Origin of the sequence: Pseudoduganella sp. LjRoot289 (assembly GCF_964252925.1) — a bacterium.
GTDB lineage: Bacteria > Pseudomonadota > Gammaproteobacteria > Burkholderiales > Burkholderiaceae_D > Rugamonas.
Map to the genome: position 1 here is coordinate 3,637,388 of NZ_CAXUPN020000001.1, position 56,509 is coordinate 3,693,896.

The 56,509-nt window shown below is 61.2% G+C and carries 53 protein-coding genes, 2 tRNA genes and 1 riboswitch (2 of these 56 cut by a window edge); of the genes, 36 read left to right on the top strand and 19 right to left on the bottom strand.

The features are described from left to right. Positions 1-50, bottom strand: the 5' end (the start) of a protein-coding gene (gene ribH, locus ACSQ8Y_RS15540) for a 6,7-dimethyl-8-ribityllumazine synthase (protein WP_436267352.1). Its footprint begins 439 nt before the window's first position; only the first 50 of its 489 coding nucleotides appear in the window; its start codon is at positions 48-50; its stop codon lies beyond the left edge, outside the window. A 45-nt stretch (positions 51-95) separates the two neighbouring features. Further along, complete coding sequence (ribBA, locus tag ACSQ8Y_RS15545; protein WP_436267353.1) at positions 96-1,205, bottom strand: bifunctional 3,4-dihydroxy-2-butanone-4-phosphate synthase/GTP cyclohydrolase II; 1,110 nt, start codon at positions 1,203-1,205, stop codon at positions 96-98. Positions 1,206-1,369: 164 nt separating this feature from the next. Here ribBA and ACSQ8Y_RS15550 point away from each other — a divergent pair, with 164 nt between their 5' ends. The 16 genes from ACSQ8Y_RS15550 (at position 1,370) to ACSQ8Y_RS15625 (ending at position 20,703) form a co-directional block, all read left to right on the top strand. After that, entirely contained in the window at positions 1,370-4,999 is a 3,630-nt protein-coding gene (locus ACSQ8Y_RS15550) for an EAL domain-containing protein (RefSeq protein WP_436267354.1), read from the top strand. Between the two features lie 80 nt (positions 5,000-5,079). After that, positions 5,080-5,973: an SMP-30/gluconolactonase/LRE family protein gene (locus tag ACSQ8Y_RS15555; protein ID WP_436267355.1), complete on the top strand. Its 894-nt coding sequence runs from the start codon at positions 5,080-5,082 to the stop codon at positions 5,971-5,973. Positions 5,974-6,121: 148 nt separating this feature from the next. Continuing rightward, positions 6,122-6,871 carry a GntR family transcriptional regulator gene (locus ACSQ8Y_RS15560; protein WP_436267356.1) on the top strand — a complete coding sequence of 250 codons (750 nt, stop codon included), beginning with the start codon at positions 6,122-6,124 and terminating at the stop codon, positions 6,869-6,871. 16 nt (positions 6,872-6,887) lie between these two features. Next, entirely contained in the window at positions 6,888-8,621 is a 1,734-nt protein-coding gene (locus ACSQ8Y_RS15565; protein ID WP_436267357.1) for a fumarate reductase/succinate dehydrogenase flavoprotein subunit, read from the top strand. An 8-nt stretch (positions 8,622-8,629) separates the two neighbouring features. After that, the gene (locus ACSQ8Y_RS15570; RefSeq protein WP_436267358.1) at positions 8,630-8,863 is read left to right on the top strand and encodes a 4Fe-4S dicluster domain-containing protein; all 234 of its coding nucleotides are present in this window, start codon (positions 8,630-8,632) and stop codon (positions 8,861-8,863) included. A gap of 9 nt (positions 8,864-8,872) precedes the next feature. After that, positions 8,873-10,261, top strand: coding sequence for an ABC transporter substrate-binding protein (locus tag ACSQ8Y_RS15575; RefSeq protein ID WP_436267359.1), 1,389 nt, complete (start codon positions 8,873-8,875; stop codon positions 10,259-10,261). Between the two features lie 284 nt (positions 10,262-10,545). Further along, positions 10,546-11,352, top strand: a complete 807-nt coding sequence (locus tag ACSQ8Y_RS15580) for an ABC transporter permease (RefSeq protein WP_436269837.1) — start codon at positions 10,546-10,548, stop codon at positions 11,350-11,352. Beyond that, positions 11,349-12,209, top strand: coding sequence for an ABC transporter ATP-binding protein (locus ACSQ8Y_RS15585; RefSeq protein ID WP_436267360.1), 861 nt, complete (start codon positions 11,349-11,351; stop codon positions 12,207-12,209). The genes ACSQ8Y_RS15580 and ACSQ8Y_RS15585 overlap by 4 nt, the downstream gene beginning before the upstream one ends. Beyond that, positions 12,206-13,378: a HEAT repeat domain-containing protein gene (locus ACSQ8Y_RS15590; RefSeq protein WP_436267361.1), complete on the top strand. Its 1,173-nt coding sequence runs from the start codon at positions 12,206-12,208 to the stop codon at positions 13,376-13,378. The genes ACSQ8Y_RS15585 and ACSQ8Y_RS15590 overlap by 4 nt, the downstream gene beginning before the upstream one ends. Beyond that, positions 13,375-13,665, top strand: a complete 291-nt coding sequence (locus tag ACSQ8Y_RS15595; protein ID WP_436267362.1) for a gamma-butyrobetaine hydroxylase-like domain-containing protein — start codon at positions 13,375-13,377, stop codon at positions 13,663-13,665. The genes ACSQ8Y_RS15590 and ACSQ8Y_RS15595 overlap by 4 nt, the downstream gene beginning before the upstream one ends. A gap of 70 nt (positions 13,666-13,735) precedes the next feature. Next, positions 13,736-14,158, top strand: a complete 423-nt coding sequence (locus tag ACSQ8Y_RS15600; protein ID WP_436267363.1) for an OsmC family protein — start codon at positions 13,736-13,738, stop codon at positions 14,156-14,158. Positions 14,159-14,220: 62 nt separating this feature from the next. Continuing rightward, positions 14,221-14,886, top strand: coding sequence for a TetR/AcrR family transcriptional regulator (locus tag ACSQ8Y_RS15605; protein WP_436267364.1), 666 nt, complete (start codon positions 14,221-14,223; stop codon positions 14,884-14,886). 362 nt (positions 14,887-15,248) lie between these two features. Continuing rightward, positions 15,249-15,638, top strand: coding sequence for a GntR family transcriptional regulator (locus ACSQ8Y_RS15610; protein ID WP_436267365.1), 390 nt, complete (start codon positions 15,249-15,251; stop codon positions 15,636-15,638). Further along, positions 15,614-16,552: an ABC transporter ATP-binding protein gene (locus ACSQ8Y_RS15615; protein WP_436267366.1), complete on the top strand. Its 939-nt coding sequence runs from the start codon at positions 15,614-15,616 to the stop codon at positions 16,550-16,552. The genes ACSQ8Y_RS15610 and ACSQ8Y_RS15615 overlap by 25 nt, the downstream gene beginning before the upstream one ends. A gap of 8 nt (positions 16,553-16,560) precedes the next feature. After that, entirely contained in the window at positions 16,561-18,414 is a 1,854-nt protein-coding gene (locus ACSQ8Y_RS15620) for a hypothetical protein (RefSeq protein ID WP_436267367.1), read from the top strand. Positions 18,415-18,561: 147 nt separating this feature from the next. After that, positions 18,562-20,703 carry a TonB-dependent receptor plug domain-containing protein gene (locus ACSQ8Y_RS15625; RefSeq protein WP_436267368.1) on the top strand — a complete coding sequence of 714 codons (2,142 nt, stop codon included), beginning with the start codon at positions 18,562-18,564 and terminating at the stop codon, positions 20,701-20,703. Positions 20,704-20,724: 21 nt separating this feature from the next. Here ACSQ8Y_RS15625 and ACSQ8Y_RS15630 read toward each other — a convergent pair whose 3' ends face one another. Genes ACSQ8Y_RS15630 through pilV form a run of 8 tightly spaced genes read right to left on the bottom strand, consistent with a single transcriptional unit; the run spans position 20,725 to position 27,928 of the window. Next, positions 20,725-21,366: a riboflavin synthase gene (locus ACSQ8Y_RS15630; RefSeq protein ID WP_436267369.1), complete on the bottom strand. Its 642-nt coding sequence runs from the start codon at positions 21,364-21,366 to the stop codon at positions 20,725-20,727. A 17-nt stretch (positions 21,367-21,383) separates the two neighbouring features. Beyond that, positions 21,384-22,481: a bifunctional diaminohydroxyphosphoribosylaminopyrimidine deaminase/5-amino-6-(5-phosphoribosylamino)uracil reductase RibD gene (gene ribD / locus ACSQ8Y_RS15635; protein ID WP_436267370.1), complete on the bottom strand. Its 1,098-nt coding sequence runs from the start codon at positions 22,479-22,481 to the stop codon at positions 21,384-21,386. 10 nt (positions 22,482-22,491) lie between these two features. Next, a complete protein-coding gene (locus ACSQ8Y_RS15640; protein ID WP_436267371.1) occupies positions 22,492-23,070 on the bottom strand; it encodes a GspH/FimT family pseudopilin in 579 nt (192 codons plus the stop codon). Then, positions 23,058-23,513, bottom strand: coding sequence for a type IV pilin protein (locus tag ACSQ8Y_RS15645; RefSeq protein ID WP_436267372.1), 456 nt, complete (start codon positions 23,511-23,513; stop codon positions 23,058-23,060). Before ACSQ8Y_RS15645 ends, ACSQ8Y_RS15640 begins: the two co-directional genes overlap by 13 nt. Further along, entirely contained in the window at positions 23,510-25,738 is a 2,229-nt protein-coding gene (locus ACSQ8Y_RS15650) for a pilus assembly protein (RefSeq protein ID WP_436267373.1), read from the bottom strand. Before ACSQ8Y_RS15650 ends, ACSQ8Y_RS15645 begins: the two co-directional genes overlap by 4 nt. Next, complete coding sequence (locus tag ACSQ8Y_RS15655) at positions 25,735-26,370, bottom strand: pilus assembly protein (protein ID WP_436267374.1); 636 nt, start codon at positions 26,368-26,370, stop codon at positions 25,735-25,737. The genes ACSQ8Y_RS15650 and ACSQ8Y_RS15655 overlap by 4 nt, the downstream gene beginning before the upstream one ends. Continuing rightward, positions 26,370-27,377, bottom strand: a complete 1,008-nt coding sequence (locus tag ACSQ8Y_RS15660) for a PilW family protein (protein ID WP_436267375.1) — start codon at positions 27,375-27,377, stop codon at positions 26,370-26,372. The genes ACSQ8Y_RS15655 and ACSQ8Y_RS15660 overlap by 1 nt, the downstream gene beginning before the upstream one ends. After that, positions 27,374-27,928 (bottom strand): type IV pilus modification protein PilV, encoded by a 555-nt coding sequence (gene pilV / locus ACSQ8Y_RS15665; protein ID WP_436267376.1) that lies wholly within the window; start codon positions 27,926-27,928, stop codon positions 27,374-27,376. Before pilV ends, ACSQ8Y_RS15660 begins: the two co-directional genes overlap by 4 nt. 248 nt (positions 27,929-28,176) lie before the next feature. Between pilV and ACSQ8Y_RS15670 the strand changes: the two genes are divergently transcribed. After that, positions 28,177-29,259 (top strand): DUF4351 domain-containing protein, encoded by a 1,083-nt coding sequence (locus tag ACSQ8Y_RS15670; protein ID WP_436267377.1) that lies wholly within the window; start codon positions 28,177-28,179, stop codon positions 29,257-29,259. Positions 29,260-29,264: 5 nt separating this feature from the next. On the opposite strand, the gene nrdR is transcribed toward ACSQ8Y_RS15670, so the two are convergent. After that, positions 29,265-29,726, bottom strand: coding sequence for a transcriptional regulator NrdR (gene nrdR / locus ACSQ8Y_RS15675; RefSeq protein ID WP_436267378.1), 462 nt, complete (start codon positions 29,724-29,726; stop codon positions 29,265-29,267). 78 nt (positions 29,727-29,804) lie between these two features. After that, the gene (gene glyA / locus ACSQ8Y_RS15680) at positions 29,805-31,049 is read right to left on the bottom strand and encodes a serine hydroxymethyltransferase (RefSeq protein ID WP_436267379.1); all 1,245 of its coding nucleotides are present in this window, start codon (positions 31,047-31,049) and stop codon (positions 29,805-29,807) included. 90 nt (positions 31,050-31,139) lie between these two features. Beyond that, positions 31,140-31,260: riboswitch (ZMP/ZTP riboswitch) on the bottom strand. Between the two features lie 204 nt (positions 31,261-31,464). On the opposite strand from glyA, the gene ACSQ8Y_RS15685 reads away from it, so the two are divergent. The 15 genes from ACSQ8Y_RS15685 to ACSQ8Y_RS15755 all read left to right on the top strand — a co-directional run bounded on the left by ACSQ8Y_RS15685 (position 31,465) and on the right by ACSQ8Y_RS15755 (position 44,346). Further along, positions 31,465-32,211, top strand: coding sequence for an SDR family oxidoreductase (locus ACSQ8Y_RS15685; RefSeq protein WP_436267380.1), 747 nt, complete (start codon positions 31,465-31,467; stop codon positions 32,209-32,211). Positions 32,212-32,318: 107 nt separating this feature from the next. Next, positions 32,319-32,723 (top strand): tol-pal system-associated acyl-CoA thioesterase, encoded by a 405-nt coding sequence (gene ybgC / locus ACSQ8Y_RS15690; protein WP_436269838.1) that lies wholly within the window; start codon positions 32,319-32,321, stop codon positions 32,721-32,723. 22 nt (positions 32,724-32,745) lie between these two features. Continuing rightward, positions 32,746-33,438, top strand: coding sequence for a protein TolQ (tolQ, locus tag ACSQ8Y_RS15695; RefSeq protein WP_436267381.1), 693 nt, complete (start codon positions 32,746-32,748; stop codon positions 33,436-33,438). 15 nt (positions 33,439-33,453) lie between these two features. After that, the gene (locus ACSQ8Y_RS15700) at positions 33,454-33,894 is read left to right on the top strand and encodes an ExbD/TolR family protein (RefSeq protein WP_436267382.1); all 441 of its coding nucleotides are present in this window, start codon (positions 33,454-33,456) and stop codon (positions 33,892-33,894) included. Positions 33,895-33,897: 3 nt separating this feature from the next. Further along, complete coding sequence (gene tolA / locus ACSQ8Y_RS15705; RefSeq protein WP_436267383.1) at positions 33,898-34,869, top strand: cell envelope integrity protein TolA; 972 nt, start codon at positions 33,898-33,900, stop codon at positions 34,867-34,869. Next, the gene (tolB, locus tag ACSQ8Y_RS15710) at positions 34,866-36,131 is read left to right on the top strand and encodes a Tol-Pal system beta propeller repeat protein TolB (RefSeq protein WP_436267384.1); all 1,266 of its coding nucleotides are present in this window, start codon (positions 34,866-34,868) and stop codon (positions 36,129-36,131) included. Before tolA ends, tolB begins: the two co-directional genes overlap by 4 nt. Before the next feature lie 36 nt (positions 36,132-36,167). Then, a complete protein-coding gene (pal, locus tag ACSQ8Y_RS15715) occupies positions 36,168-36,695 on the top strand; it encodes a peptidoglycan-associated lipoprotein Pal (protein ID WP_436267385.1) in 528 nt (175 codons plus the stop codon). An 87-nt stretch (positions 36,696-36,782) separates the two neighbouring features. Further along, entirely contained in the window at positions 36,783-37,550 is a 768-nt protein-coding gene (gene ybgF / locus ACSQ8Y_RS15720) for a tol-pal system protein YbgF (RefSeq protein WP_436267386.1), read from the top strand. Between the two features lie 195 nt (positions 37,551-37,745). Then, positions 37,746-37,821: transfer RNA gene (locus ACSQ8Y_RS15725), tRNA-Lys, on the top strand. A gap of 29 nt (positions 37,822-37,850) precedes the next feature. After that, positions 37,851-37,926: transfer RNA gene (locus tag ACSQ8Y_RS15730), tRNA-Lys, on the top strand. Positions 37,927-38,251: 325 nt separating this feature from the next. After that, the gene (locus ACSQ8Y_RS15735; protein ID WP_436267387.1) at positions 38,252-38,629 is read left to right on the top strand and encodes an adenine-specific methyltransferase EcoRI family protein; all 378 of its coding nucleotides are present in this window, start codon (positions 38,252-38,254) and stop codon (positions 38,627-38,629) included. Then, the gene (locus tag ACSQ8Y_RS15740) at positions 38,626-39,741 is read left to right on the top strand and encodes an HNH endonuclease family protein (protein ID WP_436267388.1); all 1,116 of its coding nucleotides are present in this window, start codon (positions 38,626-38,628) and stop codon (positions 39,739-39,741) included. Before ACSQ8Y_RS15735 ends, ACSQ8Y_RS15740 begins: the two co-directional genes overlap by 4 nt. 385 nt (positions 39,742-40,126) lie before the next feature. Beyond that, positions 40,127-41,389 (top strand): ABC-three component system protein, encoded by a 1,263-nt coding sequence (locus ACSQ8Y_RS15745; RefSeq protein ID WP_436267389.1) that lies wholly within the window; start codon positions 40,127-40,129, stop codon positions 41,387-41,389. Next, the gene (locus tag ACSQ8Y_RS15750) at positions 41,379-42,044 is read left to right on the top strand and encodes an ABC-three component system middle component 1 (RefSeq protein WP_436267390.1); all 666 of its coding nucleotides are present in this window, start codon (positions 41,379-41,381) and stop codon (positions 42,042-42,044) included. The genes ACSQ8Y_RS15745 and ACSQ8Y_RS15750 overlap by 11 nt, the downstream gene beginning before the upstream one ends. Next, positions 42,019-44,346, top strand: coding sequence for an AAA family ATPase (locus tag ACSQ8Y_RS15755; protein WP_436267391.1), 2,328 nt, complete (start codon positions 42,019-42,021; stop codon positions 44,344-44,346). The genes ACSQ8Y_RS15750 and ACSQ8Y_RS15755 overlap by 26 nt, the downstream gene beginning before the upstream one ends. Before the next feature lie 1,524 nt (positions 44,347-45,870). Here the strand turns inward: ACSQ8Y_RS15755 and ACSQ8Y_RS15760 are convergent. Further along, positions 45,871-46,362 carry a hypothetical protein gene (locus ACSQ8Y_RS15760; protein WP_436267392.1) on the bottom strand — a complete coding sequence of 164 codons (492 nt, stop codon included), beginning with the start codon at positions 46,360-46,362 and terminating at the stop codon, positions 45,871-45,873. A gap of 6 nt (positions 46,363-46,368) precedes the next feature. Beyond that, a complete protein-coding gene (locus tag ACSQ8Y_RS15765; RefSeq protein ID WP_436267393.1) occupies positions 46,369-46,908 on the bottom strand; it encodes a hypothetical protein in 540 nt (179 codons plus the stop codon). Between the two features lie 825 nt (positions 46,909-47,733). Between ACSQ8Y_RS15765 and ACSQ8Y_RS15770 the strand changes: the two genes are divergently transcribed. Together ACSQ8Y_RS15770 and ACSQ8Y_RS15775 are read left to right on the top strand one after the other, a co-directional pair. Next, positions 47,734-48,084, top strand: coding sequence for a helix-turn-helix domain-containing protein (locus ACSQ8Y_RS15770; RefSeq protein ID WP_436269839.1), 351 nt, complete (start codon positions 47,734-47,736; stop codon positions 48,082-48,084). A 244-nt stretch (positions 48,085-48,328) separates the two neighbouring features. Continuing rightward, positions 48,329-49,105: an HNH endonuclease gene (locus tag ACSQ8Y_RS15775; RefSeq protein ID WP_436267394.1), complete on the top strand. Its 777-nt coding sequence runs from the start codon at positions 48,329-48,331 to the stop codon at positions 49,103-49,105. Between the two features lie 188 nt (positions 49,106-49,293). On the opposite strand, the gene ACSQ8Y_RS15780 is transcribed toward ACSQ8Y_RS15775, so the two are convergent. Together ACSQ8Y_RS15780 and ACSQ8Y_RS15785 are read right to left on the bottom strand one after the other, a co-directional pair. Continuing rightward, entirely contained in the window at positions 49,294-49,980 is a 687-nt protein-coding gene (locus ACSQ8Y_RS15780; protein WP_436267395.1) for a DUF4276 family protein, read from the bottom strand. Beyond that, on the bottom strand, positions 49,977-51,092 hold the full coding sequence (locus ACSQ8Y_RS15785) for an AAA family ATPase (RefSeq protein WP_436267396.1): 1,116 nt from the start codon (positions 51,090-51,092) through the stop codon (positions 49,977-49,979). The genes ACSQ8Y_RS15780 and ACSQ8Y_RS15785 overlap by 4 nt, the downstream gene beginning before the upstream one ends. A 712-nt stretch (positions 51,093-51,804) precedes the next feature. Here ACSQ8Y_RS15785 and ACSQ8Y_RS15790 point away from each other — a divergent pair. Together ACSQ8Y_RS15790 and ACSQ8Y_RS15795 are read left to right on the top strand one after the other, a co-directional pair. Continuing rightward, on the top strand, positions 51,805-52,179 hold the full coding sequence (locus ACSQ8Y_RS15790; protein ID WP_436267397.1) for an SDR family oxidoreductase: 375 nt from the start codon (positions 51,805-51,807) through the stop codon (positions 52,177-52,179). Between the two features lie 205 nt (positions 52,180-52,384). After that, a complete protein-coding gene (locus ACSQ8Y_RS15795) occupies positions 52,385-53,362 on the top strand; it encodes a DUF4424 family protein (protein WP_436269840.1) in 978 nt (325 codons plus the stop codon). Positions 53,363-53,490: 128 nt separating this feature from the next. Here the strand turns inward: ACSQ8Y_RS15795 and ACSQ8Y_RS15800 are convergent, their stop codons facing one another. The 3 genes from ACSQ8Y_RS15800 to ACSQ8Y_RS15810 form a co-directional block, all read right to left on the bottom strand. Then, complete coding sequence (locus ACSQ8Y_RS15800) at positions 53,491-54,717, bottom strand: family 1 glycosylhydrolase (protein WP_436267398.1); 1,227 nt, start codon at positions 54,715-54,717, stop codon at positions 53,491-53,493. Between the two features lie 196 nt (positions 54,718-54,913). Continuing rightward, positions 54,914-55,363, bottom strand: coding sequence for a response regulator (locus ACSQ8Y_RS15805; RefSeq protein ID WP_436267399.1), 450 nt, complete (start codon positions 55,361-55,363; stop codon positions 54,914-54,916). A 96-nt stretch (positions 55,364-55,459) separates the two neighbouring features. Further along, positions 55,460-56,509, bottom strand: the 3' portion of a protein-coding gene (locus ACSQ8Y_RS15810; protein WP_436267400.1) for a methyl-accepting chemotaxis protein. Its footprint extends 603 nt past the window's final position; only the last 1,050 of its 1,653 coding nucleotides appear in the window; its start codon lies off the right edge, out of view; the stop codon is at positions 55,460-55,462.

Here is a 56,509-nt window from a genome sequence, read left to right on the forward strand (position 1 = left end):
ACGCGCAAGCCGTCGCCGGACAGATTGGTTTCGTAGCTTCCTACGGTCATGGCATGCCTCTTTTCTGTATATATAAATGTTGGTTGAACGGGGGATTACGCGGCCGGTTTGGCGACGTAGCCCGTGACTTCGAGGTCGAAACCCGCCATGGACGGCATTTTGCGCGGACTGGCCAGCAGCTGCATCTTGCGCACGCCGACGGCGCGCAGGATCTGGGCGCCGATGCCGTAGTCGCGCAAGCCCATGCTGGCGGCGCGGCCTTGCGGCTTGACGTCCTTGGCCAGCGCGCTGAACTGGCTGAACAGCTGGTCGGCCGTTTCCTCGCAGTTCAGCAGCACGATCACGCCCTGCTCCGACGCCTTCACCGCCTGCATCGACGACGAGATGTTCCACGAGTGGGTGGTCGCCTCCGATTCAAGCAGGTCCAGGATGGACACCGGCTGGTGCACGCGCACCAGCGATTCCATGCCGGGCGCCATGTCGCCGTGCACCAGCGCCAGGTGGGCCGAGCCGGTCGGCGTGTCGCGGAAGGCGATCATGCGGAAGTCGCCGTAGGCGGTCTTCAGCGGACGCTCGGCCACGCGCTCGACGATGCACTCGTTCTGGCTGCGGTAGTGGATCAGGTCCGCGATGGTGCCGATCTTCAGGCCATGCTCCTTCGAGAACTCCAGCAGGTCCGGCAGGCGCGCCATGGTGCCGTCGTCCTTCATGATCTCGCAGATCACGGAGGCCGGGGTCAGGCCCGCCATCGCGGTCAGGTCGCAGCCCGCCTCGGTATGGCCGGCGCGCATCAGCACGCCGCCCTTCTGGGCTTTCAGCGGGAAGATGTGGCCCGGCTGCACAATGTCGAGCGGCACGGCGTTCTTGGCCACGGCCACCTGGATGGTCTTGGCGCGGTCGGCCGCCGAGATGCCGGTGGTCACGCCCTCGGCAGCTTCGATCGACACCGTGAAGTTGGTGCCGAAGGAGGTGCCGTTGCGGGCCGTCATCATCGACAGGTCGAGCTGCTTGCAGCGCTCCTCGGTCAGGGTCAGGCAGACCAGGCCGCGCGCGTGCTTGATCATGAAATTGATGGCTTCCGGCGTCACGAAGTCGGCCGCGAGCACCAGATCGCCTTCGTTTTCCCGGTCTTCTTCATCGACCAGGATCACCATGCGGCCAGCGCGCAATTCGGCGACGATTTCTTCGGTGCTGGAGATAGACATTTCAAATCCTTGGGTTCGGGTTTCCTTAACCCTCTATTTTAAAGGATTTGGCGCAACTCTTCTAAAACTCCGCCTTAATTCCCTGCGGAACAGGCGTGCGCCCCTGAAATAGCGCGCGGAGTAGCATCAATCCGAAAATAAGAGGCCCTCATGGCGGAGACAGCATGCCACTCTCAGCAACAGAAACCAGCGCCGCGGACCCATCGGACAACGACACGGACGCCGACACGGACACCGGCATGGACGACGGCACGGCCGCCGGGCCGGCCGCGCCTTCCCACACCATCCTGATCGTCGACGACCGTCCCACCAACCGCGCCTTCCTGCTGACCTTGCTCGGCTTCACGCCGCACCAGCTGCTGGAAGCGTCCGACGGCGCCCATGCGCTGGCGCTGGCGCGCCGCGAGCGGCCGGACCTGGTCATCACCGACATCCTGATGCCGACCATGGACGGCTACGCCTTCACCCAGCAGCTGCGCGCCGACCCGCAACTGGCCGACACCCCGGTGATCTTCTTCAGCGCCACCTATTCGGTGCACGAAATGCATGCCATGGCCGCCACCTGCGGCGTGCGCACCGTGCTGCCCAAGCCGTCCGACCCGCAAACCATCCTCGATGCGGTGAACCAGGAACTGGGCCTGGGCCCGGACGGGCAGCCGCCGGCCTCGCCCGTCTCCGGCAAGGCGGCCGCCGCCGCGCACGCCAGCAACGCCGAGCTGGCCTCCAGCTTCGCCGCCATGACCCCGCCCACGCCGGCGCTGGCGGCGGCCATGGAGTCGCCGCTGGTGGCGCTGGGGCTGCGCCTGAACAGCGAGCGCGACGGCGCCGCCATGGCCGCCATCTTCACCCGCGCGGCGGTCGACATCCTGCACGCCGAGTGCATGGCGCTGTGCCTGCTCGACAGCCAGGAAAGCGGCGTGGCCCACCTGTGCGCGCACGGCATCGACCCGGCCGTGCTGCGGCCCTGGCTGCTGGACCGCTCGGCCCTGCCCGGCTCGCTGCTCGACACCACCCACATCGTGCGGCGGGCCGCGCCCGAAGGCATGCTGCAAGGCCTGCCGCCGGGCCACCCGCCGGTGCGCAACCTGCTGGGCCTGGCCATCCGCGACCGGGTGCACCTGTACGGCTGGCTGTATTTTGCCGGCCGGCGCAACAGCGCCGACTTCAGCCAGGAAGACGCGCAAACCGCCGCCACCCTGGCCGCCCAGCTCGCGGTGGCCTACGAGAACATGAATCTGTACCAGGTGGTGCAGCGCCACGCGGCCCAGTTGCAGCTGGAGGCCTCGGCCCGGCGCGAGGCCGACGTCGCCCTGCGCGCCAGCGAAACGCGCTACCGCGCCATGAGCGAATCGGCGCCGGACGCCATCGTCACCCTGGACGACGAGTTGCACATCCTGCACTTCAACCGCGCCGCCGCCGCCATGTTCGGCTACACCGAGGAGGAGATGCGCGGCGAAAGCGTGCTGCGCCTGCTGCCCGAGCGCTTCCGCGACACCGCGCGCATGCGCTATCTGCACTTCCGCCGCACCAATGAGCCGTATTACAGCGGCCGCGTGCTGGAGGTGTACGGGCGCCGCAAGAACGGCGAGGAGTTCATCGCCGAACAGGCCTTGTCCATCGTGCCGCTGGACGGCAAGCACATCTACACCGCCATTCTGCGCGACACCACCCAGCGCCGCGCGCTGGAAAGCCGGCTGCGCCTGTCGGCCCGGGTGTTCGACAACACGCGCGAGAGCATCATGATGACCGACGCCGAGAACAAGCTGATCGCCGTCAACCCCGCGTTCGAACAGATCACCGGCTACACCGAGGCCGAGGTGCTGGGCCAGAATCCGCGCCTGCTGCGCTCGGGCCGGCACGACGCCGCCTTCTACCGCGCCATGTGGGAAAGCCTGGACAGCAGCGGCGAGTGGCGCGGCGAAATCTGGAACCGCCGCAAGAACGGCCAGATCTATCCGGAACGCGCCAGCATCAACGCGGTGCGCGACCAGAACGGCGAGACCACGGCCTATGTGTCGGTGTCGAGCGACATGACGGCGCTCAAGGAGGCCCACCACCAGCTCGACTTCCTGGCCAACCACGACCCGCTGACCCTGTTGCCCAACCGCAACCTGCTGAACGACCGCCTGCAGCTGGCCATGGCGGCCGCCGAGCACAGCCACCACCTGGTGGCCATGCTGCTGTTCAATGTCGACCGTTTGCAGCGCATCAACGACAGCCTGGGCCACGACGCCGGCGACGCGCTGCTGCAAACGCTGGCGCAGCGCCTGTGCAAAATCCTCACGCCGGGCGACACGCTGGCCCACCTGGGCGGCGACGAGTTCGCGCTGATGCTGACCAAGTGCCGCGACGTGGACGACGTCATCGTCGCCACCCGCCAGCTGATGGACAGCATAGCCCAACCCTTTGCCCTGCCCGCCACGCCGACCGGGCAGAACGTGTACGTGACGGCCAGCGTCGGCATCAGCATCTACCCGCGCGACGGCAACACGCCGAGCGCGCTGCTGATCGGGGCCGACGTGGCCCTGGGCCATGTCAAGGACGCCGGCCGCAACGGTTTCCGCTTCTACACCGGCGAAATGAACGCCCACGCGCTGCGCTTCATGTCGCTTGAAACGCATTTGCGCCACGCCGTCGAGCGCGGCGAGCTGCAGCTGGTCTACCAGCCCCAGGTGCGGCTGTCGGACGGGCGCATCGCCGGCATGGAGGCGCTGCTGCGCTGGAACAGCCCCGAACTGGGCGCGATTCCGCCGGCCGACTTCATCCCGCTGGCCGAGGACACCGGCCTGATCCTGGAAATCGGCAGCTGGGTGCTGCGCGAGGCCTGCCGCCAGAACCGCGCCTGGCAGCAGGCCGGCCTGATCCCGATGCCGGTGGCGGTCAACGTCTCGGCGCGCCAACTGGCGGCCGGCAACCTGCCGGCCATCGTGCGCGGCGCGCTGCAGGACAGCGGCCTGTCGGCGCAGTGCCTGGAGATCGAGCTGACCGAGACCGTGATGATGCACGACAGCGAAGCGAACCATGCGCAACTGGCCGAACTGGCCGACATGGGCGTAGCCGTGGCGCTGGACGATTTCGGCACCGGCTATTCCTCGCTGGGCTATTTGTCGCGCTACACGCTCGACAAGCTCAAGATCGACCAGGCTTTCGTGCGCAACATCACCACCGAGCCGCGCAGCGCGGCCATCGCCCAGGCCACGGTCGCGCTGGCGCACGGCCTGTCGCTGACGGTGGTGGCCGAAGGCGTCGAAACCGAAGGCCAGCTGAACTATCTGCGCAGCATAGGCTGCGACAAGATCCAGGGCTATCTGTTCAGCCGCCCGCTGGCGGCCGACGCCATGGCGGCCATGCTGCGCGAGCAACCCATGCTGCAGCAAGGCAGCCTGGAAGCTGCGCCGACGCGCACCCTGCTGCTGCTGGACGACGAGCCCGGCATCCTGTATTCGCTGGTGCGCCTGTTCCGCCGCGAAGGCTACCGCGCGCTGGTGGCGCAGGATGCCTACCAGGCGCTCGAACTGCTGGCCCTGCACCCTGTGCAGGTCATCATCTCCGACCAGCGCATGCCCGGCATGAGCGGCACCGACTTCCTGGCCCGCGTGCGCGACCTGTACCCGGACACCGTGCGCATCCTGCTGTCCGGCTACGCCGATTTCAACGCCGTGGCCGACGCCGTCAACCGTGGGTCCATCTACAAATGCATCAGCAAGCCCTGGGACGACGCCGAGCTCAAGGAAACCGTGCGCGCCGCCTTCCGCCACGCCGAGCACGCCGAAGAGCGGCGCCGGGCGGGTTGAATGGTAGCGCTACACAGGGCGGCTTTTTTCGGGTAAGGTAACGCCTCCCACTCATCTTCGATTCTTGGACCGCCACCATCGTGACCGCACACACCACCGAACTTGCCCCCCGCCTGCTGTGGCAGCTGGGCGCCGAACTGGGCGAAGGGCCGCTCTGGCTGCCCGAGCAGCAGCGCCTGTATTTCGTCAACCTGAAAGGCAAGGCGCTGCACGCGCTGGACGCCGACGGCAGCCGGCACAGCTGGACCCTGCCTACCTTCATCTGCTGGATCGTGCCGCGCGCCGACGGCGACGGCTTCCTGGCCGGCCTGCGCGACGGCGTGGTGCGCCTGTGGCTGGAGCCGGAACTGCGCTTCGACTACCTGGCCCGCCCGGTACAGGACAAGCCCGGCGTGCGCCTGAACGACGCCAAGGCCGATCCCGAGGGCCGTTTGTGGCTGGGCACGATGAACTCGGCCGACGTGCACCGCCCGGACGGCCAGCTGTTCCGCCTCGACGCCGACGGCGTCCTGAGCGCGGCGCTGGACGGCTACCACATCTGCAACGGCCCGGCCTTCAGCCTGGACGGGCGCACCATGTACCACAGCGACAGCCTGCACGGGCGCACCTACGCCTACGACGTGGCGGCCGACGGCAGCCTGGGGCCGGCGCGCCTGTGGCGCCAGTTCGGCGACGGCGAAGGCTCGCCGGACGGCATGACGGTCGACAGCGAAGGCTGCGTGTGGATCGCGCAGTGGGGCGGCGGCCGCGTGTGCCGCTACAGCCCCGACGGCGAACTGCTGGCCACCATCGCCATGCCCGTGTCGCAGCCCGCGTCCTGCGTGTTCGGCGGCCCTGAGCTGAAAACGCTGTACATCACCAGCGCCTGGGAAGGCATGAGCGACGCGCAACGCGCCGCCGAGCCGCTGGCCGGTTCGCTGTTCGCGGTCGACCTCGACGTCCCCGGCGTGGCGCCCGCCCGCTACGGCAAGTAAGCTCCCCGCCCCTCTAGCTCGGCCGCCGCATAAGCTTACTCGCGGCGGCCGTATAAACTAGCACAATCTTATTCGTTCCACCACGCTGCGCGCGTGGCTAGACTCGGTGCATCAGGTACTCATAACCTGTCATGACAGGTCAGCCACCATGCCGAGCAAAGCGTTCCACCCCACCGAACTATCGCCCGTTCCGCTCCACACCCAGGTGCGCGAACGCCTGCGCGAGCGCATCCTTGACGGCAGCTACCCTGCCCACGCGCAGCTGCCCGCCGAAAGCGAATTGGGCAGCCTGTTCAACGTCAGCCGCATCACCGTGCGCCAGGCGCTGGGCGACCTGCACAAGGACGGCATGATCTTCAAAGTGCCCGGCAAGGGCACTTTCGTCTCCAAACCCAAGGCCTTCCAGGAACTGACCCAGCTCGAAGGCTTCGCCGAAGCCATGTCGCGCATGGGCCATGAAATCTACAACCAGGTCACCAGCCACCAGACGCTGCCCGCCCCGCCCGAGGTCGCGCGCAAGCTCGGCCTGGCCAGGGACCAGGCGGTGTCCGAGATCAAGCGCATCCGGCACCTGAACCGCGAGCCGCTGTCACTGGAAGTGAGCTATCTGCCGCAAGCGATCGGCGAGCGGCTGCACAGGGAGGACCTGGCCGGGCGCGACATCTTCCTGATCCTGGAAAACGACTACGGCATCGCCCTGGGACGGGCCGACCTGCAGATCGAAGCCGCGCTGGCCGATCCCGCGCTGGCCCTCGCGCTGCGCGCGGCCGAAGGCAGCGCCGTGCTGCGCATGGAACGCCTGACGCACACCGCCGCAGGCGCCCCCCTCGACTTCGAGTACCTCTACTTTCGCGGCGACGCCTTCCAGTACCGGATGCAGATCGCCCGCCGCAACTAAACCATCAGGAGAACCCATGGAAACCCATATTCAAACAGTCGACGTGCTGGTGATCGGCGGCGGCACCGCCGGCCCGATGGCCGCAGTCAAGGCCAAGGAAGCCAATCCCGCGCTGCGCGTGCTGCTGCTGGAGAAAGCCAACGTGAAACGCAGCGGCGCCATCTCGATGGGCATGGACGGCTTGAACAACGCCGTCGTGCCCGGCTTCGCCACACCCGAGCAGTACGTGAAGGAGATCACCACCGCCAACGACGGCATCGTCAACCAGGCCACCGTCATGGCCTATGCGCAGGGCAGCTACCCGATGATCGAAGAGCTGGACCGCTGGGGCGTGAAGTTCGAAAAGGATGAAAACGGCGACTACGCGATGCGCAAGGTGCACCACATGGGCACCTACGTGCTGCCGATGCCGGAAGGGCACGACATCAAGAAGGTGCTGTACCGCCGCCTGAAGCGCACCCGCGTCGAGATCACCAACCGCCTGGTGGCCACGCGGCTGCTGACGGCGGCCGACGGCAGCATCGCCGGCGCCATGGCCTTCGACTGCCGCAGCGGCGACTTCCACGTGATCCGCGCCAAGACCGTGGTGCTGTCCACCGGCGCGGCGGGCCGCCTCGGCCTGCCAGCCTCCGGCTACCTGTTCGGCACCTACGAGAACCCGACCAATGCCGGCGACGGCTACAGCATGGCCTACCACGCCGGCGCGGAACTGAGCGGCATCGAGTGCTTCCAGATCAACCCCCTGATCAAGGACTACAACGGCCCCGCGTGCGCCTACGTCACCGGCCCGTTCGGCGGCTACACCACCAACGCCAAGGGCGAACGCTTCATCGAATGCGACTACTGGAGCGGTCAGATGATGCAGGAGTTCTACAACGAGCTGCAGGGCGGCAACGGCCCGGTCTTCCTCAAGCTGGACCACCTGGCCGAGGAAACCATCAGCACCATCGAGGAAATCCTGCACACCAACGAGCGCCCGAGCCGCGGGCGCTTCCACGAAGGTCGCGGCACCGATTACCGCCGGCAGATGGTGGAAATGCACATCTCCGAAATCGGCTTGTGCAGCGGCCACTCCGCGTCCGGCGTGTGGGTCAACGAACACGCCGAGACCACGGTGGCCGGCCTGTATGCGGCCGGCGACCTCGCTTGCGTGCCGCACAACTACATGCTGGGCGCCTTCGTCTACGGCAAACTGGCAGGCGAAAGCGCGGCGCGCTACTGCTCCGTGCACGACCTGGCCGAGGTCGACGAGGCCCAGGTGGCGGCGGAGCGCGAGCGCGTGTGGGCGCCGCTGAACCGCAAGGAAGGCCTGCCGCCGTCGCAGGTGGAGTACAAGCTGCGCCGCATGGTCAACGACTACCTGCAGCCGCCCAAGGTGACACGCAAGATGGAACTGGGCCTGCAGCGCTTCGAAGCCATACGCGCGGACCTGGAGCGGCTCACGGCCGCCAATCCGCATGAGCTGATGCGCGCCATGGAGGTGCACTTCATCCGCGACTGCGCCGAGCTGGCCGCGCGCGCCTCGCTGTACCGCACCGAGAGCCGCTGGGGCCTGTACCACAACCGCGTCGACCACCCGGAGCGCAACGACGCCGACTGGTACGTGCACGTGCAGGTGCAGAAGGTGGACGGCGCAATGACCTGCTTCAAACGCCCCATCGCGCCCTACATCGTGCCGCTGGACGAACAGGAAAAGTCCGCCTACCGGCACCTGCGCGTGCGGGATACACAAGAACCACTGGCCGCCTGAGGAGAACCATGCCAACCGCCTACACCCCATCCAGCGTCCCGGTGCGCGTCGACGACGAACTGTGCATCGCCCACAAAGGCTGCACCGTGTGCGTCGACGTCTGCCCGCTGGACGTGCTCGCAATCGACATCGTCAAAGGCAAAGCCTATATGAAGTTCGACGAGTGCTGGTACTGCATGCCTTGTGAAAAAGACTGCCCGACCGGCGCAGTCACCGTCGACATCCCTTATCTGCTACGTTAGGAGAACGCCATGCATCAAAAACTGACCGCCCTGCTGCTTGCCCTCGCCGTGGCGGGCGGCGCCAGCGCTGAAACCATACGCGTCGCCATCGGCACGCAAGACACCACCATCAACTGCGCCACCGGCGGCTTGCTGATACGCGAACTGAAGCTGCTGGAAAAATTCCTGCCGCGCGACGGCAAGTACAAGGACGCCCAGTACGACATCCAGTGGAAGAACTTCACCTCCGGCGCGCCGCTGACCAATGAAATGGTGGCCGGAAAACTGGACCTGGGCTCGATGGCCGACTTCCCCGGTTCCTTCAACGGCGCAGCGTTCCAGAAGGCCGGCAAGCAAAGCCAGTTCATCACCGTGCTGTCGGGCAGCACGCTGGGCAGCGGCAACGGCATCGTGGTGCCGAAAGCATCCACCGTGCAGTCGCTGGCGGAATTGAAAGGCAAGACCATTTCCGTGCCGTTCGCCTCCACCGCGCACGGCATGCTGCTGCGCGCCGTCAAGGCGCAAGGCTGGGATCCCGAGCGCGACGTCACCATCGTGACGCAGGCGCCGGAAGTGGCGGGTTCTGCGCTGCAAAGCAACAAGATCGACGCGCACGCCGATTTCGTGCCGTTCGCCGAACTGTTCCCGCATCGCGGCTTCGCACGCAAGATCTTCGACGGCTCGCAAGCGAACGCGCCTACCCTGCACGGCAGCCTGGTCGACACCGACTTCGCCAAAAAGTATCCGGAGATCGTGGTCGCCTACCTGCGCGCCGCCATCGAAGCGGAGCGCCTGATCTCGGCCGAGCCGGAGAAGTACAGCGAGCTGATCGCCAAGGTGACCGGCATCGAGGCGGAGGTGAACTACCTGTTCCACGGCCCGCTCGGCCTGCAGACGCGCGACTTCACGTGGAAGCCGGAGTACCGCCAGGCCGTGCAGACGTCGATCGACACGCTGCGCCTGATGAAGCGCACCGACACCAGCCTGGAGCTGGGCAGCTTCATCAACGACCAGTATGTGCGCGCCGCCTTCAAGCAGGCCGGCATCGACTACGACGCGCGCCTGAAGAACTACGGCCGCCAGCCGCTCAACGCCAGGGACGCCGCCAGCGGAAAAGCCATCACCGACTTCAAGCGCGTGGCGCAGCTGTGGGTCGAAGGCGAAGCGCTGGTGCGCAGTTACGCCTCCACCGAAGCGGCCTTCAGCGAACTGGCCAAGCTGGAAAAGGCAGGCAAGAAAATACGTGTGGTGTACGCCCACGACCGCAACAGCGGCCTGAAGCTGCTGGCCGAGGATGCATGGTACGTCAGCGCCAAAAAGGAAATCAGCAGCTTCCTGCTGAAGGATGCGGCCGAAGCGTGGGCCAGGCAGACCGGCGGCAAAGTGCTCGACTATAGCGCCGCCAAGAGCGCCATCTGACCGGGAAAGCCATGAGCACCGCAGCCACCTCCCCCTCCAACCCCGCCAGCCTGCCCGGCCGGGATCCTACGGCGCCCCCCGTTTCGGCGCCTCGGCACGGGGTCTCCGGCGCCGCTTCGGAGGCCTCGGCGCAGACCCGCGACGTACCTGGCGGCGCGCCGGGCCTGGACCACGTCTGCGTGGTCCCGCCAGCGCCGGCCGCCCCCCTTCCGCGCCAGCCCCGCACAAGCGCAACGGGTGCACAGCGGCAGCTAGTCTCACCGGCCGCCAGCCCTGCCCGCTCCCTGCTGCTGTCTCTGGCGCTGCACGCGCCAGCGCCGGCCCGCATCGCGCTGCGGCTCGCATCGCTGCTGGCCTGCGTGCTGGCTTGGCAGTCGGCCTCGACGCACCACCTCGACCTCGGCCTGGTGACCTTCCAGAACGTGCCGCCGCCGGCCGACGTGCTGCGCGCAGGCTGGGAGCTGCTGCAGTCGCCCAAGCTGCTGACGCATCTGGGCGCCAGCCTGGCGCGCGTGTTCAGCGGCTTCGCGGCGGCGGCGCTGGCCGGCATCGTGCTCGGCCTGCTGATCGGCCGCTCGCGCTGGGCCGAGGACGCGCTGCTGCCGCCGCTGGAAATGCTGCGCCCCATCCCCGCCGTCGCCTGGATACCGCTCGCCATCCTGATGTTCCCGTCGTCCGAAATGTCGATGGTGTTCATCACTTTCACCGGCGCGCTGTTCCCCATCCTGCTCAACACCGTCCATGGCGTCGAACACGTGGACGCCCGGCTGGTGGCCTCGGCGCGCAGCCTCGGCAGCGGCAGGCTGTCCGTATTCGCCGAAGTGATACTGCCCGGCGCCGCGCCGAGCATCGTCACCGGCCTGTCGATCGGCATGGGCACCGCCTGGTTCTGTCTCGTCACCGCCGAAATGATCTCGGGGCAGTTCGGCATCGGCTACTACACCTGGGCCTCGTACACGATCCAGAACTATGCCGAAATCGTGGTCGGCATGCTCGTCATCGGCCTGTTCGGCATGGGCAGCAGCGCCCTGATCAAACGCATCGGCACCGCCTGCATGCCCTGGCAGCGCCAGCAAAAGGAGAACGCATGAGCACACCATCCGCAAGCCAGGGCCATATCCGCATAGCGAACCTGCACATCCACCTCGGCCAGGGCGCCCGCTCCTTCGAGACCGTGCAGGACATCACGCTGGACGTGGCGCCGGGCGAATTCGTCTGCCTGCTGGGACCATCTGGCTGCGGCAAGTCGACCTTGCTGGGCGCGCTGGCAGGCCATCTGCAGCCCAGCCACGGCAGCATCACCGTCGACGGCCAGCCGGTGCAAGGCCCGCACCCCGAGCGCGGCCTGGTCTTCCAGCAGCACACGCTGTTCCCCTGGAAGAAGGTGCTGCAGAACGTCGCTTTCGGCCTGAAGATGCAAGGCGTGCCGCGCGCCGAACGCCATGCGCGCGCGCAGGAGCTGATCGAACTGGTCGGCCTGGCCGGCTTCGAGCAGCACTACCCGTCGCAGCTGTCCGGCGGCATGCGCCAGCGCGTCGAGATCGCCCGTGTGCTGATCAACCACCCGCGCGTGATGCTGATGGACGAACCCTTCGGCGCGCTCGACGCGCAAACGCGCCTGATGATGCAGCAGCTGTTGCTCGACGTCTGGGCACGGATCAAGACCAGCATCGTCTTCATCACGCACGACATCGACGAAGCGCTGTTCCTGGCCGACCGCATCCTGGTCATGAGCCCGCGCCCCGGCCGCATCATCGACGAACTCCGGCTCGACTTCGAACGCCCGCGCGATGCCGATCTGGTCACCTCGCCCGAATTCACGCGGCTCAAGCGCCACTGCCTCGCGCTGCTGCACCCGTCGGTGCACGCGCTGCCGCTGGAACGCCTCAGCCCGCTGGGCCGGGCCGCCGCCTCCCCCCGCCACAGCCTGTTGAAGAAAAACGCATGACGACCCTTTTGAACGACGACCCCGCCCTGCTGCAGCGACTGCAGGCCGAAGACAGCGGCGTGCGCCGCATCGCCCTGCTCGACCTGGCCGACATTGCCGATGACGAGCACACGCCCCTGTTCATCGCCGCGCTGCGCGATCCCGCCGCCGAAGTGCGCATCGAAGCGGCGCGCGCGCTGGAAACGTGGGAATGCCCGGACGGTGTGGCCGCGCTGGCCGCCGCGCTGGCCGACGACGACGCCGAGGTGCGCGCGGCCGCCGCGCAGACCCTGTCCGAGCTGAAGCAGGCTTCCTCGGCCGCCGCTCTGCTGCCGCACACGGCGCACCGGCTGCCGTCGGTGCGTGCCGCCGTGCTGCGCGCCCTGCGCGAACTGCGCGTGCCCGCCAGCCTGGCGCCGGCGCTGGCAGCGCTCGCCGACAGCGACGCCACGGTGCGCCGCGAAGCCGTTTCCGTGCTCGGCTACCTGAAGCATTCCGGCGCCATCGCCGCACTGACCGCCGCCGCCACCGACGACGCGTCCCCCGACGTGCGCCGCGCGGCCATCGGCGCGCTGGGCTACGCGGGCGGCCAGGATGCCGCGCCAACCGGCCCAGCGCAGGCCGCTGCCCCGGCGCCGGCCTTCCCCCCTGCCGCGGCCCAAAACCGCCACGCGCCGGCGCAGACCGCACTGGCCGGGCCGCTCCCGACCGCGCACGCTATCGGCCTGCCACCGGCGGCACCGGCCGCCGCTGGACAGTGGGACGCAGCCCTGCCAGACGCAGCGCGGACTGCCGAAGCCCCCGTGGCAGTGCTGGCCGCCTTGCTTGGCGGCCTCGCCGATCCATCATGGCAAGTGCGCGAGGAAGCCGCCGGCACGCTGGGCAAACTGCGCCTGCCCGCCGCCGCCGCGCCGCTGGCAGCCGCCCTGGACGACGCCTACTGGCAAGTCCGCCTGCGCGCCGCCCGCAGCCTGGGCCGCTTGCGCCACGCCGGCGCCGTGCCCGCGCTGTCCGCCACGCTCAGCCACACCATCGGCAACCTGCGCAAGGAGGCGGCGCTGGCGCTGGGCGACATCGGCGACCAGGCGGCCCTGCCCGCGCTGGCAGCCATCGAACACGATCCGGACCCGGAAGTGCGCAAGGCCGCCCGCCTGGCCATTTCCCAGATCCAGCAAGCGGCCGCGCGATGAGTATCCAGGCCATCCGCAACAACGCGGCGCAAGCTACGGTCGACATCGTGCTGCAGGACGGCGCCGGCCGCACGCTGACGCACGCCGCCCTGCGCGCCGCATGCCGCTGCGCCGACTGTACCGCCCTGCGCCGCGCCGGCGGCCAGCCGTACGTCGACGGCGGCATACGCCTGCTGGCCATCGAACCGGTCGGCGCCTACGGCGTGCAGCTCATCTTCAGCGACCGGCATGACCGTGGCATCTACCCCTGGCCCTACCTGGAAAAACTGGCGGCGACTCCTCCTTAAGTGAGCGGCGCGAATTGCGCAATCGGCTTAGGATAGGCACTCCCTGCACAACGCAACGAAAGGAATCGTCATGAAGACTCACGGATCGGCCGTCTGGTCAGGCGGCATCAAGGACGGCAAAGGCGCCATCAGTTCCAACAGCGGCGCCCTGAAAGACTATCCCTACGGTTTCGCAAGCCGCTTCGAAGGCAAGCCGGGCACCAATCCCGAAGAGCTGATCGGCGCCGCGCACGCAGGCTGCTTCACCATGGCGCTCTCGCTCATCCTCGGCGAAGCCGGGCTCACCGCCGAGAAGATGGAAACCAAAGCCGAAGTCACGCTCGACAAGGTGGCCGACGGCTACGCCATCACGGCCGTGCATCTGACGCTGCAAGCCAGGATCCCGGGCGCCGACCAGGCCACCTTCGACGAACTGGCCGCCAAGGCCAAAGCCGGCTGCCCGGTATCCAAGCTGCTGAACGCCACGATCACGCTGGACGCCAAGTTGCTGTAACCGATACTCGGGCTGGTGCGTATGGTATAAGGTAGGCTTGGATCATCCAATACGCACCACGCATGACCAGCAAACCCACAACAGCCGGCACCGCAGCCGCCGCCAGCGCCGTATCCAAGGCTGGCCCGAGGCGGCGCGGCCGTCCCGTCAAGAGCGAAAACGACAGCCTGCGCGGCGAGTTGATCAAGCGGTCCGCCTACTTGTTCCGCACCCAGGGCTACGACAACACCACCGTGCGCGACATCGCCGCGGCGACGGGCATCCATTCGGGCAGCTGGTTCTACCACTTCAAGACCAAGCAGGAAATCCTCGCGGCCGTGATGGAGCAAGGCATGACGGAATCGCTGGCCAGCCTGGAAGCGATCGGCCTGCACACGCTGGCGCCGCGCATGGCCTTCCAGCGGCTGGTGGAAGTCCACCTGCACACCATGCTGGCGCCGAACCACGATTTCATCCCCGTGCTGCTGTACGAGTGGCGCTCGCTGGACAAGGATGCGCGGTCGCGCATCGTCAAGCTGAAGGACCGCTACGAGGCGATCTGGGACGAGGTGATCGCCGCGCTGCACCAGTCCGGCGACTGGTCCATGCCAACGCGCCTGGACCGGCTGTTCCTGTTCGGCGCCCTGAACTGGACCGCGCAATGGTACAAGCCGGGCCGCACCGGCCTTGAAGAACTTGCCGCGCAGGCTGTCACGTTCATCCTGCGCACGTCCCCGCGTCCGGCGTAGGGACGATCTCCATCATGGCCTGCCCCGGCGCGCACCGGCATCCCCCGGTGGCATCGATGCGGCCGCGCGCCTGCACGACCTGCGCCTGCACGGCGGACTCGTCCCGGATATTGCAGGAGTAGCTGTGGCGCGGACGCCCGCGTGGGCGATTTCGGCCCGCACAACGTCGGGTTTGCGCTGGCTGCGCCCACCGGCACCACGGTCGCGCCCAAGGCTAGCAGTTCGTGCGCGGTGCAGCGCCCGATGCTGCTGCCTCCTGCGGTGACGATGATGAAGTCGCTTGACGACGCGCGGGATCCGGTGCTACTGTACTATCCATACTAGTACAGAGAAAAACTCTTATGACAAGCCGCGCCCCACTCATGCTGCACATCGCCACCGGCGATCCCCGTCCCATCCACCGCCAGATCGTCGACGGCGTGCGCCGCCTGGTCGCGAGCGGCGAACTGCCCGTCGGCGCGGCCCTGCCCAGCGTCCGCGGGCTGGCCCTGCAACTGTCCATCAATCCCAACACGGTCGCCAAGGCCTACAACGAACTGACCCACGAAGGATGGCTCGATGCCCGCGCAGGCCTCGGCCTCTTCGTGGCAGTGCCGCGGCAACGCCTGTCGGACCAGGAACGCGCTCGCCGGCTCGACGACGCCGTGCAGCGCTTCGTCAGCGACGTGATCAGCCTCGACTACCCGAGCGCCACCGTGCTCAACCGGGTCGCCGATGAACTCGAGCAATGCCAACCAAGAAAGCTCGCCTGACCATGGACAGCCCAGCCATCCAAACTGAAGGCTTGTGCCTCCAATACAAGCGCAAGCTGGCGCTCGACCACCTTACCCTGGCTATCCCGCGCGGCGGCATCCACGCCATCATCGGCGCGAACGGCGCGGGCAAGTCCTCGCTGTTCCGTGTGCTGCTCGGCTTCGAAACGCCCGGCGCGGGCAGCGCCCATTTGCTCGGCTGCGCAAGCGGCAAGCTGACGCCGGATGTGCGCGGCCGGGTCGGCTTCGTCAACGAGGAACATACGCTGCCCGGCTGGATGCGCGTCGGCGAACTGGCCGCCATGCAGAGGCGGCAGTATGTGCGCTGGGACGAGAACCGCTACCAGGACGCTGTTCACAACTTCAACGTCCACCCGGACCAGAAGATCGCGCAGCTCTCGCGCGGTGAGCGCGCGGGCGTCAACCTGGCGCTCGCGCTGGCGCAAGGCCCGGAGTTGCTGATCCTCGACGAGCCGACGCTGGGGCTGGACGTGGTGGCCAAGCGCGCCTTCCTCGAAGCACTGATGCAAACCAGTTACGACAGCGATGCGACCGTCATCTACTGCTCGCACCAGATGGAAGAAATAGAGCGCGTGGCCGACCAGCTCGTCATTCTCGAACGCGGACAGTTGCGCCACCAGTCCGAGCCCGCCGAGTTTTGCGCCCGCGCGCAGTTGTGGATTGCCGAGTTCCCGTTCAAGACGCCGGACACACGCTTGCTGCCTGGCGTCCTGGAAGTGCGGCGCATCGACGAACTGACGCACCTGATGGTGTTCGACCAGGACGAGGGCTTTGGCTCGCGCCTGCAGCTCCTGGGCGCGCGCAGCGTCCACTCCATGCCGGTAAGCCTGGACCGCGCCATCAACGGCTACCTTGCCCGGGGCCACATCTCCACCGCGCCCCGCGCCGCTTAAGGATCATCATGCTCGACCTGTTCATCTCCGAGTGCCGCCGCTTTCGCACGCCGGCCGTCATCTTTGCCTGCGCCAATGCGATGCTGCTCCTGCTGGTCAACCAGTTCATCGATCTCCTGCACGAGCGGCGCGAGATCCACCTCCTCGTCCTGGCTGCGTACATGCTCAGCGGGATAGCCTTCGCCCTCTACCAGTTCGGCAGCTATCGTCAGCCTGCGCGCTGGATCTGGCTGCTGCACCGTCCCCTGCCGCGCTGGCGTGTATTCGCGGGCGTGATGCTGGCGTCGGCACTGCTGATCTCGCTTAGCGTCGGCCTGCCTTTGCTGGGCTCGGTCGGCATTCAGGATGCGCTCACGGCGCGCACGGTGGACACCCGCCATTACCTGGCTGCGATCCAACTGACGCTCTTCACGCTGATCGCGTGGCTGGCGGGGAGCTACGTTGTCCTCAACCGTAGCAAGAGCGCGATCGTGATACTGGTGCTGCCCATGCTGGTTCTGCTGCACATGGCCTCGGGCTTCGTGCTGATTCCGTTGGCATGCGCCTGCGTTGCGCTGCTGGCGTTCATCGTCTACGGCGCATTCAAGCCCGACCGCATGGCGCCTCCGGCCACCAGCGCCGGCATGCTCGCCACCGCCATCCCGCTGCAGATCAGCTGCTACTTCGTGCTGCTTTGGGCGGGCGCCACGCTGTTCCAGTACGGGCAACTCCTTTCCGGCACACATCCGGCCAGCATGGCGGCGCCGCCGGCCGGGGGCCATATTGAAGCAAGACGCGCCCCTGCTTCGGACAATATGCTGGCGGGGCTGGCTGGATCGGACGATCCGCGCGCCGCCGGGTGGCGGCGGCAGATCCCCTTGCTCAAACCGGGCAGCATGCTGCCGGGCATGCTGCCGGACCTGCGGCAGTATGCAGTGCGCCATATGCTGAGCAATGAAGGCGATGCCCGCTGGTATACCGACGCCGCGACCTGGAGCTTCAGCCACGACGGCATGCGCTACCAGGGCATGGACCGCCGCCGCGGCACGGCGCGTGGATGGTACGGCGCGGCCGGCGACGACAGCAGCGCGGCGTTTTCGGCGCCGCCGGTAGCGGCAATTGCGAACAGGCGCGGTTACCTCGTCACGCCACAGCAGGCCTACCAGATCGGCGACGATACGCGACAGTTAACCCAGCGCATTGCGCTCGCCGGCGCTGAACAAGTGCTGCACGTGCCGACGAAAATTGGCCGCCACGTCTATCTCGTTACCAACCACCGGCTGGTGGCGTACAGCGACAGCGCGACCGGCATGTGGCCCGAAGCGTTCAGCATCCGTCTCACCAATAAGGCATCCACCCTGGCGCGTGTGGATGTGGCCGAACTATCGGACGGGACGCTCGCCACTTTCACCTACAGTGCGCGCATGGATCGCGGCGCGGGCGATGCGCGGCAGGGGACCGTCTTCGTCGACCCGGCCGGCCACGCCACGCAGGTCGGGCAGCGCGCCATGGCGCACGACTTTCCCCTGCTGTTCGAGCACAAGGACTGGTGGCTCTCGCCCGTCCTGCACGCCATCGTCGCACTGCCGGACCTGCTGATCGACAAGGGCATGGTGCTCGACGAGGGACAAAAGCGCTACGACAGCGCCTACGTTGCGGCCCGTCCCGCGCCTGTGTGGATGGCCGCGCTGGCCGTGTCGCTGCTGTCCGCGCTGGCAGCGCTGTGGTGGCTGGGTCCGCGCAGTTCCCGGCGCCTGGCGTGGATCGCCAGTTGCCTGCTGCTTGGCCCCCCTGCCTTCTGTGCGCTGGCCATACTGGCGCCGCGCGTGCGCCGCGAACCTGGCGCCGTAGTGCCGGCTGAGCCCCTGCACGCTGCCGCCTGAAGCTGGTTTCACTCGATATTGTCCATTTTTTAGACGCATTCGCAATTTATAAGTACGCAAACATGCCGGATCGCGGTAGCATGGCGACCGCCAGGAATGTTATCGATAACGACACATAAACCTTCACCTACCTCTATGATTTTTACATTGCATTGCAGACGGACCACACTACTCACCTTGATGGCGCTGGGCGCCACATCGTATGCAGGGGCGCAACAAGCGCCAGCACTCACAGGAGCGCCGCCGGCGACGGTAGAGATCAAGGGTTCGGCGGACAACGCCCGCCGCAATGACACCGCCGCCAAGATTGTGATCAATCAGGCGGAAATCGCAAAATACGGCGATCCTTCGGTGCTCGACGTCATGAAGCGCCTGCCGGGTTTGACGGTCAGCGATACATCGGTGCGCATGCGTGGGCTGGGCAATGGCTATACACAAATCCTGATCAACGGGGAACGGCCCCCGGCTGGATTTTCGCTCGATTCCCTGGCGCCGGATATGGTTGAGCGCATCGAGATCATCCGCGCCGCGACTGCGGAATTCAGCACCCAGTCGATCGCGGGCACGGTCAATATTGTGCTGAAAAAGGCCGTGGCGAAGGCCTCGCGCGAGATCAAGAGCAGTGTCGGCGCCGGCCCCGGCACCCGGTCGCAGCAGCTGAACCTGGCCATGTCGAACAAGATCGACGCCCTGTCCTATACGCTGGGCGCCACCTTGTCGCATCAGAAGGCCCGCCTGAGGCCGGTCGAGTCGGTCGACCGGCGCGATGCCGCCGGCAAGCAGCTCCAGCAGTACGACACGTATTCGGACAATGACAATGCCTATACGGCCGTGAACCTGAACGCGCGGCTGAACTGGAAACTGGACGGCATCGACAGCGTGACGTGGCAAACCTTCGTGCTCGATGGCCGGGCACGCGGCGCCGGCGAGCAAAGCACCAGCACCTTCGCCGGTCCACGCCACCCCTATCCGGAATTAAAGACCAGCTACTTCGGCAATGTCACCAGCGTGCGCTCCGACCTCAGCTGGATCGCCGGGATAGGCGGCACCGGCAGGCTGGACACCAAACTTGGCCTTGCCTTTTCCAATAACGAACGCGGGCTTTTCCGCGCGGCCCGCAACGACGCGGCGATGTCGGTGCTTGACCGCGCCTATTTGACCGACGTCCACGACCCCGGCATGTCCTGGACCGGCAAATTGTCGATGCCGTGGGCGCAGGGGCATGCGCTCGGGCTCGGCTGGGATGCGGGCTACAACAGCAACCGCGAACGCGAAATTCAGAAAGATGGCGTGCTGCCCGGGAACGTCCCCTTCGATTTCGACAACAGCTTCGACGCCAGGATTGCGCGCCTGGCGCTGTACGCGCAGGATGAATGGGAAATCTCCCCGGCCTGGTCGATCTATCTGGGCATGCGCGGCGAGGCGATGCGTTCCCGGACCAGCGGCGCCGACATTCCGACGTCGCGCTCGCAATTACAAGTGCTCAGCCCGCTCGCGCAAACCTTGTGGAAAATTCCGGGATCCAAGGGCGACCAGTTGCGCCTGGCGCTGACGCGGACGTTCAAGGCGCCCGAATTCCGCCGCCTGGTGCCGCGCCACTTCTATACTTCGTTCAATACCGAGATTTCGCCCGACTTCACCGGCAATCCCCGGCTCAAGCCGGAACTGGCGCGCGGGGTCGACTTCGCCTATGAACATTACTGGGCGGAAGGCGCGCTGGTGTCGGCGAGCGCGAGCATGCGCGAAATCGATGGCCTGATCCGCGGCGAAGTCGCTTACAACGGCGGCCGTTGGGTCGCCGTGCCGCAAAACCTGGGCAAGGCCCACGTGCGCGGCATCGAGCTGGAGTCGAAGTTTCCGCTCAAGGCCGTCATGGGCAGCGCCGCGCAGGTCGACGTGCGCGCCAGCATCAGCCGCAACTGGTCATGGGTGGATGGCGTGCCCGGGCCGGACAACCGTCTCTATGGCCAGCCGCGCTGGTCGGCCAACTTCGGCGCCGACTATGTGCAAGGCGTCTGGAGCGGTGGCGCGAGCTTGGCTCTGGTGGCGGGCGGCTGGACGCGCGACGCCTTGTACGAATCGAAATTGCGCTCGGCGCAGCGGGCCCTGGAAGCGTATGCGCTCCACAAGTTCAGCCCGCGCAGCCAACTGCGGCTTACCGTGCTCAATCTGCTCAAGGTCGGCCAGTCCGGATCCGCGCGCTATGCCGATCCGTATGGCAGCATCCAGAGTGACGAACGCCGTGAAGGCTATGCTTCCTGGCGCGCCCAGTACGAGTACCGCTTCTAGCCGTTCACGAGCGACTGCTGATTACTTGCCCGCTTCGACGGTGGACACTGACAGCATCCGCTCCACGTAGCGTGCAATCAGGTCGATCTCCAGATTGACCTTTTTGCCCACGGCCAGATGCTTGAGCGTGGTGACGGAAATCGTGTGCGGGATCAGGTTGATCGAGAACTGGCACACCTGTGCCTCGCCGCTGCCGATGTCGGTCACGCGGTTGACGGTCAGAGAAACCCCGTTCACGACCACTGAGCCCTTGAACGCCAAATACTTGGCAAGGTCGCGCGGCGCCTCGATGACCAGCTCCCACGATTCGCCGACCGGCTCGAATTTGCGCACCACGCCCAGGCCGTCGACGTGGCCGGACACCATGTGGCCGCCCAGGCGCTCGGCCAGCGTCAGCGCCTTTTCCAGGTTCACTTCGGTGGTGCTGTCCAGCCCCACCGTGCAGTTCAGGCTTTCGCGCGAAACGTCGACCTTGAAGCTGCGGTCGGTTTTTTCGATGACCGTCATGCAGGCGCCGTTCAGGGCGATGGAGTCGCCCAGGGCGACGTCGGCCAGCGGCAGGCCGCCCGCGTCGATTTCCAGGCGCACGCCTGCGTCATGGCCGCCTTCCAGCGGCTGGACCGAAGTGATTTTGCCGACTGCGGCTACGATACCAGTAAACATTGTGCTATCTCACTATCTCAATAAGGGGTGAATCTGGCAAGGATACGCAAATCGGCGCCGATCTGCTTAACCTCGTGAAATTTCAAGCTTTTCCGGCCGCTCAGCTCCGTCAGCGCGGGCAAGGCGAACATGCCTTGCGCGTCGCCCAGCAGCATAGGCGCCAGGTAGACCAGCAGCTCGTCCACGCAGCCTTCGCGTATCAGCGAGCCATTGAGCTTGCCGCCCGCCTCGACGTGCAGCTCGTTGATCTGGCGCCGGCCCAGTTCGCGCATCAGCTCCGGCAGGTCGACCTTGCCGTGCGGGTTGGGCAGCGTGATGATCTCGGCGCCCGCCGCGCGCAGGGCGGCCTCCTTTTCCGGATCGCTGATGGCAGACACCACCCAGGTGCCGCCGCCTTCGAGCACGCGCGCCGACGGACTGATGTCCAGGCGGCTGTCGACCACGATGCGGCGCGGCTGGCGCGGCGTGTCCACCGAGCGCACCGTCAGCTGCGGGTCGTCCGCCATGACGGTGCCGATGCCGGTCAGGATGGCACAGGTGCGGGCCCGCCAGGCGTGGCCGTCGGCGCGCGCCTCGGGCCCGGTGATCCATTGGCTCAGTCCGTTGTGCAGCGCCGTCATGCCATCCAGGCTGGCGGCGGTCTTCATGCGCACCCAGGGCAAGCCGCGCGTCATGCGCGAGAAGAAGCCGATGTTCATTTCGTACGCTTCGCCGGCCAGCAGGCCGCTCGACACGTCGATGCCGGCCGCCGCCAGCTTGGCCATGCCCTGCCCGGCCACCAGCGGATTCGGGTCTTCCATCGCCGCCACCACGCGGCCCAGGCCCGCGCGCACCAGTGCGTCCGAGCATGGCGGCGTGCGGCCGTGGTGGTTGCACGGTTCCAGGGTGACATAGGCGGTGGCGCCGCCCACGTCGTGGCCACGCTGCGCGGCATCCTTCATGGCCTGGATTTCGGCGTGGTCCTGGCCCGCCGGCTGGGTCACGCCGGCGCCGATCACCTTGCCGTCGCGTACGATCACGCAGCCGATGCGCGGGTTCGGCGACGTGGTGTACAACCCCTTGGCGGCCCATTCCAGGGCCAGTTTCATGCCTTCGGTATCGTTGCTAATGTTCACGGCGGTCTATTCAGTCTGCGCTGGTGCAGATGTCCGGCTGCGCGATGGGGTCGCACACCCTAACCCGGCCCAGCATGTTGATCTTGATCAGGCGCCGGTGCTCGCCGGCTTCCAGCGTCAGCGTACCCCAGCGGGCCGCCTGGCTGTTGCCGGCCTGGCAGCTGCGCCCTGCAGCATTATAGGCAAGATATTGCGCGCCCGTGCCGGACGTGAAGCGCGAGGCAAGCCGGATGCCGTCGCCCAGCGGCTGCTGGATGGCGATCCGCTCCTCGCCGGGGTCCGGGCGGCGGTTGGCGTTGCGGTCGGCGAAAACGGTCCAGCCCTGCGCCCAGGCGGCGCCCGCCGGGTCGCTGGGGACCATCAGCACCACGCCGCCGCGTGCGATGGCGAGCGAACGCGTCAGGGCGATCGCGCCCAGCACGTCGTTCAGGGCGGCGCGCAGTTGCTGCTTTTGCAGCATACCCTGCAGGCTGGGCACGGCGCTGCCGGCAAGGACGCCGGCCACCACCAGCGCGACCATCATTTCGATCAGCGTGTGGCCGGGCCGGTTCCGTCCACGCTGCCGGCACCCCGCTTTCAGCGCCAGCAACGTTCGGACAAGCCCGAGGCGAGGCGCAGGCCGGCGCTGGTCAGTATCAGGTTTCCGCATTCCTCGTCCTTGTAGTGGCTATCCACCTGCCCGGTGCCCGGCGTCGCCACCAGCTTGACGCAGCTGGCGATGCTTTCGCCGTCGCAGGCCTTGGCTTCGATTTCATAGGCGCTGGTGGCCTTGCTGGAGCCGGACCACCATCGAAATTGCAGCTCCGCCGGCTCGCTGGAACCGGACGAGAAGACGATGTAGCTGTTGTTGGCGCTGAAGTAGCGCTCCTCCTGCTGCATCAGCAGCATCAGCGCGGCCTGCCCTTCCACGCGCTTGCTGCGGACGACGAACTGGCTGTAGGACGGATAGCAGGCCGCCGCCAGCACGACAGCCACCACCAGCGTCACCAGCAATTCGATCATGGTCCAGCCGGCGCCTTGTCGTGTGTTCATGGCCGCGCCTCCCGCGCCGCCGCGCCGTGCAGCTCGCGCCAGTTCGCCACTTCGCGCCAGCCGATCCGGCCTGCGGCGATACTGATACGGGCATTTCCGGACGGCAGCTCGGCCGCCGTGGCGCCGACGTTGACGATGGCGATGTGCTTGCCGACCCTGACGCGGCCGTTGCCCTGGCCCGCCGCGCGCGTCGTCCCGGCCACCACCGGCGTGGGCGGCGCAGGCAAATAATCGGCCACCAGCAGGCCGCTGGCTTCGCCGGAGGCAGGTAGGCCGCCGCTGTCCGGCGGCAAGCCGGCCAGGGTGCCGAGAGCGTAGCTGCGGCTGGCGATGGCCGCGCAGGCGTGCGCGCCGGTCAGCACCGAGTTGAAGTAGACCGTGCCGTCCGCCACCACCGGACTGCTGATGCTGCGCTCGCCGCTGTCGCGCTGCAGGAAGTCGATATACCAGCCGTGCCCTCCGTTGGCGCCGCCATAGCTGACGACGCGGCCCCGCACCGCGAGCGTGCTGTCGCCTGGCGCGCCGTCCAGCACGCGTTGCGCAAGGTCCGCCCGCGCCAACGGCCAAGCGGCGCCGGCCGGTCCGGCCTCCCCCTGCACGGACGCGTGATCGTCGAGCACCGCGTAGAAGGACTGCTGGGCGTAGCGCGACGGGTCGCGGTCCGCCGCGTCCAGCAGCCTGCCGGTGCCGACCAGTATGAGCAAGCCGCCGTCGGGCGCGTTCACCACCCTGGGCTGCGCGGTGATGGGCTGGCGCTGGCCAGAGGCGTCGCGCGCGATAAATACAGGGCCTTCCGCCGCGGCGCGCCAGGGCGCGCTGCCGGTGAAGCTGAAGCGCCACAAGTTCCCGTGCAGGTCGCCCGCGTAGGCGTAGCGCAAGGCGCCGCCGTCGTCCTTCACCAGCGCCGGCGTCCCCAACGCGTTCACGCGGCCCGTGTCGCCGGCCGGCAGCGGCAAACGATAGTAATTGCGGTTCAAGCGCCACGCTTCGCCGGAAGGCTTGTCGAGGGCCAGCAGGAACAAGGCGCTCGAGCGTTCCGCGTCCGCGTTGCCGTCAGGCGCGCCATTGTTGATGCCGCTGGCGACCAGCGCGAAATAGCGGTAGTCGGACGATGCGCTGCGCATGCGCACGCGGACGATTTGCGGCAACGTCGTGACGTTGCCGAGGACGGCGTCGTCGCGGTCGGTGAACTCCCACAGCGCGCCGCCGCCCGCCGGGAATGTGGCGGGATCGGTAACGTCCAGCGCAAACACGGCTTGCGCGCCCGCCCCCATGGCGGACACCAGCACCGTTTTCCATACGCCCGCCAGCAGTACCTCTCCCGCGCTTGCAGGGCCATCGACGTAGGCGCGGTGCGCGTAGTTTCGGCTCGGCAGCTGATTCAACTGCGAAAACAGGGCGGCGGGAATATAGGCAAACAATTCATTGCCGGTCCCGGCATCGAAGGCGTGCAGCATGCCGTCGTTGGCGCCAAGGTAGACCGCCGGGCGGCGGGACTGCAGGCGCTCAGCGTGCTCTCTATACCCATCGCTCCGCCCTTCCGGCGGAGGCGCCCCGACGTGGACCGGCGTGCTGTTCACGGTGTCGCCGAGGATGCCGCCTCGGGGACGGAAAGTGCTGCCCTCCAGGCTGCGGTCTCCACGCAGATAGTCCAGCCGCAATTCCCCCTTGCGGTCGGATACCTGGCGCGCGGGCGGCGGCGGGCGGTTCAGGGCGGTACGCTGCGCGGCCGACAGGCTGTCCCATGCAAACGGTATCGTGGTTTGCCTGCCGAGCTCGATTTTAGAGGTGTAGACGCGGCGCGCGTTGGCGGGATCCGGCAAGACGTCCAGCAAGGCGCCGGCCTCCCACAGCGGCGGGGAGATCCGGGGCATGCCGGAGGCGTCTACCGTCAGCGCGGAGCGGGTGAACTGCCCGCTCCAGTCGGCCGGCCGGGCGCTGCCCTGAAACACGGACATGCCGGATGCAGTGGTGGCCACCGTCGCTGCCGATCGGATGCGCTCCGGGCGCGGTACGCAGGATGCGCCCAACGGTTCCGTGGACAGCTCGATCAACGGCGGCGCGGCGCCTGCCAGGCGCGCCAGGGACGTGCAGGCAACAAGCGCAATGCAGCGGCGCAGCATGGACGCCCCGGCGCCTTCGGAACCCGTGCCCGCAGCCGCCGGGCACGCTGCCAGGCCGCAGCCCGGCGGTGCCGCCCGCGGCCATTTCAAATGCTTGATCATGGCGCCCCTCCTTCGTCGGCTTTGCGATAACTGCCCTGCAATACGACTTCCGTGCCCTCCCGCGCGCCGAAACCGATGGCGGTGACGCGGTAGAGGTAATGCGTGCCGCCGGCGTCCTCGCCCGGCGGGTGGTAGGGCACACGCTCGATGATGTAGCGCGGGCGGCGGAACGGAAGAAAGCCTTGTCCGGTCTCCATATCCGCGCCGGTGAAGCGGCCATAAGGCACCGACCGCGAAGACGCGCCGTCCTCGCCAATATCCACGGTTTGCCAGGCCGGCGCCGCGTCCCCGTCCATCTGCGCGCACAGACCGAGCCGGGGGTTGTCGTAGCCTTGCCCGCAGCCTGGCGCAAATCCGAGGCCGTTGCCCGCAGCCAGCAGCGCAGTGCGCGCGGGCGAACCGGCGGCGCTGCCAATGACTTCCTTTTCGGCGTCTGCCAGCGCATCTTCCGCTGCCTGGCGGGCCACGTAGCGGTCCCGCTCGGCGCGGGCCGCCTGCTCCCCCAGGATGGCCACGCGCGCGGCCGACGCGCCGAGCAGCAGCACCGCGATCAGCATCAGCAGCGCCACCAGCAGCGCGACGCCTTGCTGCGCCAGCGCGGCGACATCGCTCACTTGCCTTAGTGCGGCCATCACACACCTCCAGGGTTGCGCAGCGCGATCGCTGTTTCAAATACACGCCGCACACGCTGGCGCTGCTCTGCGGACAGTTGGCTTTCTTCGATGCGCACTCCGGCGTCGCCGTTTCCCATGGCGTCGGCGTAGGCACTGCCATGCAGGTCGTATCTGGCTGGCTCGCCGCCCATGCGCGAATGGGGATCGCCATGCAGCAGCAGGGCTACTTTGACGGTCGTCACGCGCTTCCACCAGGTCTTGCGGTTGAGATCCTGCGCCTTGGCGGCGGCGGTGGCACCGTCCAGCAGCAAATCCGCATCGAGCGCGGCGATCGCGCCGGCGCTCAGGTAGCGGTTGGGAACGCCGTCGGCGGGCGTGTCCGTGTCCAGCCCGTACAGCACCTGGAATGAATCCACGCCGCGCACGATGGCGTCGCTGCCCCAGCTGCGCTCTCCCTTGTACTTGCAGCGCAGTTCGGCCTCGCCATCGCCGCCGACGGCAACATAGAAGATGCTCCAGCCGCGCTGCTCCTCGGTCGCGGCGGCGGCGATGCCGAAGCCGGCGCAGTTCAAGACCGAGCCGTCGGCACCGGCAGCGCCTGAGCCGCTGTAGCGCAGCGCCAGCACATCGCTGCCGTTGACGGAGCCCGGCAGCGGGTCTTCCATGCCGTCGCTGCCGCGCGGTACGCTGGCAGCGTCCAGGCCGGCGATGTTGGCGCTGGCCTCCGGCCGCGTGGCAGGCGGCGCACCCGTGCCGTCCCAGTTAATGAAGGCGGCCTGGCGCACCGCCTGGCCAATGATGGCGAGCGCGTAACGTCCGTTGTCGTTCAGGCGCGCGCTTTCCGTGTGGTGCACATAGTTGGCGCTGGCGTTCACCAGCAGCGCGCTGGCCACCAGCGTGACCAACACCCCGACCGCCATCGCCACCAGCATCTCGACAAGACCAAGGCCGCATGCCGGCCCGCCGGCGCGTAGCCTTCGTCCCTGCCTTGCCGCCGCGCGCGGCTGCCCAGGGCTCGGCATCATGGCGCATCTCCTGCGATGCGCAGCGCCACACCCGGGGCGTATGCGCCATCCGTATCCTTGGCCGCCGTGCCATCGGGATTCTTGCCGCGCCATCCTATCTTGATGACAACGGGGGCGCCCGGGCCGCCTGCGCATGCCCAGCGCAATTGGCCCGTGTCCCACATGCCTGCGTCACGGCAGATGCGCACACGCCCAGCCGGCAACTGCGTGGCCACCTGCCGCTTCAGGTCGTACATATCCGCCGCCGCAATGGCCGCGCTGTCGCAGGCAGCCGACCAGCAATGACTGTCAGGCATCGCGGGCGCAGGTTCGGCGTGGGCGTCGTAATCGAGTGTGAGGTAGACCGGAGCGATCTGGCCGGGATTGGCGCGCATGCGCTCTGCCATGCCGGAAGCCATCTGCGCGGCGCTGGTGAGCATCAGCGACTCGTGGCGCACGCGCAGCGCTACCAGTTGCATGGCGCTCGCGCCCAATACGCCGATGGCCAGCACCACCACCGACACCAGCACCTCGATCAGCGCAAAACCCTGCACCTGCCCATGCGACGACATGCGGCACCTCCGCACAACGTGTAGCGGTTTGAGGGAAAACCTGACTACAAGTTAGCAACTCACGCGGGGGCCGGTTTGATGCAAATCAAAGCCGAGCTAACTCAGCTTCAAATTAGTAAGAATAATTGCCCAGTGTCATTGCGACCTGGAATGATATGTGTACCGGGAACCTTTTTCCTTGCCCGCCGGCCCGCCTGGGCTTGCGCCATGTCGAAACATGCCCTGCGGCATCGCGCTAGACTTGGGCCATGCCCATCGCCTCTCTATCCCTGCCGAACGACGCTTACGACGCACCTTGGAAGGGCGCTCTGGTTCAATTTTTCCCTGAGTTCCTGGCCTTTTATTTCCCGGATGTGCACGCCACAGTAGACTGGACCCAGTTACCTGAGTTCCTGGACAAGGAGTTGCAACAAGTGGCGCAAGATAGCGCGCTCGGCAAACGGCTTGCCGATCATCTGGTGCGCATCCACATGCTCGGTGGCGGCGAGCGATGGGTGCTGGTGCATATCGAAGTCCAAGCCCGGCGCGACAGCCAATTGCCGGAACGGATATTCGTCTACCAGTACCGCATATACGATCGTTACCGGCGTCCGGTCGCCAGTCTGGCTGTCCTGGCCGACAGCAGCAAGCACTGGCGGCCCCGCATGTTCAGCTACCAGTCATTCCGAGGCTGCGACTTCCGTCTGCGCTTCCGAATCGCCAAGCTTCAGGATTATGCTGATCGGGTGGAGCAATTGCTGGCGCACGAAAATCCCTTCGCGCTGCTGACCGCCGCGCACTTGCTGACCCAGCAAACCAAACACCAGCCCCGACAGCGGCACTCGGCAAAATGGAAGCTCACACGCATGCTCATTGCGCGTGACTGGGACCGGCAACGTGTCATAAACTTATTCCATATCATAGACTGGATCATGTGGCTGCCGAAAGAACTGGAAGACCAGCTTTGGCAGGACATCATCGTCTTTCAAGGGAGGCAGAACATGGAAAACTACATTCCGCGTGGCGCCAGAATTCAGTTGCAGCGCGAATTTATCCAGGCGCAAGAAAAAGGGCTGGCAGAAGGACGGCAATTGGGACTGGAGCAAGGGCTGGAGCAAGGGCTGGAGCAAGGACTGGAGCAAGGACTGGAGCAAGGGCTGGAGCAAGGGCTGCAGGAAGGCCTGCGGCAAGGCCAAGCGGCCCTGCTCACCCTGCAGCTGACTCAACGATTCGGCGCACTGCCTTCCGAGGTCGCCGCACGCGTCGCCACAGCCAGCCCGGACCAGTTGCAGAGCTGGGCTGCAGCCATCCTGGATGCACGCACGCTGGACGAGGCCGTCCCTCGTCATTGAGCAAGTCAGGACTTGGGCGACTGGCCCACTTCTTCGATGGCGTCCTGGAACTCGGCCAAGTCTTCGAAGTTCTTGTAGACCGAGGCGAAGCGGATGTAGGCCACCTTGTCCAGGCGCTTGAGTTCCTGCATCACCAGTTCGCCGAGATAGTGCGAATCGACTTCGCGCTTGCCGCTGGTGAGCAGCTTTTCCTCGATCGCCTGCACCGCCACATCCACAGAGGCAGCCGCAACGGGGCGCTTGCGCAAGGCCAGCATCAGTGAGCCGCGCAACTTGGCCGCAGCGTACTCCGTGCGGCTGCCGTTCTTTTTGACCACGAAGGGCATCACAAGTTCGATCCGCTCATACGTGGTAAAGCGTTTGTCGCACTTGCCGCAGCGGCGGCGCCGGCGGATCGCGTCCCCCTCCTCCGACACGCGGGTGTCGAGGACGTGGATTTCTTCATGCTGACAGAACGGACATTTCATCTGGCGATGCGCTTTCGAATGTTAAAAGAGCGCCGGACCAACACGGCCGCGGCGCCCTTGATGTTACCAAGCCAGGTATCAGGCGTAAACCGGATGCGCGTCGGCCAGCACTTTGACAGCCGCTTTCACGCGCTCGATGGTGGCAGCGTCATGCGGGTTGTCCAGCACGTCGGCGATCAGGTTGCCCACTTGCTCAGCCTCGGCTTCCTTGAAGCCGCGCGTCGTCATCGCTGGCGAACCCAGGCGGATGCCCGAGGTCACGAACGGTTTTTGCGGGTCGTTCGGGATGCCGTTCTTGTTGCAGGTGATGTGCGCCTGGCCCAGGATCGCTTCGGCTTCCTTGCCGGTCAGGTTCTTGGCGCGCAGGTCGACCAGGAACACGTGCGACTCGGTGCCGCCCGACACGATGCGCAGGCCGCGCTTGATCAGCGTCTTGGCCAGCACGTCGGCGTTCTTCACCACTTGCTGCTGGTATTCCTTGAACGCCGGCTGCAGCGCTTCCTGGAAGGCCACGGCCTTGCCTGCGATGACGTGCATCAGCGGGCCGCCCTGGATGCCTGGGAAAATGGCCGAGTTGATGATCTTCTCGTGCTCGGCCTTCATCAGGATGATGCCGCCGCGCGGGCCGCGCAGCGATTTGTGCGTGGTCGAGGTGACGAAGTCGGCGTGCGGCACCGGGTTAGGGTACAGGCCGGCGGCGATCAGGCCGGCGTAGTGGGCCATGTCGACCATGAAGTAAGCACCCACGGCCTTGGCCACGGCGGCGAAACGCTCGAAGTCGATCTTCTTGGAGAAGGCCGACGCGCCTGCGATGATCAGCTTGGGCTTGTGTTCCTTGGCCAGCGCTTCCATCGCGTCGTAGTCGATGTCCTCTTCCGGGGTCAGGCCGTAGGACACGACATTGAACCATTTGCCCGACATGTTCAGCGCCATGCCGTGGGTCAGGTGGCCGCCTTCGGCCAGCGACATGCCCATGATGGTGTCGCCCGGCTTGAGCACGGCGAAGAACACGCCCTGGTTGGCTTGCGAGCCCGAGTTCGGCTGCACGTTGGCCGCTTCGGCGCCGAACAGTTTTTTCACGCGGTCGATCGCCAGTTGCTCGACGACGTCGACGTATTCGCAGCCGCCGTAGTAGCGCTTGCCCGGATAGCCTTCGGCGTACTTGTTGGTCAGCTGGGAGCCCTGGGCTTCCATCACGGCCGGCGAAGTGTAGTTCTCGGACGCGATCAGTTCGATATGGTCGTGCTGGCGGGTGTTTTCCTTCTGGATCGCGGCTAACAGTTCAGGATCGACGGAGGACAGGGTGTGATCTTTTGCAAACATGAAAAAACTCCAAGTGAGAGAGTAAATCTGGCAGGTGGATCGAATGAGGAACGCCAATAAGCGAGGAGCAGCCTCTTCGTGCTTTCCATCGGTGGCTGCCCAGGCGAACGGCTGTAAAAATTGAAATCTCACGTTCCCCGGTGGATGCCCACCTTTCGCCGAAAGGTCGCGCAAGCGCCGACCCGGCTTTTCGCCAGTCACGTGAGACGTAATGGAAGCCAGATTGTATGTGAACTGTCAGATTAGATCAAGGAAGCGCTTGACGAAGTGGCAAGCGCAGTGGCATGCGTATCGCAAGCGATGGGCAGGCGCACGGCAGGCCGGCCGAGTAGAACGGCCGTCCTTTTTCGGCAATCTGGCCGATTACGCTACACTTGCGGCAACCACCACCGCAGTTCCAGCAAAAGGATGCATCATGATCGTCTTCATCACCGGCGCCAGCGCCGGCTTCGGCGCCGCCATGGCCCGCGTATTCACCGCCAACGGCCACAAGGCCATCATCAGCGCACGCCGCGTCGAGCGCCTGCAAGCACTGGCCGAAGAGCTGGGCGACAAGGTGCTGCCGCTGCAGCTGGACGTGACCGACAAGGCCGCCATCCACGCCGCGCTGGACGCCCTGCCCGCCGCATGGCGCGACATCGACGTGCTGGTCAACAACGCCGGCCTGGCCCTGGGCGTGAAACCGGCCCACGAAGCCTCGCTGGACGACTGGGAAACCATGATCGATACCAACTGTAAAGGCCTGGTGACCATGACGCGCGCCCTGCTGCCGGCCATGGTCGCGCGCGGCAGCGGCACCGTGATCAACATCGGCTCCACCGCCGGTGCCTACCCCTATCCCGGCGGCAATGTGTACGGCGCCACCAAGGCCTTCGTCGAGCAGTTCACCCTGAACCTGCGCGCCGACCTGGTGGGCACCGGCGTGCGCGCCACCAACCTGGCGCCCGGCCTGTGCGGCGGCACCGAGTTCTCCAACGTGCGCCTGAAAGGCGACGACGCGGCCGCCGCCAAGGTCTACGAAGGCACGGTGCCGCTGTCGCCGCAGGACATCGCCAACACCGCCTACTGGATCGCCACCCTGCCGCCGCACATGAACGTGAACCAGATCGAACTGATGCCAACTTGTCAGGGTTTCTCCCCATTCACGATCAAACGGAGCTAGAATTGGCCTTTTCGCCGGAAAAAAAGTAAGCGAGTGTTACAAGTAGGGCAGACTCGCTAGCAAAATCGCGTAGAATATTGCCCAATCTCATTAGTAGTCAGATCAACATGCCTTCAGAGTTTACCTGGAATGTCCGTGTCTATTACGAGGACACCGATGCCGGTGGCATTGTTTATTATGCAAATTACCTGAAGTTTTTCGAGCGCGCGCGGACCGAATGGCTGCGCGCTATCGGCGTTGACCAGCACGCTCTGCTGCAGGAGCACGACGCCATGTTCGTCGTCAAGAGCGTCGCTGCCGAGTATCATGCGCCAGCCAAACTGGACGATGAACTAAAATTAACGCTCAGTATAGAAAAGCTGGGCCGCGCCTCGCTGCAGTTCGTGCAGCAGGCGTGGAACGGTGAACGACTGCTCAACACGGCGCGCGTGAAAATCGGCTGCGTCGACTCCGCGCTGCGTCCGCGCGCGGTCCCCGATGTGGTAGCGGCCCGCATGCGCGGCGCCGAGTAAACCCTACACTCAGACTGAAACAATGAACGTCACCCAAGACCTCTCCTTCATCGCCCTCATCACCAACGCGCACCTGATCGTGCAACTGATCATGGCGCTGCTGCTCGGCATCTCCATCACCAGCTGGACCTACATCTTCCGCAAAATGTTCGCCGTGCGCGCCGCGCGCCGGCAAACGGTCGACTTCGAAAAAACCTTCTGGGCCGGCGGCAATCTGCACGCGCTGCACCAGAGCGCCGGCAGCAACCGCGAACAGGGCGGCGCGCTGGCGCGCATCTTCGAAGCCGGCATGGGCGAGTTCATCAAGGGCAAGGCGGCCTACGCCGCCAGCCGCGAGGCGATGGACCTGGGCGCCGTGCTGGACGGCGCGCGCCGCGCCATGCGCGCCGCCTTCCAGCGCGAAATGGACGTGCTCGAAGCGCACCTGGCATTCCTGGCCTCGGTCGGCTCGGTGTCGCCCTACATCGGCCTGCTGGGCACCGTGTGGGGCATCATGAACGCCTTCCGCGGCCTGGCCAATGTGCAGCAAGCCACCCTGGCCGCCGTCGCGCCCGGCATCGCCGAAGCGCTGATCGCCACCGCCATCGGCCTGTTCGCGGCCATTCCGGCCGTGGTCGCCTACAACCGTTTCTCGCACGATATCGACCGCCTGGCTATCCGTTTCGAGAGCTTTGTGGAAGAATTCTCCAACATCCTGCAGCGCCAATCGCGCTGATCGGGGAGAGTAACCATGGGATCTTCCTTCTCCAGCGGCATGCGCGGCAGCCGAGGCAGCCGCAAACTGAAGTCCGAGATCAACGTCGTTCCCTACATCGACGTGATGCTGGTGCTGCTCATTATTTTCATGGTGATGCCGTCCGCCAACAACCCGTCCCAGGTCGACCTGCCGCAGGCCGAGCGCTCGACCAAGCCGCCGGACGACTACATCCAGGTGGTCATCAAGCCTAACGGCGCGCTGTCGATCGGCGTCCAGGGCAAGAACCAGGAAGCGCCGGAAACGGCGCCCAACCGCGACGCGCTGGTCAAGAAGCTGCGCGCGCTGCACCAGGAGCATCCCGAGTACCCGGTGATGATCGCCGGCGACAAGGAAAGCAAGTACGACGACGTGATCCAGCTCATTTCCGAATCGAAGAAGATGGGCATCCACCGCGTCGGACTGGCCACGAAGTAACGCATGACGATGAAACACGCAACCGCAGGCGGCCCGTACCGGGTGCCGAAAAGCGACGACCGCTGGCGTTCCGCCGGACTGGCTGCGGCCGTCCACGTGGGCCTGCTGTTCTTCCTGTGGGTGGGCGTGCGTTGGCAGAACACCGAGCCGGTGGCGGTAGAAGCGGAAGTGTGGGACATGACGGTGCAGACCGCCGCCCCGCCCGCGCCGACGCCGCCGCCGCAGGAAGCGCAGCCGGAGCCCGAACCTGCCCCGCCGCCGCCGCCGCCGCCACCGCCGAAAGTTGCCGCGCCGCCCGTGGAAGCGCCGCCGCCGGCGGTCGACCCGGACATCGCGCTGCAAAAGCGCAAGGCCAAGGAAAAGGCCGAGAAGGAACGCGTGGCCGAAGAGAAGCGCGAAGCCAAGCTGAAGCAGCAGGAAGAAGAAGACAAAGCCAAGAAACTGGCCGACAAAAAGGCCAAGGAACTGGAACAGAAGAAGCTCGACGAGAAGAAGCTGGCCGAGGAAAAAGCCAAGGACGAAAAATCCAAGGAAGAAAAAAAGCAGGCCGACAAGCTGGCCAAGGCCAAAGCTGAAGCGGAACAGAAGAAGCTGGATAAACAGCGTGCGGCGGAGATCGCGCGCATCACGGGCGCCGCTGGCGCGGGCACCACCGGCACGGCCGCGAAAGCGACCGCGCCGCGCCTGGACAGCGGCTACGTGGCAGCCATCACCGCCAAGATCAAGAGCAACATCGCGTACAGCGTTGGCGACACGGCCAGCAACCCGCGCGCCGAGTTCAAGATCGAGCAATTGCCAACTGGGGAAATTATTTCGGTCCGGAAGATCAAGAGTAGCGGCGTTCCCGCCTACGACCTGGCGGTGGAAAACGCCATCGCCAAGTCCTCGCCCTTGCCGAAGAAGAAAGACGGCTCGGTCGAACGCGAGATAACCGCAGGATTCAACATGAAAGATTTGCCTGGAAACCCACCATGAAAATACTGAACAACGCCCTCATCGCCGCCAGCCTGCTGGCCAGCCTGAACGCCTACGCGCAGCTGCGCGTGGAAATCTCCGGCGTCGGCAGTAACCAGATCCCGGTCGCCATCGCCGCCTTCGCCGACGAAGACGTGGCGCCCGCCAAGATCTCGGCCATCATCAAGTCCGACCTGGAACGCAGCGGCCTGTTCAAGATCATCGACGCCGGCACCGTGAGCAACCTGAACGACGTCGACTACGGCCAGTGGAAATCGCGCGGCGCCAACGCCATCGTGGTCGGCACCGTGAGCAAGCTGGCCAACGGCTCTTTCGACGTGCGCTACAAGCTGTTCGACACCATCAAGGCCGCCAAGCTGTCGCAGCTGGACCAGTCCACCGCGCCGACGCAGACCCGCTTGTCCGCCCACAAGATCGCCGACGACGTCTACGAAAAGCTGACCGGCGTGCGCGGCGCCTTCGCCACCCGCATCGCCTACGTCACGCAGCAGGGCCGCCAGTACCGTCTGGAAGTGGCCGACTCGGACGGCGAAGACGTGCTGCCGGCGCTGATTTCGAACGAACCCATCATCTCGCCGGCCTGGTCGCCGGACGGCACCAAGGTGGCCTACGTGTCGTTCGAGCAGAAGAAGCCGGTGGTCTACGTGCAGAACCTGGTCACCCGCGCACGCACCGTCATCGCCAACGAGAAGGGCAGCAACTCGGCGCCGTCGTGGTCGCCGGACGGCAGCAAGGTCGCCGTGGCGCTGTCCAAGACCGGCAACACCCAGGTCTACATCGCCAACGCCGACGGCAGCGGCATCCGCCGCATCTCGAACAGCTCCGGCATCGACACCGAGCCGCAGTTCTCGGCCGACGGCCAGTACATCTACTTCACCAGCGACCGCAGCGGCGGCCCGCAGATCTACCGCATGAGCGCGGCCGGCGGCGACGCCAAGCGCGTCACCTTCAGCGGCAGCTACAACATCAGCCCGCGTATTTCCTCGGACGGAAACACGCTGGCGTACATCTCCCGGCGCGACGGCGGCAACTTCCAGCTCTATGTACTGGATCTTGCCTCCGGCCAGGAACAACGCCTGTCCGACACCACCAGCGACGAGTCGCCCAGCTTCTCTCCGAACGGCAAATATTTGCTGTACGCGACAGAGTCGGGCCGCCGCAAATCGCTGGCCGTGGTGTCGGTCGACGGCCGCGTAAAGCAACGCTTGACGATTCAAGCGGGCAATATCAAGGAGCCCACCTGGGGTCCTTTCATGAAGTAAATGCAGTCTATTCATCAACGACCAGGAGAACTAAAAATGCGTAACGTTAAAAGCGTAGCCTTCATCCTCAGCACCGCAGCCCTGCTGTCGGCTTGCTCGACCCCAGTAAAAGTGGCAGAACCAGCGAAAGTGGAAGAAAAGCCGGTAGTCGCAGCCCCACCAGCTGCCGACACCCGCACCGTCGCTCCAGTAGAAACCAAATCGATCGATCCGCTGGACGATCCAAAAGGCGTGCTGGCCAACCGTTCCGTGTACTTCGATTTCGACAGCTACGTCGTGCGTGAAGACGGCAAGCCAGTGGTGCAGAACCACTCCGCTTACCTGACCAAGAACGCCAAGCGCTCGATCCTGATCCAAGGCAACACCGACGAACGCGGCGGCGCTGAATACAACCTGGCACTGGGCCAGAAACGTGCTGAAGCCGTGCGCAAAGCCATGACCGCACTGGGCGTACCAGAAGGCCAGGTAGAAGCCGTATCGCTGGGCAAGGAAAAGCCTAAGGCCGAAGGCCACAACGAAGAAGCATGGGCGCAAAACCGCCGTGCCGACATCGTCTACAAGTAATTTCGTAGTCGCAGGATGGCAACACACGGGGCGGCGCGCAGTTTATACTGCGCCCTGCCCCGTTTCTATTAGAAAGCGCTACGCACAATGATGACACTGACCAAAACCGGCTTGCGCTCGGCGGCCGCCGCCCTGCTGGCAGCCACCGCCTTCCTGCCATTGCACGCCAACGCCGCCCTGTTCGACGACGACGAAGCCCGCAAGGCCATCCTCGACCTGCGCGCCAAAGTGGAAGCCATGCGCGCCGAGCTGAACGGCCGCATCGACACCAAGGCAGAGAAAACGATTTCGCTGGACATGAACAACCAGCACGAGCAGACCATGGGCGAGATCGCCAAGCTGCGCGGCTCGCTGGAAGTGTTGGCCAACGAGCTGGCCAACACGCAAAAGCGCCAGAAGGATTTCTACGTCGACCTCGACGCCCGCCTGCGCAAGCTGGAGCCGCGCCAGGTGAACATCGACGGCAAGACCGCCGCAGTCGATCCGGCCGAACAGAAAGCCTACGACGCTGCCATGCTGCTGTTCAAGGCCGGCGACTTCAAGACCGCCTCGGTGGCGCTGGCCGAGTTCGTTCGCCAGTACCCGGAGTCGGGCTACGCCGCCAGCGCGCAATACTACCTGGGCACCACCTACTACGCGCAGAAGGACTGCAAGGGGGCCATCCTGGCGCAGCAAGTGGTCGTCAAAGCCTATCCGGACAGCCCGCGCGCGCCGGAAGCCATGCTCATCATCGCCGGCTGCCAGGCCGAGCTGAAGGCCGCCGCCAACGCCAAGAAGACCCTGACCGAGCTGGTCAGCAAATACCCCGACAGCGAAGCGGCCGCCACCGCGCGCGAGCGCCTGAAGGCCAAGTAGTCCGCTTGTCATTCCCGCGCAGGGCCGGCGCCCAGCAGCAACCCAAGCCTTCACAGCCGTACCCCAGCTGCCTGCGATACCGTGTCATTCCCGCGAAAGCGGGAATCCATGCACCGTAGCAGGCATCCGAGCAATCTGATGCTCATGAGAATTTGACAGGAAGCCCATACGCCCCTATAATCTTGCTTCTTTCGGGGGTCGTTAGCTCAGCTGGTAGAGCAGCGGACTTTTAATCCGTTGGTCGCAGGTTCGAATCCCGCACGGCCTACCACTCGAAAGAAGCTAAGGTTTCACTACCTTGGGTCGTTAGCTCAGCTGGTAGAGCAGCGGACTTTTAATCCGTTGGTCGCAGGTTCGAATCCCGCACGGCCTACCAAGAATTATCAAGGAAGCCCACGAATTTCGGTTCGTGGGCTTTTTTGTTTCTGGTCCATTTCTGGTCCTCTCTCTTCAATCCCCTCCCTCAGTCTGGTGCACATTGTTCTCTGGGGGATAAAGGACTGAGAATTGAAACCATGGCAGACTGAAGCTAGCCAAAACCATACTCTGTAACTCTTTGAGCGATCAACGTTAGGGAACCTCGAAAAACCTACTGCGCGTTGCACTGTCGGCCTGCGATGCTCGCTGCACTGCCCGTACAGATGCGCTTCTCAACCAACATTACCGCCGCTCGATACGGTTTTTCGAGGTCCCCGTTAGTGATGAGTATCCTCGTCGAGAAGTATAGCCCGACTCGCTATCAGCACTATGACAACTACGACGCCATCGAAGTTTCAAAGGTCGCAGACATACCCGAGGACTGGACAGGCGTGATGGGCGTCCCAATTACATTCCTCGACAAATACAACCCAGAACAGTTCGAAATTGTAGGCAACGATGACATTGGTTACCCTGCAACGAAGACATACCGTGCGAAGACCAAGGTTATCGACGGCGAACGAAGCAAATCAAACACCGGAGCGCTCCGATGCGTATTACGAGCTGACTCGTATGGGCCTGGAACATATTTCGATGTCGGCTACCCTGTGAAGGGGGTCTACCGGCGCATTTTCGTTCGTAGAATTGGAGCCATCTCGTGAAAATTGACCTGCATCACATCCCTGTCCGCGACTTGGTCGAAGGATATATAAATTCCGGCTACGATGGCGTTGTCGGTTACGGCGGTGCACTGGATATCCGGCCAAAGTTCCAACGAGAGTTCGTCTATGACACGGCAAAGCAGCAGGCGGTAATAACCACGATTCTGTCGGGATTCCCGTTGAATGTTATGTACTGGTCGAAGGGCACCGATCCAGCCTCCGGCGATCCGAGCTTCGAGATGTTAGATGGACAACAGAGATCAATGTCTATCTGTGAGTACGTCAAGGGGTCCTTTTCTGTTGTGGTTGGAGGCAACCCTAAAAACTTCGACAACCTAAGCGGTACAGATCAGGAACGGTTACTCGACTATCAGTTGATGGTGTACCACTGCGAGGGAAGTGAGGACGAGCAACTGGCTTGGTTCGAGGTCATCAACATAGCGGGGCTGACGCTGCGTCCACAGGAGTTGCGTAACGCCGTATACACCGGGCTGTGGCTCACCGATGCCAAGCGTTACTTCTCTCGCGAGAACCAAGGAGCGCACAAGCTCGCGAAGGACTACGTTGCAGCTGGCGAGGTAAATCGTCAGGACTTATTACAAAGGGCAATGGAGTGGCATGGCGGCAAAGGCGACGTTGCAATCAAAGAGTACATGAACCTCCATCGCAACGACGCTAACGCCAACGCGATCTGGACTTACTTCAAGTCAGTGATCGACTGGGCTAAGCTGATTTTCTCGGTACAGCGCAAAGAGCTTCGCACAGTTCCTTGGAATGCGCTGTACGACAAGTATAACCAAGCCCCACTCGACGCCGTCGTGTTAGAGGAGCGCGTCAAGGCGCTCATGTCTGACGAAGAAGTGCAGAAAAAGTCTGGCATCTACACGTACGTCCTGACCGGCGAAGAGCATACGCTCGGACTGCGAACTTTCACCGATAACCAAAAGCGCGAGGCGTACGAACGGCAGGACGGCATTTGTCCAAAGTGCGGTGATCACTTCAAGCTAGAGGAGATGGATGGCGACCACATCATACCGTGGTCGAAGCAAGGCAAGACGACGTCCGATAACTGTCAGATGCTGTGCATCCGAGACAATCGATCGAACCGGTAGAACGCAAGAAAACGGTGGGCGGCTAGTAACCAACCCAAGGGGCCCGGCGATGTATTGTAGCGCTTGGCTCCGCCCCCAAAGCCGTAGTTCTGCCCACCGCCGCTGTATAGAGTGACCGCGCCCTTAGAGCGCTTAAAAAATTCCCCGAACCAGCCCGCAAAATGAGAGCTGATTTGTAGGACGCCGCCATCTGTGTCGCCCCGCCCTTTTTGTAGTCGATCCGTCTGAGTCCCGTCTGAGTCTCAAGATTGCCGCGTGATATTGTGCGTATTTTCCAACACGGCAAGAGTGCTATCCTTCTGCTAACAGCCGAGTTCAAAGCTGAGATTTCGGGATTTTCGTCTAAAACGAAATTTGACCAAAGCGCTAGTCATGAGCGTTCAACTTGGAATATTCGATTGGTGAGGTAGACAAGGTGAGTAACGATAAGGATGACGATTATCCAGCCACAGCAGTAACAACATGGAGTGGGTACGTCTATCAAGGCAAAATAGCGCTACACCACGCCCTAAAGCTGATCAATCAAGGCGATCTAGATTTTGAACTTCAATTAGATAGCAGTGATGATTTTGCGATCTATAAAAACGGCAAGCTGATCAGCGCTCATCAAGTAAAAGCAAAAATCGGAAAATATCGAAGCGTGTATTCTGTCGCCTTGGAAAAATCCGCAGCAATCGAATTGGATCGAACTGCAGGAATTTCACGTTACTTTCATGTATCCGTTAAAATTGAAGATACCAATGATCACATTGGGGCGAATGGTGAAACCGTTAAATTCTATGCCTACGGCACAAATAAGCACTGCGGTTTAGGCGAAATAGAGGGCTTAACCAAAGAGATCATTCGGGAGCTTTGCACTAGCCGTGGTATAACAGTAAGTGAAAAATTATTAAAACACAACTATTGCCTTCTTTCGGAAAAAATAAGCACAAAGGCAATTGAAATACATCGCATGGTGCAAGAAGATAAAAACAAAGCCAACCAGGCTGCGCATACAAATCGAATTACTGCCAAAAGTCTTTTAGACGACATTATTAATCAAAATCCATATAACGACGCTGATTACTATGCAATAGAACTAAAATCTGATCTACATAATCATCTTGAGAATCGGCTGGATCAAAATTTGGCCATGATGAGTGATGATGCATATTCTAGAGCATGCAAGCTATTTGAGCATATTCGTGCCATTGAAATCAGCGAAATGAAAGCGCTTTGTCAGTTAATCAAGCCCTCCGAGCGATTTTCAACTATTCAAAAAGCTGACATCAGGCGTTATTCCGAACTCATTGAGGCGATGAACGTTGAGCCTATTTTCAAACAATTTCCTCATTACTTAGATAAAAGCAAAACCTTTTACCTCCCAACAGCTCTCGATCTCCCTCTAATCGATGATCACGAAGGCTGCACCTCAGATTTACTGGAAGAAATGGAAAGCAATGGTGATCTCCTTAAGCTCCTATTCGAGTATAACCATCTGATCCCTAGCAGATCCATCAAATCATTCATTATCAACACAAAATACACGAATTCTGATGATCTGAGCAATCAAGACGTTATCGCACGGATTGACAGTAATATCACAAAATCACTTTGCTTAAGCATAATAACCAAAGAAGACGCGGAGGCTCGACTAAATGATAAATAGAATAATTGACGAAGCACTGATTGCCCATGAATTCGAGAAAGAGCACCAGACCGATTTGACAAGCTTTTACATTCGCGAAACCAACTCGGCGATCCGGTTTGTAATCTTGCATAAACTGGACGAACTACACTCTCCAGCAGAACTAAATGCCGCCATAAACCAGTCGGCCCCTGAATCTTTCCTCAATCATCCCGCGTTCAAGAAAAACTGCGATTTGATCTGCGTTCATCAAGTGAACAAGCTTGCGGAATTCAAAGACAACGAAGAGCAGATATTTGCTATCGAAGAAGATCCGCATTTCTTCAAAAAATATATTTTGTACTACAGCGATGCCGAAGCGAGTGCAATTCAAGAATATTCCTTTGACAAACTCATAGCGACAATCTCTGACAAGAGCCAGTTCAGCAATTATAAGAGTAATCCGCTGGCGGCTACGCAGTACAGTGTTGCGGCAAAAATCTTCATTAAACTGCCTTTTCTTGAGCTTCCATTCACGCGAGGGGAACTCGTCTCCTTGCGCCTTCAAGCAGCTGAGGCGGTCGCTGAAGCCGAGCTCGACGCAACATACAAAATCGCTCAAAAACTCACTGCTAATAACGTAGACGAATTAATCAAGGAATTAATAAAAAATGAGCTGGAAAATAACTCGAATTGAAGTTTTTAGCTTCAAAGCCTTCAAGCACGTAGACTTGAATTTAGGCACTTCATCTTTGTTAACCTTGGATGGGCCAAATGGCTACGGGAAGACCAGTATCTTTGATGCCATCGAGTTACTACTCACAGGTCAGATCAAGAGAATCTCTAATCTCTTTTCTACCTTGATGACAAAAAATAAAAGTAACTACGATGACAACCTGTTTTGGAACACTCGTTCCGGTAAGAAAGACCTTGCAATCCAGATCGAATTCGCATTTGGCGATCGCCGACTCGTCCTCGCCCGGCATGCTCCCGCAAAAACATTCGAAACAAAAGCAAACAACCGCGCGGATAGGTTCAAGCACTTTACGCTTTACGAGCTGCCCGACTTCGACCCCAAAGCTTACACATCAGAGAATAAACGTGGGGACGAGTTCCTCGATCAAGTATTTGGGAAAAACTTCAGGGAAAACTTCTCGTTCCTGAACTATTTGGAGCAAGGACAGAACAAACTGCTTCACACGCGGGTCGATGAGCGTAAAGATGCGCTCGGAAATTTGTTCAACATTAGCGACGTGGCGGCAGAAATTGAAAACTGCCGGTCAATTGCCACGAAACTCACGAAGTATTTAAATGATGAAAAGCGTAAAGCAGAGGAAGAAGCGCTCAAAAATGAGTGCAACGCTTTGCGTGAAATGGTTCAAGCCGACTTGGGCGGCGTTGAATTTAAAAAGTTATCGAGCGCTGAACCCCAACCCGGTTGGGACAAGGAGGAGCCCTTCCCTACCTATGTCCAAGACGTTCACACCCAATTTCTGAAATCCATTCACGCGCTAAGTGATCTGCTCCCTCTAAAAGCAGCCATCCGTATCCGAGCCGAAAATGAAGCTATTGAAGCAGACATTAAACTACATAATACTTCACTAAACAGTCTGGCTCGTTTGGGCACTGATGTGAACAAGCTGGATGACCTAGACAAAACTAAAGGTGAGATTGACCGGCTAGCTAAAGCAACAGCAATCATCAAAAAAGGGGCTTCTATCATCACGGTGGAGCAGGCCCGCACGCTTCCAAGTTGGGCCATTGGGCGGCTAGAGTGGTTCGAGACGCAGATCACAACGCGCGATGCACTACAGACTAAGAACAATAAGAACGATAGTGTCGCAGCCGAACTGGCTACATTGAAGCAGAAACTCCTCGATGAGCATGCCAAGCTCTTTTCTGACGAAAAATTTTGCCCACTGTGCGGGACCGACTGGGAATCTCACGCATTAATGCTCCAGGCTGTTGAGGAGCGGGCGAGTAAGATCAATAATGACTTAGGGTCGGATGGTAAAGCGCTTGTCGCTTTGATCGCCTCAATGACTGCCGAGCTCAACACCATTGAGACGTATATTCAGGGCCAGGAGGCAATTCTGAAGTCTGGATATAACGGTGTGCTACATAAAGCACTGACTGAAGTCAAGCCCCGACTCCCCGCAATCCAGCAATTAGCCGAACGACTTCGGGCAGATGGCATTCAAATCACCTTCGCATTTAACGAGGATGATGTAATTGCAGCCGCGCGCTTTGAAGAACTCAGTAATTTGATGCGCGCGAAGAAAACGGATGAAACCGTGGTGCCGCCGGAAGATTGGCATCAAACCATCGATGCGGTCTTCAAGGATTTAAAGGATTTTTATATCTTTGATGTTCAAGATCTGAAAAACAAAGAGCTCTATATCACGATTAAAGCTAATGAAGCCCAGAGCAGCAGGCTTCAAAATTGCGTGGAAGCACTTCAAAAAATTCAACGCGAGAACGATGCTACCAACAAAGCCAAAGACAAGGTCAACAAACTACTTACGACCTTGAAAAAAGCGGAGCAAAAGTACGCTGATCAAACTATCTCGGCAATTGAACTCATTTTTCACATCTATAGTGGACGACTCATCCAGAATTACCAGCGCGGTCTCGGCTTATTCATTGAGAGCCAGGATGGCAAGCAACTGCGGTTCCTAACAGCGGAAAAATCTGATCATGACGCGGTTATGTCCATGAGCACGGGCCAAGTTTCAGCGCTCAGCCTCGCCTTCTTCCTCTCGCTCAACAAGGTGTATGCAGAAGTTCCGCTCATACTTATCGACGACCCATCTCAGTCGCTTGACGAGGTAAACGTTGCATCTCTAACCGACTTGCTTCGATGTGAACTCAAGCATTGCCAGCTCATCGTATCGTCTCATGAAGACGATATTTCGGCATACATGCGCTACCGCTTCAATCGGGCTGGATTGACGACAAGTTCGCTCAATATGCAACGAATGGTAAAAGCAGCCTCGTAGCGGCAATGTACTAACAAACTCTCGTCCGGCTCTCTTGTCGCTGGTGTACATTGCTACCTGGGGGATATAGGGAGCGGATTTGAAACCAACCACTCCCTTCCTCTGACTCCGCTTGCTATGGGCGCCGTCTAGGCCGATGCAGCTTGAACCGCTTGCTGAGATACGGCCTTAGCTCATCGGCTTCGGCCTCTAGCCCGCACGTGACTGCGCGCTGTGCGGGGGTCTCCCATTTAGTTCCAGTTAGCCGTTCCTGATTGACGAAGCAAGAGATGGCATCCCTGATCGCGGCGACGTTCACTCGGGCCGTCTCGTCGTTCTGCTTTTTCGTCAGTCGGTGGAGCAGATCAATCTCTGCGCTTCGCGAATACGGGCTGATTATCGGTGCTGCGGGTCTCTTGATATTTTCACACTCCATCCCGATCCCTGCTAATCGCTTGGCCTTCCCCGATGGGGGCAGCTCCATGTTGATTAAACATACCCGACGAACTGGTAACGCTAGATGGTCTTCTACTTCCTTGATGAAGCCCGCTATAGTTTGTAAAGTGGGTCCAGTGGGCGGGATGACGTTGAACGCCGTGTACCCTGGTAGCTCCTCATACCCGAACAGGTATGTGCGAGTCTGGTCGCCGAGACAGGTTTCCACGATCTTGAGGCGCAGTCGGCAGCGCTGCAGGAGTGATACCGCCCTCCCCGCTCTCATCGAGACCTTAGCCGGCGTGCGCAGGCCCTTACGCTCATGAAAGGCAGTCCTCCTCAAAGGTAAGCGCTGCGGCGCAACCAGCTTCGATAACTCTCTATATAGGCGCGAGACAGGGAGGCCGATAAGCGATAGCAGCTCCGGCACCAGCTGATCCCATGTATCGACATCACGGGTAGTACCGCTAGGCCGCCCCTTAGACAAGCCGATGCGGGCTTTTATCTGACTGAGGTAGTGCCGAACAGTGTTTCGGGTAATCTCCCGCCCAAACTGCATGGTGAGTGCTGCGGCGATCTCAGCGTATGAATATCCATCAAACTGTTGTATATGCCGCTTGATGTGCGCTTGTTCTGAGGCTGAGAGCATAGCGGTGTAAATCCTCGGAGAAAAGTCCCCATTTTATCCGGACAATTATGTTTTCAGAATTCCGAGCCTGTTGGTCAGTCGCAGCACTATCGTTGTTTGCACAATCGCAAGGCAAAAGTTGCCTTTAAGACACTGTTTTTATCAGATGACAGGCCAAAAAGTCGATGCTACAGTGCTCTCCGTGGTGCACAACAGCACTAGATAACGCAAGTCACCGCGTCTCGTTCTTTAACAATTTGGAGGCATTATAGTTACCCGAGTTTCGCACGAAGGCGCACTGCGCCAGCGTGCAGGAAATCTAATCGCTATGATCGTGGGCTCTGAGATGTGCGAGCTTGACCTGAGCGGACCGATTTGCCAGCGCTTCCAGGAGCTGGTCGAGATCGTTACACCTGGGATGCCGATGCTGGAGAACAAGCATACGGTTAAGCAGGTCGTGGCGATGCGGACGCGTGGACAAGTTACTGGCCTAGCTTGCGTTGAAGCTGGGAGTACTGCGGCATGAGCTGATGAAGCATTGCCTGTGGAAGCGGCGGCAGTACCAATGAGTACTCTACTTCCAGACCTCTCCAATTTTTCCGATGGTGTTCGATCTCATTCATCACGTCGCTGTCGAGAGAAATCGAGACTTGCTGCACCTGGCCTTTCAAGCTGGCTACGGCGGCAATTTCGCGAGTTATCAGCCTTGTGTTGAAGCCGTGCTCCTTGACTGCACCGATCATCGTAAGCAGAGCACCACGATTTTCCTCAATCTTGTAGAGTGGGTCCGCGCCGCCACTGATGGTGATAAAGGACTTCGGACATTGAGCGATGAACTCGGATATGGCATCGAGCTCTTGAGCACCGTTTGGTAGATAAGGAGAACTCCTCCAATTACAGTAGGTGCAGTTCTTTTCACATCCGAAGCCTCGCTTCTTCCAGTTGACGATAATTGTATGGTTTGGCTTTTGCATAGGCTGTTAGGTTTTGCTTGGCAGGGTCAGCGTCTTTTTGCTAACTGGTGTTGGGAGGTCGAATGCCGACGGCGCGTAGATCTCGATTTTGGTCCCCTGCGGAGAAAGGGCAGCTTGCTTCCAGGCTGCGATATCCGCCGAAAGCATATGTTGAGAGTCGGGTTCCTTGGCGGCGTCCAGCAAGCCTTCTTCGCGAAGTATCGCGGCGAGAAATCCGGCGTTATTGCTGCTGCGGCCGACGAATGCGTCCTTCAACGTTTTAGAGGGGAAAGGCTTCTCTGGGTCGCAATGGCTTAAGCATTCCTCGACTTGGGAGAAGCTGACCAGTTCCTTGCTGTAGTACCCGCCCCCCTCGTTCTGGGTGATGCGGATATGCAGATGCGCCCGATCATCACTGGCAAGCAGTTGGTACTTGATGCCCCCTTCGGATTGCTTACCAAGCTTCCTGCACTTGCCGTCCTTGAGTAGCCAGTAAGGCACTTTCGCAACCTCCTCGCTGATGGCCTGCACATCTTCGCTGTTAGTCTTAGCCGATTTAGCATTCATGTAGAGTTCCTTTGGACGGATGTGATTAGCGGCGATATTTAAGGGAAATTTTCAGGTCCAGCGAGCTGGGCCTAGGTGGTACTGATGGCGTCGGTGGGCTGGTAGCAGTAATGACTTGCGCTACCTTCCGAATGACATTCGATTTGGGGCGGATGGATGGGATATGGTTCTGCTTTTTCAATTCAGACCTTGAAATAGAAAAAGCCCGAGTGGTCGATGACCATTCGGGCTTTGGGTTATTCGGATGTAAGACCGTCTACGTTTCTAGAAGTGGCTGGTGCCTAACTCGAAACGAACGCGGTATGGACCATGCATGGCATTGCAGGGAAAGCTTTGATGTAACGGGAGAAGCCTGCTTTCAAGGCTTCATGAAAATTATATATATCGGAAATACGGGGTGATTCGATGAGCGATCGTGATCCGTTATTTGTCGCTTACCACGGAACCTCCGCGCAAAAAGGCTTATCGGCCCGGATACCATCCGCATTCGCTACAAACATCACCCCGCATATCACCGCCGCAGCTCATGCAACCGAGATCTAAGCGATTGCTGATGCGCTTGGGCGTGTAGGTGTTGCCGGACATACGGTCAGAGTAAGCGACGCGTGCGTTGGCTCCGCATGCGGTCGTATTGCTTGCCTGACTACGGGTGGAAGTTGTCGTTTTCATGTTCAGTGCCCTCTCCTATCGGTGCAAAACGCCGAGTAACGACTCGACACTTTTGATTCTGTCACAAAAGCGCGAGGCGATCAACAATAACTGTTGACTCACGGCTCAACATTTATGACAACTAGCAAACAGTTAGACTCATCCACGCCAGCTGAAATGGATGACTTGGCGGCGAAGCTGTCGAGGAACATAGCGATCCGTCGGCGTGCGCTGGGGCTTACCCAAGCTCAGGTTGCCGAACGTCTAGGGGTGGATACTGAGACCCTGTCACGTTTCGAGCGTGGGAAGCATTTGCCTTCGCTTGTAACGCTGGAGAGGCTGTCGTCGTTGCTGCATACGACGGCTAGCGAACTGTTGTCGGAGGAGCAACCGAAACCTACTGATGACGCTGAAGCTATCTCAACATGGCTTGCTGCATTGAGTCCTAGAGACAAGGAGTTCGCCTGCTCTCTTCTTAAGCAGTGCTGCGATTATCTAGCAAACCGGTCAGCCGATAATGCCACTTAGTACTCGTCGATTATTGGAGATTTTAATTTGATTTGACCTTGCCGAAGACTCGTCCCGCCCGCCTTGTTCACCTTTAATAGTGATTCGGAGACTTATAGCAGGTTTGGCGATTTCCTGGTTTTCCTGAACCAACGCCTATAATTGCAATTATTTTTTGAATTCACCTTAAATTATCACCAAACTATACTTCCAAAGTAATAAATTCAGCAAAAAATCATTTAACCACATTTCTATTGAGAAATTCATGCCATTTACACCAGCCATACGAGAAGATGTTTTAGTTAAATCTCATCGACGCTGCTGCGTTTGTCATAAATTTGCTGGCTTGGCCGCAAATGTACACCACATAAATCCAGAGGCACAGGGAGGTTCTAACTCTATAGAGAATGCAATTTGCCTCTGCTATGAATGTCATGCTGACGCCGGGCACTATAACCCGCAGCATCCACTTGGCATAAAATATTCACCGGAAGAACTTCGTAAACAACGCGACCAATGGTGGCAAATCTGTCAAGGTGGCGGTGGCGACTTATGGGTTACGGCAGCCGTTTATGGAAAAAATGATCATAGTGGGATGAAAGGTACTTTCGATGTCGCGGACGAAATTAAAAAAGCACAAGCATTTCTGAAGAAGATAGAACCTTTAATTAACAGTATATTCCATTCTCTGAGACTCCAGGATTCCCCAGTTAGGATAACCAATGAGGCTTTTAATGGCATAGAACGATATCGTTATTTTTCAGAGTTAAACCTTGGTGTCAACCATCCGGAGCGTCTTTTTAATGGAGAATTCTCGGCCCGTAGAAGTGCTATATATGGAAGATTAAGAGAGCTCGCGCAAGAGATTGCCGCATCTAATTACATAATCACTTTTGATATGCTATATGGGAATTCTCTTGCAAAATATCAAAACGACAAATTCTTACTTGATGAAAATGACAAGTTAATTTTGCAAAAAATAAAAATATTAATGCAAAGTTTAGTTGATATGTTTGAAGAGTTTTCTAGGACTGCATATTAAAACCGAAGTAATCCTAAAATTCCAACCAACCCGGCCTCAATCAAATTAGACCATATTTTTCAACATATAATCCTGTCTTTGGAAGAATTGCTTTCTCTAATGACGCCATGTCCTTGCCCAACTTACATTCCGGCGAGCATCGGACAGTGAATATTGGCCGAGGCTTGTCGGAATTATGTAGTACTCAGTCAAGAAAAATCAGGCTCCTTCGGTTGTAAAGCCTCAAGTCTCTTAAGCCATTCATCAAACCGACCGCACTCTTTCCTGATAACGTCGAGACCAATTTCAATTGCCGCGAGCGAACCATGTATTGGCTTATCGTAGGCAGAATAGAGTTCTTCTATACGCTTACTTGGAGCAGTAACTGGACTATTGTTTATATGCTCTGGCGAATCAAATGCGTCTCGAATTTTCTGTAGCGCACCACTCAAATTATTCTGATTTATTCCTTTGGCTAATTTTTCCGGGTGGCTAAAAAGCAATCCTTCAAATTCGTACATTTGAACGTATGGAATAAACCGCCGCAGAGCGCCGTCACCAAGTTTGGTCCTAAGTTTTTCTGTCAAAACACTCAACAAGCAATCAGCTTTTTGGGAAATTCCGTTTTTCCCCTTTGCTTTTTCCTTGCCGGGGAAATCTTCAGGCAAACCATAGAAATCAAAGAAGGTAGTGCAGTATGCCGTCTTATCATCAAGGAGGCGCGCGCGAACATCTGTTAGCAAACGTTCAAATTTAAAATTCCCACCTTTATGCCCTGGCTTTCCAATTAAAGCAGGGATCAGGCAAATACCCCTTATCAAGAAAACGTCTGCCAAAACTTCATTTACAAACATCTCTTCAGTTTGCCCTTCGCAAATCACATGAATTCGAATCATTTGCGCGGCCTCCCGCCCAGGATATTTTTCTCCCAAAGCTCACCTACAGAATAATCTTCGAGCCACGTACTAAACTCTTCTTCTCCATGTCTCTTAAATACAGTTCCACCATTTTCACGCTCAACAATGATCAGGTCTTCAATCGAAAACTCATTAACCAAAGGAACAGATTGAGTTGATACAATCACCTGCATTCTGGTGGCAGCAGATCTTAAAAGAGAACCAAGAAGTGTAATGGCATATGGATGCAGCCCTAATTCCGGCTCATCGATAATGATCGTAGAAGGGGGATCGGGCTGAAGCAACGCAGTAACCAAACAAATGAAACGAATAGATCCATCAGATAGCTGGCTTGGCCACAAAGAATAGTCACTGTTCTTTTGCTTCCAAAGCAAACGAATTTGTTCCTCCCCAGTTTTCATCATTCTAGGCTTAAGGACAAATTCATCAAAAAATGGAATCGCAAGACGAATTGTCTTTTGAATTTGATCAAAGACGTCGGATGACTCTTCAGAGAGTCTGTAAAGATAGGCTGCTAAATTGGATGCATCAGGCCGAAGATATTCGTTATCTTGGAGTGCGCCCAGTCTTTTCACCCCAGCAGTATCGCTCGTGTCATGGAAGTGAAAAACCTTCCAACTAGCAATTGAATTGTAGCAATAATCAGCCACATCGCCTTTACTAGAGGACTTGAATTTTTCTTTTAGTTTCGCCTCTTTATGCCCCGAGCCGAGCGGTATCCATTTTTTTCCATAATATGGACCATCAAAAAATAACTGTTCTTCTGAAAACGAGAACCCACCATCGACTGTCGGCTCCAGCTCAAACTTGTATCCGTTTAGTCCAAATTCGATGAACGATTCGACCTCATCCGTTTCCTTAACACCGAAACTGACAATGCGATCCGCTGAACCCTGATTCGTAGTCCAATTTTGCAACCGTAATTCCATCATTTCGCCGAGCATGCGAAAGTAAGAAACGAAATTGCTCTTGCCAACCCCATTTGCTCCGATAAGGACATTTAGTCGATCCAAGTGGAACCGATCAAGCTCTCGTATAGACTTGAAACCCTTTATCGTTAATCTATTTATCGAGTATTTATTTGTGCTCATGATTACCTTCTCCCGCCCAGTATGTGTTTTTTCGGTCGGGCTCAAATGAGGGGCGTCAGTACAACCGCCGCTCCCTTCCATCGCAGTGCTGACCAAGTTCGCACGAAAACGGGTCATGGAAGCATCGCAGCCTCCACATCATCCCACTTGGGGCCCGACTTGTCTCGCAGCACGCCAGCGCCACATTTATGATTACGCCACATTAAAAAGGTGATCATAGCTTCGGAGGGGCGCTTGGGCAACTGCCATAGGCCGGACATCGGTAGTCTCACGGGAGCTTCCCAGTATCCCCCTCTCTCCGGGGGCGTGCACGGTAGATCCATGTGCGGAGTGTGAAGAGCCCACTACAGGGGACCTCGAAAAACCGTATCGAGCGGCGGTAATGTTGGTTGAGAAGCGCATCTGTACGGGCAGTGCAGCGAGCATCGCAGGCCGACAGTGCAACGCGCAGTAGGTTTTTCGAGGTTCCCTACAGACGGTCCACTTCCGGTCGTTCAGGCATGTCTGGTCCAGCTCTGGTCCACCTAACCGATCAATCACGAGCTAACCCTACAGCCGATTCGCGGCCACTAAGTGTTGAAAATGCATAGGAAAGTGCTTAGTTCGGCTGACAGCGTAGCGGCCGCTCACCGCACTTTTAATCCGTTGGTCGCAGGTTCGAATCCCGCACGGCCTACCAAGATTCATCAAGGAAGCCCACGAATTTACGTTCGTGGGCTTTTTTGTTTCTGGTCCATTTCTGGTCCCCCTTCCCGTCCCTCCCATCCTGTGCCCGGCAAGCAGGCAACTGGTATTCATTGACGGACCAAGTCCGCGCTGTCGAGCAAATCATGGCGCGCTTCGGCCAACTGGACGTGGTTGTCCACAATGCGAGGATGATGATCTTCAAACCCATCGAAGAACTGGCTGGAGCGGACTGGTCAATGGTGCTGGGTGTCGACTTTCTGGGCGCGAGCACGGCGAACCAGCCGAAGTCGGCAAGCCTGCCGACGTGGCTGCCGCGATTGCGTTCCTATCCTCCGGCGAGGCTGCGTTTATCCAGGGCGCTTCGTTGCTGGTCGATGGCGGGCGCCATTGCCGCCTGTAGGTGGGCGGCAGGCGCCGTTGGCTCCCCAGGCCAAGCGTTTGGCCCGGCAAGTAGCTCATTGAACGTTTCGTGTTACTGAAAATAAAATAACATCCTAAAAATTAATACTAATACAAGAATATGCACCGGCGCTGTGTGGCCGCTCCTTATTCGCCGTTCAATGACTACATATACAGAAAAAACAGGAAAATGCATTGCTTTGATCATGCTGCTGGCTGCGGCAGCCGGTCGGCCGGCGTGGGCAAACGATACCGTTGCCCGGGTCGGGGCCGGCGGCCTGGTCTTTGAAAAATCCAGCGAAATCCGCATGCTCAGTGAAAACCTGACCATTTCGCCCACGCGCATAGCCGTGCAATACCGCTTCAGGAACGAAGCGCCGCGCGCCGTCGACACGGTGGTGGCGTTTCCGATGCCAGCGTTTTACTGGGACCCGGAGCAAATGCCAAACTGGAAAAACATCGGCCCGGTCGACACCTTCGTGATCGAGGTCAACGGCCAGGCCGTGGCGGCTGCTATTGAACGCAAGGCCATGCTGGGGGAGCGCGATATCACCGCCGCGTTGCGGCAGGCAGGACTTAGCGAGAGCCAGATCTTTCGTACCTTTGGCGATGCGGAGGGGATGGAGGGCGTCCAGCTGCCCGACAGCGTAGTCGCCCGCCTGCGCGACTTGAAAGCGGTGGAAGGCACGTGGCCAAGCTGGCGCGTGCTGGAGACGGCGCACTGGCGGCAGACCTTTCCGGCACGGCGGGACCTCAGCGTACGGCACGCCTACCGGCCCTTTACCGGCCGGGTCTACAGCAATTACGACAAGTCGCGCCTGGCACCCCAGCCCGACATCCTGCGTTCATCGAAGGATGATGGCGACCAGGCCTGTTTGGACGAGGGCGGCAGCCGGGCGGTGGAAAACCGTTTGCGCAAGCTGCTTGGTGGCGGTGCGCGCTCGGTGTATGTGGAAATGAACGATGTTGAATATGTGCTCGGGACCGGCCGCAACTGGAAAGGAGCCATCGGCGAGTTCACGCTCAATATCAGCAAGGAATCGCCTGATCAGATTGTTTCCCTGTGCTTCCCGGGCAAGCCGGCGCGTGTCGATAACAAGACCTTGCAATTCAAGATGCGCAATTACACGCCGCAGGACAAGCTGCTCCTGAATTTCTACACGCTGGCGCCGTTAAAGGATTAACTCGCAAACTCCTTCTGCAGGCCACCACACTGTTCAGGTTGCCCATCAGCTTCTGGCGTCGCTGTGCACGGCAGAAGAAACCAAAAACGCGCACCAAAAAGTCGGCCTCCCAACCGCCAGCCTGTCAGCTATTCTGTGTTTTGCGGCGCGCTCGTTTCCCCAGTCGGCTCCGGCACCACACGCGGCGCCGCGACTGGGGCCCCGGGGTAATCCTCGCTGAGCGACAGCGGTACCTGCAGGCACACGCTTTGGGTGGGCAGGACTTCGGTCCAGTCGTGGATCAGGTCGCGGTAGGCGTGTCCAACCGCACGCAAATTGCGGTCGAGGTCGGCCAGCCCCAAGGCGTTCACGCGGCCGTTGTTTTCGCGCAGGCCGGTGTCCCAATCCACCTGATCCGTCAACGAGTACCAGGTGAAGCCGACCAGGGGCACGCCGTTGTTGCGCACCCGGAGCACGTTCGCCCATTCCTTGCGCAGCCAGCGGACCGCTTCCTCCCCGCTGGCGCCTTCACAGAGATTGGTTTCCGTATGCATGACGGGCAGGCGGTAGCGATTGTAGTACTGATGTGTAATGACGGCGTATCCGAAAATCTCCCCGGACGGCCCGGTCGAGCCGTCAGCAGCAACGTGGTGCTCATTGCTCTGGTAGTAATCGTTTCCCATGATGCAGTGATGCTTCAGGTTGTTATTCAGAAAAAAGTGATACTCATCGCGCGTCATCCCATTGTCGAGCAGGTATTCGTACATCGTGGAGTCCACGCGGCGGCCATAGTTCAGGTCCAGCGACAGGTAGCGGCGGGCGTTCATGGTCTCGGCCGGACCGATGGCGCCAGGCGTCTGGGCATGAAAATACTCGGAAGACTCGCTCTGGATGAACAGCGCGTCCGGGCGCAGCGCGAGAATCTCGCGCATGGCAAGCAAGTTGGCCTTCACCAGATGTTTCAGGGCTGTGACGAACGCCCTGTCGCTGCGCATTTGCTCGTTCCACCAGCCATAGAGGGCGGAAAACAGGGCGCAGATCGACATCTCGTTGACGGGCGTGTAGAGCTGGATCCAGGGGTATCGCTGCGCAAAAGCCCCCGCATAGTCGGCGAAGATCTCGGGGAACTCCGGATTCTGGAAGTTGCCGAGAAAGTCAGGCAGGCCAAAATGGCACAAGTCGACTATCGCGACGATGCCGCGCCGGCGCAAATCAAGGAAGGCCTCGTCGGCGAAAGACCAGTCGTAACGCCGTGCGCCTACCAGCGTTTTGTGCAAGGGCGGACCGTAGCGCAGGAAGCAGATGCCTATTTCCTGCACCAGATCGAAGTCCCGCCGCCAGTGCCGGTAATGCCCGCACTTTTCCATTTCATCCATGCGGACTCTACCGGCAGCTATGGTAGGAATGCTGTTCTCGATACCAGTTGCAAAGATAAAACCAGGAGGATCGGATCTCATGTTCTGCCCCGTTCGCCAAGCGTTTGCCCGTAGAACCAGCACTATAAGAACGGCCTACTGTTTTTACCGTGCCTTGGATAACATAGTCCCGACTTCGGCCGCCGACTCTCGCGTCCTATCGAGGCTGGTCGAGTCCGATGGCTTGCTGCACCGCCTGCAGAATGTCGCCATCGTCCCATGGTTTGGCGATGTAACGGCAGATCTCGCCATGGGTGATGGCGTCCCGGATCGCTTGGTAGTCGGCAAAACCGGTCAACAGCAAACGCATCGTGTCCGGCCAACGCTGCTGCACCAGTATCAGGAAGCGGGTGCCGTCCATTTCCGGCATGCGCATATCCGAAATGACGAGATCGACCGGTTCCCGGTTGAGCGCCTCCAGGCCGGCGGCGCCCGAGGCGGCCGTCAAGACTCGATAGCCCTGCCTGTGAAGCAAGCGGGACAGCGCCGCCAGCACGTTGCGGTCATCGTCGACGCACAGTATGCAGGCTTGCCGTGGCGGCTGGAAGCCGGCCTCAGACCCGGCCTCCGGAACCCGCTTGGGGAATAATCTGCTGACACTACCCATATTGAACCTTTCGTGCGACTCGATCTCTCAAACGGGCTCGCAGCGATAGTCGATCAGCCCTGGCGCTGCCGTCCTTATCGCATGGGCATGCGATGCTCAGAACCTGGTGAATTGGGCCTCGTCGGGCTCGCCTTCTGCCAGCGCCAAGTGACGCGCCACATTGGCATTGCCCTGCCTCTTCACGACGGCATTGGAAGGCCGCGCCTTGTGCAGCGGCGTGACGACATTCCGGCGCTCCACCCCACGCAGTTTGAAAAAGCTCATCAACTGCTGGAGTTGTTCCGCCTGGGCGCTCATCTCTTCGGCGGTCGCCGCCAGTTCTTCCGAACTCGCCGCGTTTTGCTGTGTGGCCTGGCTTAACTGGCCGACGGCCGCATTGATCTGTCCCACGCCCGAGGTTTGCTCCTCCGAAGCGGCCGTGATTTCCTGCACCAGGTCCGAGGTCTTGCGGATATTCGGCACCATCTCGTCAAGCAGCCGGCCGGCTTTCTGCGCCAGCTCCACGCTGCCGCCGGCCACTTGGCCGATTTCCTGCGCCGCCACCTGGCTGCGCTCGGCCAGCCGCCTGACCTCGGCCGCCACCACCGCGAAACCCTTGCCGTGCTCGCCTGCGCGTGCTGCTTCAATCGCCGCGTTCAGCGCCAGCAGATTGGTCTGGTAGGCGATGTCGTCAATGATGCCGATTTTGGTGGCGATCTGGTTCATGGCCCCGACTGTCGCCTTGACCGCCTGGCCGCCTTCGCTCGCTTCGCTCGCCGCCTTGCTGGCCATGCCGTCGGTGACCCGGGCGTTTTCCGTGTTTTGCGCGATCGAGGCCGTCATCTGCTCCATCGAGGCGCTGGTCTCTTCCAGACCGGCGGCCTGCTCGCTCGATGCCTGCGACAGCGACTGCGCCGTCGCGCTGACCTGCTCGGAGGCCGCCGCCAGCGCGGTGGCGCTGCCATTGACCTCGTTGACCACCTGGGACAGCCTCTCGACCATGGTCTTCATCGCAAACAGCACGCTCGATTTGTCGCCGGCGCGGGTGTCGACCATGGTCGCCAGATCGCCTTCGGCCACTTGGCGGGCAATCTGGGCGACGTATTCCGGTTCACCGCCAAGCTGCTTGACGATACCGCGGGTCAGGAACAGCGCGAACGCCAGCCC

Excerpts from the sequence above, each read along its gene's own strand:
- ribBA (WP_436267353.1), bottom strand. The coding sequence starts at position 1,205 with ATGTCTATCTCCAGCACCGAAGAAATCGTCGCCGAATTGCGCGCTGGC.
- ACSQ8Y_RS15550 (WP_436267354.1), top strand. The coding sequence starts at position 1,370 with ATGCCACTCTCAGCAACAGAAACCAGCGCCGCGGACCCATCGGACAAC.
- ACSQ8Y_RS15560 (WP_436267356.1), top strand. The coding sequence starts at position 6,122 with ATGCCGAGCAAAGCGTTCCACCCCACCGAACTATCGCCCGTTCCGCTC.
- ACSQ8Y_RS15565 (WP_436267357.1), top strand. The coding sequence starts at position 6,888 with ATGGAAACCCATATTCAAACAGTCGACGTGCTGGTGATCGGCGGCGGC.
- ACSQ8Y_RS15570 (WP_436267358.1), top strand. The coding sequence starts at position 8,630 with ATGCCAACCGCCTACACCCCATCCAGCGTCCCGGTGCGCGTCGACGAC.
- ACSQ8Y_RS15575 (WP_436267359.1), top strand. The coding sequence starts at position 8,873 with ATGCATCAAAAACTGACCGCCCTGCTGCTTGCCCTCGCCGTGGCGGGC.
- ACSQ8Y_RS15585 (WP_436267360.1), top strand. The coding sequence starts at position 11,349 with ATGAGCACACCATCCGCAAGCCAGGGCCATATCCGCATAGCGAACCTG.
- ACSQ8Y_RS15590 (WP_436267361.1), top strand. The coding sequence starts at position 12,206 with ATGACGACCCTTTTGAACGACGACCCCGCCCTGCTGCAGCGACTGCAG.
- ACSQ8Y_RS15595 (WP_436267362.1), top strand. The coding sequence starts at position 13,375 with ATGAGTATCCAGGCCATCCGCAACAACGCGGCGCAAGCTACGGTCGAC.
- ACSQ8Y_RS15600 (WP_436267363.1), top strand. The coding sequence starts at position 13,736 with ATGAAGACTCACGGATCGGCCGTCTGGTCAGGCGGCATCAAGGACGGC.
- ACSQ8Y_RS15605 (WP_436267364.1), top strand. The coding sequence starts at position 14,221 with ATGACCAGCAAACCCACAACAGCCGGCACCGCAGCCGCCGCCAGCGCC.
- ACSQ8Y_RS15610 (WP_436267365.1), top strand. The coding sequence starts at position 15,249 with ATGCTGCACATCGCCACCGGCGATCCCCGTCCCATCCACCGCCAGATC.
- ACSQ8Y_RS15615 (WP_436267366.1), top strand. The coding sequence starts at position 15,614 with ATGCCAACCAAGAAAGCTCGCCTGACCATGGACAGCCCAGCCATCCAA.
- ACSQ8Y_RS15620 (WP_436267367.1), top strand. The coding sequence starts at position 16,561 with ATGCTCGACCTGTTCATCTCCGAGTGCCGCCGCTTTCGCACGCCGGCC.
- ACSQ8Y_RS15630 (WP_436267369.1), bottom strand. The coding sequence starts at position 21,366 with ATGTTTACTGGTATCGTAGCCGCAGTCGGCAAAATCACTTCGGTCCAG.
- ACSQ8Y_RS15645 (WP_436267372.1), bottom strand. The coding sequence starts at position 23,513 with ATGAACACACGACAAGGCGCCGGCTGGACCATGATCGAATTGCTGGTG.
- ACSQ8Y_RS15650 (WP_436267373.1), bottom strand. The coding sequence starts at position 25,738 with ATGATCAAGCATTTGAAATGGCCGCGGGCGGCACCGCCGGGCTGCGGC.
- ACSQ8Y_RS15655 (WP_436267374.1), bottom strand. The coding sequence starts at position 26,370 with ATGGCCGCACTAAGGCAAGTGAGCGATGTCGCCGCGCTGGCGCAGCAA.
- ACSQ8Y_RS15660 (WP_436267375.1), bottom strand. The coding sequence starts at position 27,377 with ATGATGCCGAGCCCTGGGCAGCCGCGCGCGGCGGCAAGGCAGGGACGA.
- pilV (WP_436267376.1), bottom strand. The coding sequence starts at position 27,928 with ATGTCGTCGCATGGGCAGGTGCAGGGTTTTGCGCTGATCGAGGTGCTG.
- ACSQ8Y_RS15670 (WP_436267377.1), top strand. The coding sequence starts at position 28,177 with ATGCCCATCGCCTCTCTATCCCTGCCGAACGACGCTTACGACGCACCT.
- nrdR (WP_436267378.1), bottom strand. The coding sequence starts at position 29,726 with ATGAAATGTCCGTTCTGTCAGCATGAAGAAATCCACGTCCTCGACACC.
- glyA (WP_436267379.1), bottom strand. The coding sequence starts at position 31,049 with ATGTTTGCAAAAGATCACACCCTGTCCTCCGTCGATCCTGAACTGTTA.
- ACSQ8Y_RS15685 (WP_436267380.1), top strand. The coding sequence starts at position 31,465 with ATGATCGTCTTCATCACCGGCGCCAGCGCCGGCTTCGGCGCCGCCATG.
- ybgC (WP_436269838.1), top strand. The coding sequence starts at position 32,319 with ATGCCTTCAGAGTTTACCTGGAATGTCCGTGTCTATTACGAGGACACC.
- tolQ (WP_436267381.1), top strand. The coding sequence starts at position 32,746 with ATGAACGTCACCCAAGACCTCTCCTTCATCGCCCTCATCACCAACGCG.
- ACSQ8Y_RS15700 (WP_436267382.1), top strand. The coding sequence starts at position 33,454 with ATGGGATCTTCCTTCTCCAGCGGCATGCGCGGCAGCCGAGGCAGCCGC.
- tolA (WP_436267383.1), top strand. The coding sequence starts at position 33,898 with ATGACGATGAAACACGCAACCGCAGGCGGCCCGTACCGGGTGCCGAAA.
- tolB (WP_436267384.1), top strand. The coding sequence starts at position 34,866 with ATGAAAATACTGAACAACGCCCTCATCGCCGCCAGCCTGCTGGCCAGC.
- pal (WP_436267385.1), top strand. The coding sequence starts at position 36,168 with ATGCGTAACGTTAAAAGCGTAGCCTTCATCCTCAGCACCGCAGCCCTG.
- ybgF (WP_436267386.1), top strand. The coding sequence starts at position 36,783 with ATGATGACACTGACCAAAACCGGCTTGCGCTCGGCGGCCGCCGCCCTG.
- ACSQ8Y_RS15735 (WP_436267387.1), top strand. The coding sequence starts at position 38,252 with ATGAGTATCCTCGTCGAGAAGTATAGCCCGACTCGCTATCAGCACTAT.
- ACSQ8Y_RS15750 (WP_436267390.1), top strand. The coding sequence starts at position 41,379 with ATGATAAATAGAATAATTGACGAAGCACTGATTGCCCATGAATTCGAG.
- ACSQ8Y_RS15755 (WP_436267391.1), top strand. The coding sequence starts at position 42,019 with ATGAGCTGGAAAATAACTCGAATTGAAGTTTTTAGCTTCAAAGCCTTC.
- ACSQ8Y_RS15760 (WP_436267392.1), bottom strand. The coding sequence starts at position 46,362 with ATGCAAAAGCCAAACCATACAATTATCGTCAACTGGAAGAAGCGAGGC.
- ACSQ8Y_RS15765 (WP_436267393.1), bottom strand. The coding sequence starts at position 46,908 with ATGAATGCTAAATCGGCTAAGACTAACAGCGAAGATGTGCAGGCCATC.
- ACSQ8Y_RS15770 (WP_436269839.1), top strand. The coding sequence starts at position 47,734 with ATGGATGACTTGGCGGCGAAGCTGTCGAGGAACATAGCGATCCGTCGG.
- ACSQ8Y_RS15775 (WP_436267394.1), top strand. The coding sequence starts at position 48,329 with ATGCCATTTACACCAGCCATACGAGAAGATGTTTTAGTTAAATCTCAT.
- ACSQ8Y_RS15780 (WP_436267395.1), bottom strand. The coding sequence starts at position 49,980 with ATGATTCGAATTCATGTGATTTGCGAAGGGCAAACTGAAGAGATGTTT.
- ACSQ8Y_RS15785 (WP_436267396.1), bottom strand. The coding sequence starts at position 51,092 with ATGAGCACAAATAAATACTCGATAAATAGATTAACGATAAAGGGTTTC.
- ACSQ8Y_RS15795 (WP_436269840.1), top strand. The coding sequence starts at position 52,385 with ATGCTGCTGGCTGCGGCAGCCGGTCGGCCGGCGTGGGCAAACGATACC.
- ACSQ8Y_RS15800 (WP_436267398.1), bottom strand. The coding sequence starts at position 54,717 with ATGGATGAAATGGAAAAGTGCGGGCATTACCGGCACTGGCGGCGGGAC.
- ACSQ8Y_RS15805 (WP_436267399.1), bottom strand. The coding sequence starts at position 55,363 with ATGGGTAGTGTCAGCAGATTATTCCCCAAGCGGGTTCCGGAGGCCGGG.